Source organism: Bradyrhizobium sp. AZCC 2262 (assembly GCF_036924535.1).
In the GTDB taxonomy this organism is placed as follows: domain Bacteria; phylum Pseudomonadota; class Alphaproteobacteria; order Rhizobiales; family Xanthobacteraceae; genus Bradyrhizobium.
Genome location: NZ_JAZHRT010000001.1, coordinates 1426852 through 1484000, shown reverse-complemented (window position 1 = coordinate 1484000; position 57149 = coordinate 1426852). Strand labels below are relative to the sequence as shown.

The 57149-nt window shown below is 62.9% G+C and carries 54 protein-coding genes, 1 tRNA gene and 2 pseudogenes (2 of these 57 only partly in view); 27 read left to right on the top strand and 30 right to left on the bottom strand.

Annotated features, from left to right (window positions below; all coding sequences use genetic code 11):
• Positions 1-867, top strand: partial view of an alpha/beta hydrolase gene (locus tag V1283_RS06890; RefSeq protein ID WP_334385674.1) — the 3' portion only. It extends 444 nt beyond the left edge of the window; 867 of the gene's 1311 nt are visible here — the last part of the coding sequence; its start codon lies beyond the left edge, outside the window; the stop codon is at positions 865-867.
• 5 nt (positions 868-872) lie between these two features.
• Here V1283_RS06890 and V1283_RS06885 read toward each other — a convergent pair whose 3' ends face one another.
• A complete protein-coding gene (locus V1283_RS06885) occupies positions 873-1856 on the bottom strand; it encodes an NADPH:quinone oxidoreductase family protein (protein WP_334385673.1) in 984 nt (327 codons plus the stop codon).
• Position 1857: 1 nt separating this feature from the next.
• Positions 1858-2622 carry a methanethiol S-methyltransferase gene (mddA, locus tag V1283_RS06880; protein WP_334385672.1) on the bottom strand — a complete coding sequence of 255 codons (765 nt, stop codon included), beginning with the start codon at positions 2620-2622 and terminating at the stop codon, positions 1858-1860.
• Between the two features lie 135 nt (positions 2623-2757).
• Between mddA and V1283_RS06875 the strand changes: the two genes are divergently transcribed.
• Positions 2758-4293, top strand: coding sequence for an alpha/beta fold hydrolase (locus tag V1283_RS06875; protein WP_334385671.1), 1536 nt, complete (start codon positions 2758-2760; stop codon positions 4291-4293).
• A 10-nt stretch (positions 4294-4303) separates the two neighbouring features.
• On the opposite strand, the gene V1283_RS06870 is transcribed toward V1283_RS06875, so the two are convergent.
• Positions 4304-5566 (bottom strand): hypothetical protein, encoded by a 1263-nt coding sequence (locus tag V1283_RS06870; protein ID WP_334385670.1) that lies wholly within the window; start codon positions 5564-5566, stop codon positions 4304-4306.
• Positions 5567-5955: 389 nt separating this feature from the next.
• Here V1283_RS06870 and V1283_RS06865 point away from each other — a divergent pair, with 389 nt between their 5' ends.
• The gene (locus V1283_RS06865) at positions 5956-8172 is read left to right on the top strand and encodes a pentapeptide repeat-containing protein (protein WP_334385669.1); all 2217 of its coding nucleotides are present in this window, start codon (positions 5956-5958) and stop codon (positions 8170-8172) included.
• A 92-nt stretch (positions 8173-8264) separates the two neighbouring features.
• Positions 8265-10307 carry a threonine--tRNA ligase gene (gene thrS / locus V1283_RS06860; protein ID WP_334385668.1) on the top strand — a complete coding sequence of 681 codons (2043 nt, stop codon included), beginning with the start codon at positions 8265-8267 and terminating at the stop codon, positions 10305-10307.
• Here the strand turns inward: thrS and V1283_RS06855 are convergent.
• Positions 10304-10675, bottom strand: a complete 372-nt coding sequence (locus V1283_RS06855) for a helix-turn-helix domain-containing protein (protein ID WP_334385667.1) — start codon at positions 10673-10675, stop codon at positions 10304-10306. The two genes, thrS and V1283_RS06855, sit on opposite strands and share 4 nt — an antisense overlap.
• Before the next feature lie 10 nt (positions 10676-10685).
• Positions 10686-10910 (bottom strand): type II toxin-antitoxin system HigB family toxin, encoded by a 225-nt coding sequence (locus V1283_RS06850; protein ID WP_334385665.1) that lies wholly within the window; start codon positions 10908-10910, stop codon positions 10686-10688.
• A gap of 275 nt (positions 10911-11185) precedes the next feature.
• On the opposite strand from V1283_RS06850, the gene V1283_RS06845 reads away from it, so the two are divergent.
• Positions 11186-11749: a nitroreductase family protein gene (locus V1283_RS06845; RefSeq protein ID WP_334385664.1), complete on the top strand. Its 564-nt coding sequence runs from the start codon at positions 11186-11188 to the stop codon at positions 11747-11749.
• 61 nt (positions 11750-11810) lie between these two features.
• Here the strand turns inward: V1283_RS06845 and V1283_RS06840 are convergent, their stop codons facing one another.
• On the bottom strand, positions 11811-12893 hold the full coding sequence (locus V1283_RS06840) for a hypothetical protein (protein WP_442895844.1): 1083 nt from the start codon (positions 12891-12893) through the stop codon (positions 11811-11813).
• A gap of 234 nt (positions 12894-13127) precedes the next feature.
• On the opposite strand from V1283_RS06840, the gene V1283_RS06835 reads away from it, so the two are divergent.
• A complete protein-coding gene (locus V1283_RS06835; RefSeq protein ID WP_442895708.1) occupies positions 13128-14186 on the top strand; it encodes a patatin-like phospholipase family protein in 1059 nt (352 codons plus the stop codon).
• Between the two features lie 3 nt (positions 14187-14189).
• Here V1283_RS06835 and V1283_RS06830 read toward each other — a convergent pair whose 3' ends face one another.
• Together V1283_RS06830 and V1283_RS06825 are read right to left on the bottom strand one after the other, a co-directional pair.
• Positions 14190-14618 (bottom strand): CBS domain-containing protein, encoded by a 429-nt coding sequence (locus V1283_RS06830; protein WP_334385663.1) that lies wholly within the window; start codon positions 14616-14618, stop codon positions 14190-14192.
• Between the two features lie 202 nt (positions 14619-14820).
• The gene (locus V1283_RS06825) at positions 14821-15618 is read right to left on the bottom strand and encodes a rhomboid family intramembrane serine protease (RefSeq protein WP_334385662.1); all 798 of its coding nucleotides are present in this window, start codon (positions 15616-15618) and stop codon (positions 14821-14823) included.
• 607 nt (positions 15619-16225) lie between these two features.
• Between V1283_RS06825 and V1283_RS06820 the strand changes: the two genes are divergently transcribed.
• Positions 16226-16780, top strand: a complete 555-nt coding sequence (locus V1283_RS06820) for a PAS domain-containing protein (protein ID WP_334385661.1) — start codon at positions 16226-16228, stop codon at positions 16778-16780.
• Between the two features lie 122 nt (positions 16781-16902).
• A pseudogene (locus V1283_RS06815) lies at positions 16903-17130 on the top strand (amino acid ABC transporter ATP-binding protein); the annotation flags it as partial.
• Positions 17131-17361: 231 nt separating this feature from the next.
• Here V1283_RS06815 and V1283_RS06810 read toward each other — a convergent pair.
• The 4 genes from V1283_RS06810 to V1283_RS06795 form a co-directional block, all read right to left on the bottom strand.
• Complete coding sequence (locus V1283_RS06810) at positions 17362-20508, bottom strand: efflux RND transporter permease subunit (protein ID WP_334385660.1); 3147 nt, start codon at positions 20506-20508, stop codon at positions 17362-17364.
• Positions 20505-21758, bottom strand: coding sequence for an efflux RND transporter periplasmic adaptor subunit (locus tag V1283_RS06805; protein WP_442895707.1), 1254 nt, complete (start codon positions 21756-21758; stop codon positions 20505-20507). Before V1283_RS06805 ends, V1283_RS06810 begins: the two co-directional genes overlap by 4 nt.
• Before the next feature lie 318 nt (positions 21759-22076).
• Positions 22077-23813 carry a ubiquinone-dependent pyruvate dehydrogenase gene (gene poxB / locus V1283_RS06800; protein ID WP_334385659.1) on the bottom strand — a complete coding sequence of 579 codons (1737 nt, stop codon included), beginning with the start codon at positions 23811-23813 and terminating at the stop codon, positions 22077-22079.
• Positions 23814-23830: 17 nt separating this feature from the next.
• Positions 23831-24604 (bottom strand): enoyl-CoA hydratase-related protein, encoded by a 774-nt coding sequence (locus V1283_RS06795; RefSeq protein WP_334385658.1) that lies wholly within the window; start codon positions 24602-24604, stop codon positions 23831-23833.
• A gap of 327 nt (positions 24605-24931) precedes the next feature.
• Here V1283_RS06795 and V1283_RS06790 point away from each other — a divergent pair, with 327 nt between their 5' ends.
• Positions 24932-25549 carry a PilZ domain-containing protein gene (locus V1283_RS06790; RefSeq protein WP_108516750.1) on the top strand — a complete coding sequence of 206 codons (618 nt, stop codon included), beginning with the start codon at positions 24932-24934 and terminating at the stop codon, positions 25547-25549.
• Positions 25550-25584: 35 nt separating this feature from the next.
• On the opposite strand, the gene V1283_RS06785 is transcribed toward V1283_RS06790, so the two are convergent.
• Positions 25585-25740 carry a hypothetical protein gene (locus V1283_RS06785; RefSeq protein WP_334385657.1) on the bottom strand — a complete coding sequence of 52 codons (156 nt, stop codon included), beginning with the start codon at positions 25738-25740 and terminating at the stop codon, positions 25585-25587.
• A 140-nt stretch (positions 25741-25880) separates the two neighbouring features.
• On the opposite strand from V1283_RS06785, the gene V1283_RS06780 reads away from it, so the two are divergent.
• The 5 genes from V1283_RS06780 to V1283_RS06760 all read left to right on the top strand — a co-directional run bounded on the left by V1283_RS06780 (position 25881) and on the right by V1283_RS06760 (position 30731).
• Positions 25881-26510, top strand: coding sequence for a transglutaminase-like cysteine peptidase (locus V1283_RS06780; protein WP_334385656.1), 630 nt, complete (start codon positions 25881-25883; stop codon positions 26508-26510).
• Between the two features lie 401 nt (positions 26511-26911).
• Entirely contained in the window at positions 26912-27628 is a 717-nt protein-coding gene (locus V1283_RS06775) for a hypothetical protein (RefSeq protein WP_334385655.1), read from the top strand.
• Positions 27629-27799: 171 nt separating this feature from the next.
• A complete protein-coding gene (locus tag V1283_RS06770) occupies positions 27800-28687 on the top strand; it encodes an alpha/beta hydrolase (protein ID WP_334385654.1) in 888 nt (295 codons plus the stop codon).
• Positions 28688-28824: 137 nt separating this feature from the next.
• Entirely contained in the window at positions 28825-29331 is a 507-nt protein-coding gene (locus V1283_RS06765; RefSeq protein ID WP_334385653.1) for a hypothetical protein, read from the top strand.
• Between the two features lie 512 nt (positions 29332-29843).
• Complete coding sequence (locus V1283_RS06760; RefSeq protein WP_442895706.1) at positions 29844-30731, top strand: dienelactone hydrolase family protein; 888 nt, start codon at positions 29844-29846, stop codon at positions 30729-30731.
• A gap of 89 nt (positions 30732-30820) precedes the next feature.
• Here the strand turns inward: V1283_RS06760 and V1283_RS06755 are convergent, their stop codons facing one another.
• The 3 genes from V1283_RS06755 to V1283_RS06745 all read right to left on the bottom strand — a co-directional run bounded on the left by V1283_RS06755 (position 30821) and on the right by V1283_RS06745 (position 32192).
• Positions 30821-30955, bottom strand: coding sequence for a hypothetical protein (locus V1283_RS06755; protein ID WP_334385652.1), 135 nt, complete (start codon positions 30953-30955; stop codon positions 30821-30823).
• Positions 30956-31061: 106 nt separating this feature from the next.
• Positions 31062-31604 (bottom strand): hypothetical protein, encoded by a 543-nt coding sequence (locus V1283_RS06750; RefSeq protein WP_334385651.1) that lies wholly within the window; start codon positions 31602-31604, stop codon positions 31062-31064.
• Positions 31605-31745: 141 nt separating this feature from the next.
• Positions 31746-32192: a hypothetical protein gene (locus tag V1283_RS06745; protein ID WP_334385650.1), complete on the bottom strand. Its 447-nt coding sequence runs from the start codon at positions 32190-32192 to the stop codon at positions 31746-31748.
• A gap of 111 nt (positions 32193-32303) precedes the next feature.
• Here V1283_RS06745 and V1283_RS06740 point away from each other — a divergent pair, with 111 nt between their 5' ends.
• Positions 32304-32525 carry a hypothetical protein gene (locus V1283_RS06740; RefSeq protein WP_334385649.1) on the top strand — a complete coding sequence of 74 codons (222 nt, stop codon included), beginning with the start codon at positions 32304-32306 and terminating at the stop codon, positions 32523-32525.
• Entirely contained in the window at positions 32522-32689 is a 168-nt protein-coding gene (locus V1283_RS06735) for a hypothetical protein (protein ID WP_334385648.1), read from the top strand. The genes V1283_RS06740 and V1283_RS06735 overlap by 4 nt, the downstream gene beginning before the upstream one ends.
• 23 nt (positions 32690-32712) lie before the next feature.
• Here the strand turns inward: V1283_RS06735 and V1283_RS06730 are convergent, their stop codons facing one another.
• Both V1283_RS06730 and V1283_RS06725 read right to left on the bottom strand, forming a co-directional pair.
• Positions 32713-33243 (bottom strand): gamma carbonic anhydrase family protein, encoded by a 531-nt coding sequence (locus tag V1283_RS06730; protein ID WP_334385647.1) that lies wholly within the window; start codon positions 33241-33243, stop codon positions 32713-32715.
• Between the two features lie 72 nt (positions 33244-33315).
• On the bottom strand, positions 33316-33645 hold the full coding sequence (locus tag V1283_RS06725; RefSeq protein WP_334385646.1) for a DUF6949 family protein: 330 nt from the start codon (positions 33643-33645) through the stop codon (positions 33316-33318).
• A gap of 222 nt (positions 33646-33867) precedes the next feature.
• Here V1283_RS06725 and V1283_RS06720 point away from each other — a divergent pair, with 222 nt between their 5' ends.
• Positions 33868-34581 (top strand): hypothetical protein, encoded by a 714-nt coding sequence (locus V1283_RS06720; protein WP_442895705.1) that lies wholly within the window; start codon positions 33868-33870, stop codon positions 34579-34581.
• A gap of 137 nt (positions 34582-34718) precedes the next feature.
• On the opposite strand, the gene V1283_RS06715 is transcribed toward V1283_RS06720, so the two are convergent.
• On the bottom strand, positions 34719-34937 hold the full coding sequence (locus tag V1283_RS06715) for a DUF3126 family protein (RefSeq protein ID WP_025590201.1): 219 nt from the start codon (positions 34935-34937) through the stop codon (positions 34719-34721).
• A 107-nt stretch (positions 34938-35044) separates the two neighbouring features.
• Positions 35045-35872 (bottom strand): serine O-acetyltransferase, encoded by an 828-nt coding sequence (cysE, locus tag V1283_RS06710; RefSeq protein WP_334385645.1) that lies wholly within the window; start codon positions 35870-35872, stop codon positions 35045-35047.
• Positions 35873-36169: 297 nt separating this feature from the next.
• On the opposite strand from cysE, the pseudogene V1283_RS06705 reads away from it, so the two are divergent.
• Positions 36170-37441: pseudogene (locus V1283_RS06705) on the top strand (hypothetical protein); the annotation flags it as partial.
• 3 nt (positions 37442-37444) lie between these two features.
• Here V1283_RS06705 and V1283_RS06700 read toward each other — a convergent pair.
• A complete protein-coding gene (locus V1283_RS06700) occupies positions 37445-38197 on the bottom strand; it encodes an alpha/beta fold hydrolase (protein ID WP_334385644.1) in 753 nt (250 codons plus the stop codon).
• A gap of 54 nt (positions 38198-38251) precedes the next feature.
• Positions 38252-39409, bottom strand: coding sequence for a hypothetical protein (locus tag V1283_RS06695; protein WP_334385643.1), 1158 nt, complete (start codon positions 39407-39409; stop codon positions 38252-38254).
• Positions 39410-39660: 251 nt separating this feature from the next.
• Between V1283_RS06695 and V1283_RS06690 the strand changes: the two genes are divergently transcribed.
• Both V1283_RS06690 and V1283_RS06685 read left to right on the top strand, forming a co-directional pair.
• A complete protein-coding gene (locus V1283_RS06690; protein ID WP_025590194.1) occupies positions 39661-39906 on the top strand; it encodes a zinc-finger domain-containing protein in 246 nt (81 codons plus the stop codon).
• Between the two features lie 7 nt (positions 39907-39913).
• Positions 39914-41116, top strand: coding sequence for an FAD-dependent monooxygenase (locus tag V1283_RS06685; RefSeq protein WP_334385642.1), 1203 nt, complete (start codon positions 39914-39916; stop codon positions 41114-41116).
• 110 nt (positions 41117-41226) lie between these two features.
• Here the strand turns inward: V1283_RS06685 and V1283_RS06680 are convergent, their stop codons facing one another.
• On the bottom strand, positions 41227-41667 hold the full coding sequence (locus V1283_RS06680; RefSeq protein ID WP_334385641.1) for a twin-arginine translocation pathway signal: 441 nt from the start codon (positions 41665-41667) through the stop codon (positions 41227-41229).
• A 291-nt stretch (positions 41668-41958) separates the two neighbouring features.
• On the opposite strand from V1283_RS06680, the gene V1283_RS06675 reads away from it, so the two are divergent.
• Together V1283_RS06675 and V1283_RS06670 are read left to right on the top strand one after the other, a co-directional pair.
• Positions 41959-42045: transfer RNA gene (locus tag V1283_RS06675), tRNA-Leu, on the top strand.
• A gap of 414 nt (positions 42046-42459) precedes the next feature.
• Complete coding sequence (locus V1283_RS06670; RefSeq protein ID WP_334392972.1) at positions 42460-43017, top strand: TMEM175 family protein; 558 nt, start codon at positions 42460-42462, stop codon at positions 43015-43017.
• Between the two features lie 9 nt (positions 43018-43026).
• On the opposite strand, the gene V1283_RS06665 is transcribed toward V1283_RS06670, so the two are convergent.
• The 3 genes from V1283_RS06665 to V1283_RS06655 form a co-directional block, all read right to left on the bottom strand.
• Complete coding sequence (locus V1283_RS06665) at positions 43027-43614, bottom strand: hypothetical protein (RefSeq protein WP_334385640.1); 588 nt, start codon at positions 43612-43614, stop codon at positions 43027-43029.
• Between the two features lie 200 nt (positions 43615-43814).
• Positions 43815-44042, bottom strand: a complete 228-nt coding sequence (locus tag V1283_RS06660; RefSeq protein ID WP_334385639.1) for a cysteine rich repeat-containing protein — start codon at positions 44040-44042, stop codon at positions 43815-43817.
• Positions 44043-44149: 107 nt separating this feature from the next.
• Entirely contained in the window at positions 44150-44887 is a 738-nt protein-coding gene (locus V1283_RS06655; RefSeq protein WP_334385638.1) for a lysophospholipid acyltransferase family protein, read from the bottom strand.
• 127 nt (positions 44888-45014) lie between these two features.
• Here V1283_RS06655 and V1283_RS06650 point away from each other — a divergent pair, with 127 nt between their 5' ends.
• Positions 45015-45872, top strand: a complete 858-nt coding sequence (locus tag V1283_RS06650) for an alpha/beta fold hydrolase (RefSeq protein ID WP_334385637.1) — start codon at positions 45015-45017, stop codon at positions 45870-45872.
• Between the two features lie 267 nt (positions 45873-46139).
• Here V1283_RS06650 and V1283_RS06645 read toward each other — a convergent pair whose 3' ends face one another.
• From V1283_RS06645 to V1283_RS06630, 4 genes are all read right to left on the bottom strand, one after another.
• Positions 46140-47756, bottom strand: coding sequence for an ABC transporter ATP-binding protein (locus V1283_RS06645; RefSeq protein ID WP_334385636.1), 1617 nt, complete (start codon positions 47754-47756; stop codon positions 46140-46142).
• Position 47757: 1 nt separating this feature from the next.
• Positions 47758-48681, bottom strand: a complete 924-nt coding sequence (locus V1283_RS06640) for an ABC transporter permease (RefSeq protein WP_334385635.1) — start codon at positions 48679-48681, stop codon at positions 47758-47760.
• Entirely contained in the window at positions 48681-49622 is a 942-nt protein-coding gene (locus V1283_RS06635; RefSeq protein WP_334392971.1) for an ABC transporter permease, read from the bottom strand. The genes V1283_RS06640 and V1283_RS06635 overlap by 1 nt, the downstream gene beginning before the upstream one ends.
• A gap of 67 nt (positions 49623-49689) precedes the next feature.
• On the bottom strand, positions 49690-51270 hold the full coding sequence (locus V1283_RS06630) for an ABC transporter substrate-binding protein (protein ID WP_334385634.1): 1581 nt from the start codon (positions 51268-51270) through the stop codon (positions 49690-49692).
• A 404-nt stretch (positions 51271-51674) separates the two neighbouring features.
• On the opposite strand from V1283_RS06630, the gene V1283_RS06625 reads away from it, so the two are divergent.
• The 4 genes from V1283_RS06625 to V1283_RS06610 all read left to right on the top strand — a co-directional run.
• Positions 51675-52805 (top strand): M20/M25/M40 family metallo-hydrolase, encoded by a 1131-nt coding sequence (locus V1283_RS06625; protein WP_334385633.1) that lies wholly within the window; start codon positions 51675-51677, stop codon positions 52803-52805.
• A 257-nt stretch (positions 52806-53062) separates the two neighbouring features.
• A complete protein-coding gene (locus tag V1283_RS06620; RefSeq protein WP_334385632.1) occupies positions 53063-54595 on the top strand; it encodes a M81 family metallopeptidase in 1533 nt (510 codons plus the stop codon).
• Between the two features lie 5 nt (positions 54596-54600).
• Entirely contained in the window at positions 54601-55773 is a 1173-nt protein-coding gene (locus V1283_RS06615) for a M20 aminoacylase family protein (RefSeq protein ID WP_334385631.1), read from the top strand.
• Positions 55766-57149, top strand: the 5' portion of a protein-coding gene (locus tag V1283_RS06610) for an amidase (protein ID WP_334385630.1). The gene runs 44 nt beyond the window's last position; only the first 1384 of its 1428 coding nucleotides appear in the window; its start codon is at positions 55766-55768; its stop codon lies beyond the right edge, outside the window. Before V1283_RS06615 ends, V1283_RS06610 begins: the two co-directional genes overlap by 8 nt.

Sequence of the window (57149 nt, the reverse complement as noted above, 5' to 3'; positions counted from 1 at the left end):
TCGGCCTTCCCCTATTTCGGCGCCAATCCGCGCTCCGAAGAACCGTTCCTCAACATCTCCAAGGGCGACCGCAAGGGCCACCGCAGCTATGGCGGCCGGGTCTATTGGCAGGACGAGACCTACAACGACAGCCGCGTGCTGGTGCATGTCCCCGAGACGTTCGACGTCAGGAAGCCGGGCGTGATCGTGGTGTTCTTCCACGGCAACGGCGCGACGCTGGAGCGCGACGTCCGCGACCGGCAACTGGTACCGCAGCAGATCTCGGATTCCGGCGTCAACGCCGTGCTGCTCGCGCCCCAGCTCGCGGTCAACGCCGCCGATTCCTCGGCCGGCAAATTCTGGCAGCCGGGCGGCTTCAAGCGCTTCATCGATGAGTCGGCGAGCCACCTCGCCCGCCTCTACGGCGATCCGAAGTCGGCGCAGGCATTCGCGAACCTGCCGATCGTGATCGTCGGCTATAGCGGCGGCTTCCTGCCGACCGCCTGGAGTCTCGAGGTCGGTGGCGTCCCCAACCGGGTCCGCGGCGTGTTCCTGCTCGACGCCGTCTACGGCGAACTCGACAAGTTCGCGTCCTGGATCGAGAAAAACCGCACCGGCTTCTTCGTCTCTTCGTATACCCGCTACACCAAGCGGCACGACCAGGAACTGATGCAGATGCTCCGCGACAGGGGCATCACGGTCACCGAGAGCATGAACGCGCCGCTGCGGCCCGGAAGCGTTGTGTTCGTGCAGACGCCCGACGGCGTCACCCATCGCGATTATGTCACGCAGGCCTGGACCGAGCATCCGGTCAAGGACGTGCTGGTCAAGATGGCGGCAACGCCCACTTTGACCCGGGTCGCCAGCGCGCCGGCAGCGAGCCGGTAAAACGGTCAGGCGTCTTGCCTGACCTGCAGCACAATCCGCCCCATCGCGCTCCTGTTCGCCACCAGACCCATCGCTTCACCGGCACGCTGGAGCGCAAGCACCCGATCGACCTGCGGGCGGAGCTTGCCCTCGCCGACCCATGCCATGACCCGCTCCGCCGCGCGGGCAGCTTCATCCGGGTAACGCTCCATCCAGGTGCCGACGAACACGCCGACGACCGAATAGTTCTTGAGCAAAGGCAGATTCATGGCGAGCGATGGAATCTCGCCGCTGGTGAAGCCGATCGGAAGCAGCCGACCGTTCCAGCCCATAAACCTCGCGAGCGTCGCGAAGAGTGCGCCGCCGACATTGTCAACGCAGATGTCGAGACCCTTTCCTGCAAGGGCCTTCACACGTTCACGCACGTCTTCACACGAATGGTCGACGACCTCGGCGGCGCCATGCGTGCGGACCAGGGCTGCCTTCGCAGCGCCGCCGACAACGGCAATGACCCGCGCGCCCATCAAATGCGCGATCTCGACACAGGCGAGGCCCACGCCGCCGGCGGCCCCCGTCACGAGCACCGTCTCACCGGCCTGCAGCCGCGCCCGCTCAATCAGTGCATACCAGGCCGTGAGATAGGTGTGCATCACCGTCGACCCCACGGTGAAATCAACGTTGGCCGGCAGCATGGCGGCGCTGCTCTCTTTGGCGACCATGCGCTCCGCAAATGCACCGAACCAGTTGCCGCAACTGACCCGGTCTCCGGGTCGGAAGCGCGTAACCCGGTCGCCGCAGGCCAGCACGATTCCGGCAGCATCCGTTCCCGGCACATAGGGAAGCGCCGGCCGCATCTGATAGCCGCCGCAGCTCATCAGGTAGTCCATGTAGCTGACGGACGCGGCATGGACATCAACGAGAACCTCGTTGGCTGCCGGGCGCGGTTCGTCGACCTCGGTGAACCCAAGGGCTTCGATGCCTTTAAAGGCGTTGCAAAGAATGGCGCGCATCTCAGCCTCCGTGACGCGTTTCTGACGCGACGGAGTCGCCGCCGAAGAGACGCGGCAAGAGCATCGGAACGCGCCGGCGATACTGCTCGTAGCTCGCGCCGAACGCGGCAACGAGGTCTCGCTCCTCCAACCTGACGCCGACAAGGATGTAGGCGGTGCTCATAACGGCGAACAACAGATGTCCCGCCGTCATGTGCGGGGCCGCCCAGAACGCGAGCAGCATGCCCAGCATCAGCGGGTGACGCACCAGCCGGTACAGCAGCGGCGTCTTGAACGCCTGCATGCGACCGGCGGCTCCGCGCAGCGCGTCGACGACCTGGCGCACGCCGAACAGCTCAAAATGATCGATCTGAAATGTCGAAAGCAGCGCGATCAGCCAGCCCATCCAGAAGACCGCCGTGAGCATCGCTGCCGGCCAGCCCTCGACGCGCCAGACGGTCGCGGCGATCGGGCGCCACTGCCAGAATGTCAGGATCAACAGAGCGCTCGAGATCAGCACATAGGTGCTGCGCTCGCACGAAGCCGGGATGATGCGCGTCCACCAGCGCTTGAAGGCCGGGCGCGCCGTGACGCTGTGCTGGATCGCGAACAGGCCGAGCAAAATCGCGTCGATCACGACCGCGTGCGCGGGAGCGCTGTCCGCTCCGACGTCGATCGTCTTCGGGACGAGGAAATTGCCGAGGAAGGCCGGCGTGTAGGCAAATGAAAGCGAGAAGATGAGATAGCTCGCGAGGCCATAAACGAGGGCGGCGGCGTGTCCAATCATGACGTTTCTCCAAAGGGTGACGGTGTATTCCGCCCGGTGCTATCATCGCAGCGTCCCCTCAGCGTCCCCGGGGCGCCACCGCGTCCCCGGAACGCCACCGCGTTCCCGGACGCCAGCACTGAAGATCGCATCGCCATGGCTTCGTTCAGCGTCCGGACGCTCGGGTTCCCGGAGATCCGTTGTGATGACCGCCTGTACCCGTTGGCGTTGCGCAAGGGCCTCGCGCTGTTGGTCTATTTGGCCGAAGCCAAGGGCCCGGTCGGGCGCGATGTGATCGCAACCATGCTGTGGCCGGAAAGCCCGGCGGACGTGGTAAGGGCACGGCTGCGCCGGCTGCTGCATCGCCTTCAGCTCGCGCTCGGCGATGTACTCGCCTCCGACAGATCCACGGTCCGGCTGTCGGCGGCACTCGATCTGAAAATCGATTCACGCCTGTTCGAAGAGGCTTGCGACCGCGGCGCGTTCGAGCGTGCCAGCGCTCTCTATCAAGCCGACTTTCTCGACGGCTTCTCGCCCGGCGACTGTCCGCAATTCGACGAGTGGGCGTTCTTCCGCAGGGAGGCCCTGCGCGGCCGCGCGATCCAGGCGCTCGAGCGGGTGGTGCAGGAGAAGCAAGCGGCGGGCGACTACGCATCCGCTGCCGCGCATGCCGGCCGCCTGGTGGCGCTCGATCAGCTCAGCGAAATCTATGCACGCCATCTGATTCGCAACCTGATGCTGGGCGGCGATCGGGCCGCAGCCGAGCGCCAGCTCAAGGCGCTGACACAGCGTTTGCGCGACGAACTCGACGTGGCGCCCGAACCCGAGACGAACGCGCTGCTCGAAGCCGATGCCGAGGCGCCGCCGCCGACTCAATATGTCAGCGGCGGCAGCGTGCATCTCGCATTCCAGACCTACGGCAAAGGGTACACCGATATCCTGATGCTGCCCGGCTTCGTGTCCCATGTCGAACGCGTCTGGGAGGACGCAGGGTGCCGGGCGTTCCTGTCTTCGCTGGCGGAGATGGGCCGTCTCATTCTGCTCGATCGCCGTGGCGTCGGCCTTTCCGACCGGGTCGGGTTCAGCCCCAGTGCAGAGGCGACCGCACAGGACATCCGCACCGTGCTCGATGCGGCGGGCTCGCGCCGGATCGTGCTGTTCGGCGCATCCGAAGGCGGACCGGCCTGCATCAGGTTCGCAGCCGAACATTCCGACCGCGTCGCGGGGCTGATCCTGTTCGACTCGCTCGCGAAAGGAAGCTTTGCACATGACTATCCGCATGCGTTACACGCCGTTCAATATGATGCGTGGCTACAGCAGCTCGTGTCGGCTTGGGGCGGGCCTGCGGGAATCGAGACGTTTGCACCGAGTCTCGCCGGCGACGCCAAAACGAGAGCCTGGTGGGCCGGCCTGCTCCGTGCGGCCTCAAGCCCGGGCGCCATCAAGGGGGTGCTCGAGGCCCTGCGCGATACGGATGTGCGGCATCTTCTCAAGCGGATTGCCGTTCCGACGCTGGTGCTGCACCGCCGCGGCGACCGCGCCGTCCGCATCGGCGCCGGAAGACATCTTGCCGACCACATCCCGCAGGCGCGTTTCGTCGAGCTCGACGGCGCCGATCACTGGGCCTTCGCCGGTGACCGGCAAGCGGTGCTGGACCACATCAGGCAGTTCGTCGGCGATCTAGCGAAGTGACCGGCCGACATCACTTCGCCGAAGTCGCGGGAACAGCGGAAACCGGCGGAATTGCGGGAGCTGCGTTGAGACTGGAAGACGTCGCCGCTGGCCGGGTGGTGTTTGCCGGGCATGACGACAGGAGCTGCGTCCATGACTTCCCGAGCCCAAGCGTATCGATGTCGAACGTCGCGAGCTTGGTCTTGCCTTCCGCGTCGCGCGTACCCTCGCCCATCTGCAGGCTGGAAGCAGTGAGCATTGCCTGCATGGCATCGGGCGCGACGATATCGCTCCACACCTCGAATTTGCCGACACGCGCTGGATATCTTCCAAAGGCGACGGACTTGTCCGATCCCGCCGTCAACATCATCGTCTTGAGGCCGCCATCGCCCTGGTCGGATTCCCGCACGAACATCAACCGGGCGCGATCCTTGTTCTCGCAGAACAGCCGCCACTCCATCGTTCGGAACGAGGCGCCGTCGCTCTGTTTTGCCGCGGCGATCTTGCGGACATACGGGCGCGATGCGGCTTCGAGCGTCCACGCCGTTTCGGGCAAGGGGCGTGTATCGATGCCGAAGCGATAGAGTTCGGCCCGCGTGAGGACATGCAAGTTCTCGAATTTCACCGTCTTGATGAGATCGTCCAGCTCACGGCTGATGCCCATGGAAACGACAAAGGCGGCGCGCTCGCGGTCGGCCCTCGCCATGCCGCGCTGCTTGAAATCGGCAATCTGCTGCGCCGAGAATGACCCGCGCACGAGCAGCGTGAGCCGGGAGTTATGTACGGCGATCGCGGCATCGGGCGCGACTTCGCGGGTCGTGGCGCCGAGAAACAGATAGCTGCAGGCCGAATTGCACATGGCGTTACGGGTCGTGAGCTCGGCCTCGACCTCCCCGCCCGCCGTCTTGATCTTGAGACAGGCCGCGTCGACCTGGGTTCCTCCGGCGCAGGCGGTTGCAATGGTGCGTCCAATCCGGGCAACGGCCTTCCTGCTGCGCAGCAGGCGGGCGATGACATAGGATGGCCTGACCGCGCCGCCCGGCGAATGAAAATAGATCGGCCGCTTGCTGTCCTTGACGTCGCGCAGAAAGCGGTCAACGCGCGCGGCCGCGCCCTCGTCGACCTGGCCTTCGACCGCGATCCAGTGATCGCAACCCGGACCGCATGAATTGGCTGGGCCCCTGGCATTGTAAATGATCAGCTTGGGCGGAAATCCGGCCTTTTCGGCCGGCGTTTCGGCACGCACCTCGCCGTGAGCCAGCAGCAGGGCTGCGAGAAGGAGAAGGCGAAGCATCATTGGGCCGGAACGATTTTGGCGAATGGAGCAATGGCGCCAAGGTTAGTCAATGCCCAGTGATGCCGCAACCCTTGGTCGCGATGCTGGCGGGTCGTGCGCACCCAAAATCGGGAGACGTCCCGCATTTGCATCATGGTTGGCGAGCACGCCAACCATCGCCGTCGACAGGATGCCGCGAGGCCAGCCACGGCGTCACCGGTGAGCCGACGCCGAACATGATCGCCCCGAAGGTGGTTAGAAGGCAGCGGAGCGAATTGAGACATCGAGACCGGAAGATAATTCGGGCAGCATTCCTGCCGTGTCCATGGCGTTCCATGCCCGCCACAACCCTTGCGCTCAATCAATCTGTTTGCAATTCTTCAACCTGCGCGGGCAGGAAAATGATAATGACTTCACAAAAAAAGGCAGTTCCGTTCGACGTTGAGGCGCTGGAGAAATCGCTCAACGATTCAGCGACGCGCGTATCGACAATTTGGATCAGTTTCCTGGTTTTTTCACTGTACTTGCTGATAGCGGCAACAACGATTGAACACCGTCAGCTGCTTCTGTCCGAACCGATCAAGCTACCAGTGCTAAATGTTGACCTTCCGTTGTGGGGCTTCTTTTTCCTCGCGCCAATATTATTCGTCCTCTTTCATTTCTATGTGTTGTTGCAGGTCCTGCTACTTGCTCGCACAGCGCTGAGCTACAACACGGCCATCGATCAAGCGATACCCTCGCCGACTGCCAATGCGATGATGCGGCAAAGGCTAGCGAACACACTATTCGCCCAAATGTTTGCCGGTTCACCTCGCGAACGTACTGGTTGGCTCGGACGTTCGCTGAAAGCCATGGCCTGGATCACGCTTGTCATATCTCCAATCATTATCCTTATCGCATTCTTGATCGCCTTTTTGCCATATCATAGCCACTCTGCCACGTGGGTTCACCGGCTGCTTATCCTGATCGAGTTGGCTGTTGCTTTCCTGTTTTGGCCACTTGTACTGAACGCTCAACGCGATTTTGACTGGGCCCTGCTGAAACACAAACTTCGGCAACTTACGGGCCTGCCAAGAAGGATTACTGGCTTTCTGCTGTGGCCGCTTCTGCAAAAAAGGCCATGGCCACTCGTCCCGAAGGGCGCAAGAATTTTCGACTGGCCGATACCGCAACAAAGAAGAGAGTTACGTCGCCTCGGCCACGTCATGTTTCAACTGCTGGCCTTATTCTGTGTTGTGTTGACTCTTTTGTTCGCGACCTTCCCCGGCGAACAATACGCTAACCTCCCAAATGGAAGAGAAATCACTGGCGTAAGCTGCGAACGGGGGTTCACCAAGCGATTCGACAGATTAGATGTAACGCGCGCGAACTTCGTCGACGGCAAGGAACTACCGAGGATCGAAAAGGACATCGTTGATCGAGGACTGTACACTTACCAGAGCGAACGCACCAGAATTCTGCGTGAGCGAAATTTGGACTGCGCGATATTTGCGTTTGCGGACCTTCGTTATGTCGATTTTTCTGACACGAGCTTGGTCGGAGCGACATTCGACAATGCAAGCATTCAAGGCGCTTCCTTCGAAGGCAGCCGCCTAGGCAATGCTACGTTCAACAGCGCCAAACTTCAGGGCAGCTACTTCAAGGGATCGCAGCTACAGGAGGCCTCTCTCAGATCCGCCGCCCTTCAAGGATCGATTTTTGAGAACGCGAAGCTTCAAGGGGCAGTTCTGAACGCAGCGAAGCTACAAGGCGCCAATTTGCGAAATGCGCAGCTTCAGGGAGCATCGATGAGGGGTGTACAGTTGCAAGGCGCAGACCTTTTCGGTTCGCAACTACGGGGAGCCGTGTTGACTGACGCCCAACTGCAAGGGGCTTCGCTATGGGCAGCTCTATTGGAAGGCGCCTCGTTGAACCAAGCGTCACTCCAAGGAGCAAACCTGCAAGACAGTTTGCTAACCTCCGCTGAGATGTCCGGCATATACATTTGGAGATCACGGAACGTGAAGTGCATGGAGGGCCATGTCAGCAATCAAGTACCCGACAAAGGTATTGTCATAAGATCGCCTCCTTTCTTTAGGGCCAGATCAAATCTGACGACAACCGAGGCAATAGAGGACTATATAGACAATAGTGTGAGTGAAATCAGAGATGCGACGGTTCGAAAGGCAACGCACGAACGAATGCATTCAGGGCTATTGGGGAAACTTAATGAGGACGCGGCGACGAAGGCTGAACAGCAATGGCGCGATTGCGAAGCAGCGACAAAGGCTGTCGCTACAAGCTTTAATGACCGACGCGCGAAATTGCTCATCAAGTTGATTTGTGAAAGCAAAGAGAACAGTTCCAGCGTTGCCCGAGGTACAATTAACAACTTCCTGCAGCGAAACCCTTCGTGGTCCGACTTCTTTTTTTTAACAGACTTCAAACCATCCAGTGCCGGCGATCAAGAATTCGGCAAAATCTTTGCGAAGGCTCTACTGTCAGAAACCGTCGACGGCTGCGAGACTCTAAGGAGCTTGGATCAATCCACTGGACAAAAAATACGGAGGGTCGCCGACGGAGATGTTGGTCGTGGGGGTCACGATCCGTTTCCTATACTCTTTGACACCTTGCGAACGCCTTGAGACGGGTCATTTGCCTCAGCCGAATCCCCTGCTATACCGCTGCTTCCCGCTTACCTGCGCTCGTTCGCAGGAGTGAGCTTCAGGAGAATGACATGTCTGACCAGAACACGCCCGCATCCGGATTCCAGTTCGGCCTTGCTAATTTGAAACCGGCCGAGCCCTTGGAAAAGATCACCCTCACCTTCCCGGACGGCGCGAAGCGCGAATATCCCAAGGACATCACCGGGCTCGATCTCGCCAAGGGCATCTCGCCGTCGCTGGCCAAGCGCACGGTGGCAATGGCGCTGGATGGCGTGGTCGCCGACCTCAACGATCCGATCTCGGGCGATGCGAAGATCGAACTCATCAACCGCGACGACGCCAGAGCGCTGGAACTGATCCGGCATGACTGCGCGCATGTGCTGGCGGAGGCCGTGCAGTCGCTGTGGCCGGGCACGCAGGTCACGATCGGCCCGGTGATCGAGAACGGCTTCTACTACGACTTCTTCCGCAACGAGCCGTTCACGCCGGAAGATTTTGCGGCGATCGAAAAGCGGATGCGCGAGATCATCGCGCGCGACAAGCCCTTCACCAAGCAAGTGTGGGACCGCGAGAAGACCAAGCAGGTGTTCCGCGACAAGGGCGAGGCCTTCAAGGTCGAGCTGGTTGATGCCATTCCCGGCGACGAGCCCATAAAAATCTATTTCCAGGGCGACTGGTTCGACCTCTGCCGCGGCCCGCATATGTCTTCGACCGGCAAGGTCGGCAATGCCTTCAAGCTGATGAAGGTGGCGGGCGCCTATTGGCGCGGCGACTCGAACAACCCGATGCTGACGCGCATCTACGGCACGGCGTTTGCCAAGCAGGAAGAGCTCGACGCTTACCTCAAGCAGATCGAGGAAGCCGAGAAGCGCGACCACCGTAAGCTCGGCCGCGAACTCGACCTGTTCCATTTCCAGGAGGAAGGCCCCGGCGTGGTGTTCTGGCACCCGAAGGGCTGGACCATCTTCCAGGCGCTGATCGCCTATATGCGCCGCCGCCTGACCGGCGACTACAGCGAGGTCAACGCGCCGCAAATCCTCGACAAGGTGCTGTGGGAAACGTCCGGCCACTGGGACTGGTACCGCGAGAACATGTTCGCGGCGCAGTCGGCCGGCGACGAGGCCGAGGACAAGCGCTGGTTTGCGCTCAAGCCGATGAACTGTCCGGGCCACGTGCAGATCTTCAAGCATGGCCTCAAGAGCTACCGCGACCTGCCCTTGCGCCTTGCCGAATTCGGCGTGGTGCATCGCTACGAGCCGTCGGGCGCCATGCACGGCCTGATGCGCGTGCGCGGTTTTACCCAGGACGATGCGCACGTCTTCTGCACCGAGGCCCAGCTTGCCGACGAGTGCCTCAAGATCAACGAGCTGATCCTGTCGACCTACGCCGATTTCGGCTTCGACGGCGAACTCACGGTCAAGCTCTCGACCCGGCCGGAGAAGCGCGTCGGCACCGACGAGATGTGGGACCATGCCGAGCGTGTAATGGCGACGGTGCTCGCAGAAATTCAGGCCAGCGGCAGCAACCGCATCAAGACCGAGATCAACCCCGGCGAAGGCGCGTTCTACGGGCCGAAGTTCGAATATGTGCTGCGCGACGCCATCGGCCGCGACTGGCAATGCGGCACCACGCAGGTCGACTTCAACCTGCCGGAACGTTTTGGCGCGTTCTATATCGACGCCGACGGCTCCAAGAAGGCGCCGGTGATGGTGCACCGTGCGATCTGCGGCTCGATGGAGCGTTTCATCGGCATTTTGATCGAGCATTTCGCCGGCAATTTTCCGCTCTGGCTGGCGCCGACCCAGGTGGTGGTCACCACCATTACCTCCGAAGGCGACGAGTACGCCAAGGTGGTCGCGGCAGCCGCGCGGCGCGCAGGCTTGCGCGTCGAGATCGATTTGCGCAACGAAAAGATCAACTACAAGGTCCGCGAGCACTCGCTGGCAAAGATCCCTGCCCTGCTCGTCGTCGGCAAGAAGGAAGCCGAGACCCATTCGGTCTCCATCCGCCGGCTCGGCAGCGACGTCCAGAAGGTGATGCCGACCGACGAGGCGCTGGCTGCGCTGGTCGAGGAAGCGACGCCGCCGGACGTGAAGCGGGCGCGGATGGCTTAGGCGGCCTTATTCTGCCCGATCTTGATCAAGGACTCGGCCGGGATGCCGAGCCCTTCGTGCAATCGCCTGATCATATTGAGTGTCAGCTCGCGCCGGCGATTGAGCACTTCGTGCACGCGATTGCGGCTACCGATAAATGGAATGAGGTCGCGCGGCTGCAATCCGCTCTGTTCCATGTGGTATCTGATCGCCTCCACCGGGTCCGGCAGGTCCAGCCTGTAATTCTTCCGTTCCCAAGCCTCGACCAGCGTAACTAATACATCGAGCCGATCGCCCGCAGGTGAATTGCGCCGTGCACTCATCAGCCCCTCGATCTCCTTAAGAACGCGGCGATAGTCGCGGTGGGACTTGATCGGTGCGATATCCATGACAAAATCCTTAAATGCTCTGCGCGTCGATTGCATCATATTGCCGATGGGTGCCGACAAACCTGATGTAAACGACACGATACGGATAGTTGATCCAGACGACGATCCGATATTTGTTGCCGGCTATGTTAAACACCGCCCTTCCATCCCTGAGGATGCTGGCACTGCGGATATCTCGCTTGACGTCGGCTGGTTTGCCCCAGTCTGCCTGTTTGACCTGCCGAAACCAGGCCATCATCGGCTCGCGAGCATCGGCTACGCTCTCGCCACGGTTAAGAAACGTCTTGAGTGTGCTGAGCGCTATAACCCTCACAGGGCGACTCTAACATGGTCCCACCTTGGGACCAAGAGGTTGTTTTCGACTGTCTGGCGATTTCTCCCGATTCATGGCTGCCTCGTCCAAAGACCCCGAACTGTCTCACAATCGATCTAAAAGGGGTTTCCCCGGCTTCGTCGCCACCCTATGTCCGTGGTAGGCAACCCCTGCCTTGTCCGACGAAAGAGACCATAGTGCCCGATGCCATTGAACTCCTGAAAATCCGCCGTTCGGTCAAACCTCGCGAGATGAGCGGCCCCGGCCCCACTGCGAGCGAACTCGACACCATCCTGACTATCGGCGCGCGGGTGCCGGACCACGGCAAGCTGACGCCGTGGCGCTTCATCGTGTTCGAGGGCGGCGCCCGGGCGCGAGCCGGAGAGATCATCGCGCAGGTGTTCGCGAAGAAGAATCCGGCAGCTCCCATCGCCGACATCGAGGCCGAAAAAGGCCGGCTGATGGATGCGCCGTTGGTGATCGCCGTGGTCAGTTTCACCCGGCCGCACCCCAAGGTGCCGGCCTGGGAGCAGGAATTGTCCGCCGGCGCCAGCGCGATGAACATCGTCACCGCCGCCACTGCGCTCGGCTATGGCGCCAACTGGCTCACCGGCTGGTTCGCGTTCGACCGCGACGTGCTCGACGGGCTAGGCGTGAAGGCGGACGAAAAACTCGCCGGCTTCATCCATATCGGCACGCCGGCAAAGCCTGCCGAGGACCGCCCGCGGCCGGTGCTGTCCGATATCGTGACGCGGTTCTAGATTCCGGGGCCAACTCTACTTTGCATGGGGTTGTTTTCGCGATTTTGTCTCTGGGGCGCGGCTACCGCGCGATGACCTCGACTTCGGCGTCGACGCCGTTGACGACGTTGAAGGGCCGCTCGAACACCTTGCCTTCGTTCTTGGCAATCGCCCGGTATTCGCCTTCGGACAGCACGACGCGCGGAAATGCGCCGATCGATTCCTTGATGACGTCGCCGCCCGGCGTGATCACCGACCACGCGGTGTTGGCGAGCGCCTCGCCGCCCCGGTCGCTGACGAGTTTCAGCGTGATCACCGCCGCACGGTGGCTAACCGTCACGTCCGTCAGCTTGCCGGCCTGGACGCGGATGTCGGAGCGCACGACGGAGTTGGCGTCGCCATAGTTGGAGATGATGTAGTAGGTGCCCTCTGGCAGCAGCGCGACGTCGCCAGCGGCGACGTTGGGCACCAGCGAGGAACGCTCTGCGCCGGCGCCACCTTCGAACTGGCTGCCTTTGTAGAGCGCGAATGAAATCTGGTTCGGTGGAATCTTGCTGGAGCCGACGCGGCCCTCGATGCGCAGTCCGCCGGCTGGAAGCACGAAGGCCACCCGATCCGTCTCCGCCTTCAGGCTCACCGCACGTACCGCGCTGACCAGGCCGAGGGCGACGTGGACGACGTAACTGCCGGGCGGCAGCACGATGTTCGGGGTGGCACCGCGCTCCTCGCGGATCAGCTTGAAGGTGCCGGTGTCGTCGGGCTTGTCGGCGAACACCCGCCACACCAGCCCGCCATTGATGACCGGCAGATCCTTGCCGTAGCGCGCCGTCAGCGACAGTACCCCCTGAGTTGGAACTGGGGCCGCTGCTGGAGGCGTTGCCGGCGGGATCGTTGCGATCGATGGCGGTACAATGGTCGGCTGCGTCAATGGCGGCGGGACCGTTCCCGTCCCCGACGGCGGCGCCAGATTCATGGCGGGTGCGGTCTGGACATCCGGAACCGCGGCCGGCGGCACCGGTGGCGGGCGATCCGAGAACATCTGGGCCGAGACCGGGACCGGAAGCAGTGCGGTCAGCGCCAGGACAAGTGCCAAGGCAAGCGCCAGCGCCGGAAAAGGCCATCCGCCCCGCCCGTTTCCAACGATACTGTGACCGCCCGAAATCATGGCCATGCTTTTCACTGAAAACGCGGCAAATTCAAGCCTCCGTAGCGTAAGTTCGGTCGGCGGCGGTGGCGGAACCGGCGCCGGACACCCAAATGTTAATGCTGCGGACGTGGTCCAGTCACATTCCCCGCCCAAGCCGCATTCGCCGGCATAAACCATGCAGGCAGATCGGAATGGACGCTTCTGGCGTGGCCGCGCCGCGGCGAATACTGTTGAGGCCGCAGGAGAGTTTGCGTGTTGGATAGCTGGATGGGCCGCGGCCAAAAGGGCTCCTATGCCCAAGACAAGGTGGGGCTCGGCAGTATCCGCCGGCCGGTAATCGGGCTCGCGCTCGGCGGCGGCGCCGCACGCGGCTTTGCCCATATCGGCATCATCCGGACGCTGGTGGCCCACGGAATCAGTCCCAATGTGGTGGTCGGAACGTCGATCGGCTCCGTGGTCGGCGGCGCCTATGCCGCCGGACATCTCGACAAACTGGAAGAATGGGCGCGCAGCCTGCAGCCGCGAAGCGTCCTCTCCTATCTCGACATCCGCCTGAACGGCTCGGGGCTGATCGGCGGCGCCAGGCTTGCGGCCGAAATCGAGGGCACGCTGGGCAAGAGCCTGATCGAGGAACTACCGGTGAAATTTGCCGCTGTGGCGACCGAAGTGCGCACCGGTCACGAGATCTGGCTGACCCATGGCCCGATGGTGGATGCGATGCGCGCCTCCTATGCGCTGCCGGGAATATTCTCGCCGGTCCTGGTCGGCGACCGATGGCTCGTCGACGGCGCGCTGGTCAATCCGGTGCCGGTGTCGGCGGCACGCGCGCTCGGTGCGGAGATCGTCATCGCCGCCAATCTTTCCAGCGACGTCTTCACGCACTCCACGACAATCTATTCCCACGGCCCGACGGCGGGCGTTTCGGTATCGGTGATGCCGGAAGCGCTGCCCGAACCCGAGCCGCGCAAACGCGGCATCGGAAAATTCTTCTCCGCCGAGCGCACCATGAAGCGTGAGTTCTTCGGCGGCGGCGGACGGCCGGGCATCTCCTCGGTCATGGTCGATGCCTTCAACATCATGCAGGACCGCATCACCCGCGCACGGCTGGCGGGCGATCCGCCGGATCTGTTGATCTCGCCCCGCGTCGCCAAGATCGGTTGGTTCGATTTTCATCGGGCCGACGACCTGATCGCCCACGGCGTGCGCGCCGCCGAACGCGCCATCGAGTCGATCCAGGAGGCGATCCATATTCTGGTGCCACCGCCGGCGGGCGAAACCGAGCAGGCGGTCGAAAAGGCCGAGAAGGAATAGCGATCAGGCCGTCTTGATGTAGTCGCGCAGCGCTTCCTGCTCGGTCTCGTATTCCTGCACGCGGCGCTTGACGATGTCACCGATCGAAATCAGGCCCACCACCTTGCCGTCCTCGACCACGGGCAAATGACGGAACTTGCCGATCGTCATCATTTCCATGATCCCGGCAACGGTGTCGGACTCGCGGCAACTCACGACCTTGCGCGTCATCACCGCGCCGACCGGCTCCTCGAGCACCCTGGCGCCGCGCTCGCCCAGCACCCGGACGATGTCGCGTTCCGAAAGGATGCCCTCAAGCCGTCCCTGGTTCATCACCAGCACGGCGCCGATCTTGCGCTCGCCAAGGATCTTGATCGCCGCCGAAAGCTTGGCTTCCGGCTCGATGCTCTGGATCTGGTGGCCCTTGGTGTCGAGAATTGAACGTACCGTCATTGTCGCCTCCCTGAATCCGTTCGTGCCCCCGAGAGCCCGACTTGTTCGCGAGTCTTCAATCAACAGTTCCGCGCCGGTGTCGTTTCGAGGCGCGGTTTACAAGCGCGGCTGTCGTGCACGGCAGCGGGCATTGGCTTGCGCCACAACTTGTGTGGATGATGGATGAAATCGCCCCTCGCCGCAAGCGGCGAGCGAGCGGCGATCAGACGCGGCCGGTTTCGTCCGGCGCTGAGGCATCGGCGGTATGCGGCGTCGCACGCGGTACCGGATCGAACAGCGAAAACAGCATCAGGCCGGCGAGAAATCCGCCGATATGCGCCTGCCAGGCGACGCTGGCGCCGTCAGTACCGATCGAAATCGACCCGAGGCCGAAGATGATGTTGACGCCGAACCACACCGCCAGAAATCCGAGCACGCGCGGGTTGCGCAACGCCCGGGCAAGCGACAGCGCTGGAACCTTCGCCGCGGCATCCGCATCGCCCCGGTGGAACGAAAGAAAACTTCCCCGCACGAAGGCGAAGCGGATGGCGGCGGCCATCGCGCCGGATACCGAGGCCGAGGCGCCGATCATCGGCGCGATCGCGTGCTCATGGGTGACGAGATGCGCCAGCGCGCCCGCCACGGCCGTCACCGCCATGAATACGAAGAACCTGACAGGACCGAACCGGCGGGCCAGCGCGCTGCCGAACGGCAACAGCCACAGCACGTTGAAGCCGATATGGCTGAGATTGGCATGCAGCAGGGAATAAGTGACGAAGGTCCAGACCTTGGCGCCGGCCCCGCCGGGAAAGGTGATGTTGAGCAGCGTGGAATCGTAGCGCTTCGGAATGAAACCGAACACGTCGATCGTCCAGTTCTCCAGCTCCGCCGGCAGCAGCACCCGCAGATGAATCGCAGCGATCAGCACGACATACGCCGTCAGCGCACCCGGCAGCGTCAGGATCGGCTCGCGCGGGGCGTCCGGCGGCTCGAACTGGGATGAGTAGGACGGGGATTCCAAAGGCCAGGACCCTGCAAGGCGGCTTCGAGGTGTATGGTTCCAGATAGGCGGCTTTGCCCGCCCTGTGCAAGTGCACAATCACAGCTATTCATGCCCCGGACGCGGCGCGGCACGAAGTGACGCGACGCAGAGCCGGAACCCAAAGGGGCTGTATGCTAGGCCCCGGCTCTGCGTCGCACCGCTAATGCACTGCGCCGCGTCCGGGACACGATGTCGGCACAATCGGCAAAAGAAAAAGGGAGGATGCTGAGAACATCCTCCCTTGTCTTGTCGATCTTCTCGCGCCCCGGGAGCCGGGATTACATCCCCACCCCTCCCCGCGCGATGACCAAACTGTTTGACGCCACCTGTGTACCAACTGCGCCGAGAACCCTGAGATAAGCCGGCGCCGTCCGATGCGTTCCACACTACGCACGCCGCCCCGCCTTCGCCAACCTCATAGTTAATTTAACGTTAACAACGCAAAGTCGTGGCTCGCGCGGCCAAATCGCGTTCCCGGCATGGACGCTGCAAATCCCGTCCTGCACAACACGCAAGGGAAGGCGTGTTGCGCAAAAGCGGGACAGAAGTGTCTCGCCTAAGGCAACCCGGGGGGCGAGGATTAGTTATGAAACACTCATCGAGTCGCGAGTTCTTCGCCTATTGGGATGCGAAGCGCGGCGATGCGCGGGCACCGGACCGCAGCGAGATCGAACCCGGCGCAGTGCGCGAGCTGCTCGGCGACATCTTCGTGCTGTCCTACGACAACGATGCCGGCTACCCGTTCCGCGTCGCCGGAACGCGGGTCTCTGCCCTGCTCGGCCGCGACCTGAAGGATACGAGCTTCTCCGCGCTGTTCACTGCGGACAGCCGCCACGAGATCGAGGACATCGTCAGCTACGTGGCCGAGGAAATGCTGCCGGCGGTTGCCGGCATCACCGCGACGTCGGAAGACGGCACGACGGCGCATCTGGAGTTGCTGCTGCTGCCATTCAACAATCGCGCGCATGCGCCGATCAGCCTGACCGGTGTGCTGGCGCCGTTCGAAAACGACCTCGGCACGATCAGGGATTTCAAGGTGACGTCGTGGCGCTATCTGCACCGGCCGCAAAAGTTCGTTCCGCGCGCCCTGCGCAAGCTCGCCATCGCGCGCGGCTTCATGGTGTATGAGGGCCTGCGGTAATCACGAACCGACGGGTTCAACGAATACCGCAGCACGACGCGCACGGTCGCGTGACCATGCTCGAAAACGACCCACAAAAAGTCTCTAAAAAAAAGCACCACCGAGCATTGCCTAAATGCGAGGCGCCGGACCCCGAACTGGTGAGTGAAGTGCTGCGCGTGGTCGAGCAATTGGCGCGCGAAGGCATGACGCTCATTCTGATGACGCACGAAACGCGCTTTGCGCGCGACGTCGGCACCAAGCTCGTCTTCACGCACCACGGCAAGGTGCATGAGGAAGGCGTTCCGAAGGAAGTATTCGCTGCGCCACGAACGCCGGAACTGCAGCAGTTCGTGGGCCAGATCGGCTGAGCGAGGGCGTGAACCCATAAATCTACCGAGCGGACGGCTCGCCAGGTCCGCTATGCGAAGATAGCGGACGAAATTCCGCATCGCACCGAAACGACGCTATGTGCCAGCAACGGAAGCCACCAAGACTCAACTCCGGTCCAAGACTCAACTCCGATCAGAGACCGCCCACATTAAGCTGGGCCGCGGAGCTTTGGTGCGCGACGGGGCGAAAGAGACGAGTTTCAGTGTTTATCAAACCGCCGGGGGATGCGGTGTCTGGCCGGATTTGCCAAAGCGATGCTTCGCCGTCTCCCGCCATCGCTGAAAGGTCACGTACAGCAACGGCACCAGGAAAATGCCGATCGAGCTTGCCGCAAGCATCCCGCCGAATACCGCGGTGCCGACCGCGCGGCGGCTAGTTTCGGCTGCTCCAGTTGCGACAACCAGCGGGACCAGGCCGAGAATAAAGGCTATCGAGGTCATCATCACGGCTCGGAACCGCATTTGCGATCCCAGCACCGCCGCATCTTCCACCGATCGACCGGCTTCACGCTGTTCCTTTGCGAATTCCACGATCAGGATTCCGTTCTTCGCAGCGAGCGCGATCAACACGACGAGCCCGATCTGGCCGTAGAGGTCGAGATTCAGCCCGGAGATCTTGATCGCCGCATAGGAGCCGAGAACACCCACCACGACGGCCAGCAAGACGGGGACAGGGATGGTCCAGCTCTCGTAGAGCGCCACCAGGAAGAGATATGCGAACAGCACGGCTAGTCCGAGGATGATGCCAGTTTGGCCCGATGCCGCCTGCTCCTGATAGGCGGTCCCGGTCCATTCGAAGGAATAGCCCGCCGGTAATGTGGACTTGGAGATTTCCTCCATCGCCGCGATCGCTGTGCCCGAGGAAACACCGGCCGCAGGTCCGCCATTGATGGTGACCGAGCGGTAGTTATTGTAACGCGTGATCACCTGCGGCCCGGTCACAATCCTGATGTTCGCGATGGAGCGAACTGGCACCATTTCGCCGGTGCTGTTGCGAACGTAGATTTGCCAGATGTCTGAAATGTCACCGCGATTGGCCGCTTCGCCCTGCACATTAACCTGCCAGGTACGGCCGAACAGGTTGAAGTTGTTGACATAGAACCCGCCGAGGGTTGCCTGCAACGCGGTGAACACGTCACTCATGTTGAGGCCAAGGGCCTGGGCCTTTGCACGGTCGATATCAAGATAGATCGAAGGATTGGTCGCGGTGAAGGTCGAGAAAACGCGCGTCAGCCGCGGATCCCGGTTTGCCACGCTGATCAAGCCACTCACCACGCTGCCGACGGCCGCAGGATCCTGTCCCTCGAGCGCCTCGAGTTGATATTCGAACCCGCCTGAGGTCGATAGACCGATAATCGGCGGCAGATTGAATGGCAGAATGTTGGCCTGGCGGATTTGCGCGCCCGCGTTGGACGTCCGCTGGATAGTCGCCTGCACCGAATCCGCGGCTGCCTTGCGATCCGCGAATGGCTTCATTCGCGCGACGATGAACGCCGAATTCGGCTGGTTGCCGCCATCGAGCAGCGAAAAGCCGATGATCGAGAGCACGTGTTCGATTGCGGGAATCTGCTTGAGTAACGTCTCGACCTGCTTGGTCACTTCACTGGTACGCGCGACCGATGCAGCGTCGGGCAGCTGCACTGCAATGAAGAACGCGCCCTGGTCCTCCTCGGGCAAGAACCCGGTCGGCGTGATGCGCGACACGCCGAAAATTCCGCCCGCGAACGCCAGCACCGCGACAAGCGACAACAGCGCCATGCGCAGCAGGTGGCGCACGATGCCGGCATATCGATCGCGAACCCAATCGATTCCGCCGAGAACGCTTGCCATGATGCCGCGCCGCGGCCCGCTGTGACGCAGGAACACCGCACAGAGCGCCGGCGACAACGTCAGCGCGTTCAGCGCCGAGATAACCATCGCCGCGCTGATCGTGACCGCGAATTGACGAAACAACGTTCCCGAGATTCCCGGGATGAACGCGATCGGCACGAACACCGACAACAGCACCAGCGTGATCGCTATGATCGGCGCGGTGATCTGTGACATCGCCTTTTTCGTCGCCTCGGCGGGCGAAAGATCCGGCTCCTCCTCCATCACGCGTTCGACATTCTCGACGACGACGATCGCATCATCAACCACAATGCCGATAGCGAGCACCATCGCGAGCAGGGAGACCGTGTTGGCCGAATAGCCGAGCGCCAGGAGGACAGCGAAGGCGCCGATCAAGCTGACAGGAACCGCGACCGCCGGAATTACGGTCGCGCGTAAATTGCCGAGGAACACGAAAACCACGACAACGACGAGCAGGAAGGCTTCGCCGAGCGTCTTCAGCACTTCCTTGATGGTATCCGTGACAAAGGTCGTCGAGTCATATTGCACGAGGTAGGACAATCCGGGCGGAAACCGCTCCGACAATCTGGCGAGCGTAGCCTGCACGGCTCTCGCCGTCGTCACCGCATTTGCGCCAGGGGCGAGATAGATGCCCATGGGTACGCCGGCCTGCCCGTCGATCCGAGACTCGCTGTCCATATTTTGCGCGCCGATCTCGACGCGGGCGACGTCCTTGATCCGCAATACCGAGCCGTCCGGATTGGCGCGCAGCAAGATATCGCCAAACTGCGTCGAGGTGGTCAATCGACCTTGCGTCTGCACGTTGAATTGGAACTGCTGCTCGTCGCTGATTGGGCGGGCCCCGATGCGGCCGACCGGTGCCTGCACGCTCTGTGCGCGGATCGCCGCGATCACGTCCGACGGCGCCAGATTAAGGCTGGTAAGGCGCTGCGTATCGAACCAGATGCGCATAGAGTAGTTCAGCTTGGCGAACAGCGTCGCCTGGCCGACGCCAGGCGTGCGAGAAATCGCATCGAGAACGTTGATAATGGCGTAGTTGGTGATGAACAGTGGATCCTGCTCGCCATTCTTGCTGTATAGCACGATAAACTGCAGCACCGCCGAGGATCGCTTCTGTACCGTCAGACCTTGCGCCTGCACTTCGGTCGGCAGTTGCGCGAGAGCGCTCTGCACGCGGTTATTGACATTCACAGTATTGATGTCGGGATCGGTACCGAGCGCGAACGAGACAGTCAGGGTATAGCTGCCGTCATTGCCACTGGTCGACTTCATGTAGAGCATCTTGTCGACGCCGACGATCTGGGCCTCGAGTGGTTGGGCGACGCTCGATTCCACCACCTCGGCGGACGCGCCCGGAAAGTTGGCGCTGACAGTGACCTGCGGCGGTACGATATCCGGGAACTGTGCCACCGGAATCTGCAAAAGCGCAAGCGCACCCGCGATTGTGATGACAAACGCGATCACAATGGCCAGGCGTGGGCGATCTACGAAGACCGACGAAATCATGGACCTGTGCCCGTCGGTTTCGGCCCGATCCCGCCGCCGCTTTTCTGGCTGCTGCCACTATCCACGCTCGCGTTCATGCTCGATTGCAGCAGCGCGCTCGCGGGTCCCGGCGCCACCGGCCGGCCGGGCTGCACCCGCTGCAAGCCCTCGACGATCACCTTTTCGCCAGGCGAAAGCCCACTTGTCACGGATGCAATCGTCGGTGTTGATTGCCCAAGCTGAATTCGCTGCTGCTCGGCTTTGTTGTCGGCGCCGAGGACAAAAACATACTCACCTTGCTGATCCGAGAGCACCGCTGAGCGCGGGATCGCCACTACATCGACCGGCTGTACGCCTTCGAGCAGCACAGTGACGAACTCACCGTCGGTAAGCTCGCGCACGGTCAGGCGGCCGCCCGACAGATGCGGCAAGGGCGGATTGGGAATCGTCCCCCGCAGCGTGATCGTGTCGGTGCTCTGCGCAATCGTGTTATTGACAAAATTGAGCTTGCCCACCTGATCATACAGACGGCCGTCCGTTAGCCGAAGGCGAATGACGACTGCGTTGAAGCCGCCCCGTGGGGCGTAGCGTTCGCGCAGATCAAGCGCTTCGCGGACCGACACCGGAAACGTGACATACATGGGGTCCTGACTGACGATGGTAGTGAGCACGCCAGAGCTCGGGCTGACCACGTTGCCTTCAGTGACTGCCGTGCGTCCAATCATGCCGTCGATCGGCGAGCGAATTTCGGTGTAATCGAGGTTGATCTGCGATAGGTCGACCTGCGCCTGCGCCGCCTGCACTTGCGCTTCCAGGCTCTGCTGGTTGGCGACTGCAGCGTCATAGGTGGATTGTTGGCCGGCTGGTCCGCCCAGCAGCGTCCTCGCCCGCTCGGTTGTCAGCTTGGCGTTGACCAAAGTTGCCTGGAGCTGCGCGACCTGCGCCTGCTTCGACTTGAGGTCGGCCTCAAAGGGACCGCGCTCGAGCTTGTAGAGCAGATCGCCGGTCTTGATCTCGGCGCCTTCCACAAAATGGCGTTGCTCCAGAAAGGCCGTGACGCGCGCGACAACGCTGACGCGATTGGTCGCTTCGATACGCCCCAGAAACTCGCTGGATTGGATCACGGGCCGCTTGACCGCTTCCATCACGCCGACGGCCGGAGGTCCTGCTGGCGCGACCTGGGCGTCGGCGCTTGCGATCATTCCGAAACCGATGGCCCCCAGCATGACGGCGCTTACCAGCGTGCCGCTCACTGCCTTATCAAGGTGCATGTTCGTGTGCGCCTTCCACTTTTCTGCTGTCGTGGCGGTAGAACGCAATCACAACCATAGCAGGACCGTGGCAAGACGTCGACGACGGGCCTTTCCCTCACGCGCTGCCGCGATAGAGCGGAACCGTTCCTAGGCTGACGACAAAGAACATACCCTAAACCAAGGCTCGCGGCCGACCATTTTTCGAGGATAGGCGCGATCAGCAGAAGACCCCAAATTCCAAACAGAAACTGTTTGAGCCATTTGGATATAGAGCCTTACTGTTTAGCCCACTGAACAACCATCCAGTCGATTAAAGGTTGCACCCCGGTACACGGCCTAGCGCGACAGCAAATTGGTCTTGGCCACATCGATCACCTCGTCGCCGCGGCCGCTCATCACGGCGCGAAGCACCCAGAGGCTAAAGCCCTTGATCTGCTCTGCCGTGATCGTCGGTGGCATCGACAATTCCTGCGTCGCGGTGACGACATCGAGGACGGCCGGGCCGTCATGGGCCAGCACGTCGCGGATCGCGTTCGGGAGTTCGCCCGGATCCTCCACCCGCACCGCATGAATGCCCATGGCCCGCGCCATCGCGGCGAAATCGGGATTCTTCAGATCGACGCCGGTTTCGATGAAGCCGGAGGCCTTCATCTCCATGGCAACGAAACCCAGCACGCCGTTGTTGAAGATCACGACCTTCACCGGCAGCTTCATCTGCGTCAGCGTGATCAGGTCGCCCATCAGCATGGCAAACCCGCCATCGCCCGACATCGACACCACCTGCCGCCCCTTCTGCGCGGCCTGGGCGCCGATGGCGTGCGCCATGGCGTTGGCCATCGAGCCGTGGACAAAGGAGCCGATCAGGCGCCGGCGGCCGTTCATGACGAGATAGCGCGCCGCCCAGATCGTCGGCGTGCCGACGTCGGCCGTAAATACCGCGTCGTCAGACACCTGCTCGCTCAGGAGGCGCGCCAGATATTGCGGGTGGATCGGCTTCTGTCCGGGCGTGCCTTGCGCGAGCTCGTCGAGCCCGGCGCGGGCTTTCTTGTAGTGAGCCAGGCTGTCGTCGAGATGCCTGCGCTCCGTCTTCGCCTTCAGCTTCGGCAGCAGCGCGCCGATCGTGGCGCCGACGTCGCCGACGATGCCGAGGTCGAGCTTGCAGCGGCGGCCGAGATTTTCCGGGCGGATGTCGACCTGCGCGATCTTCGCGTCCGTCGGCAGGAACTGCTTGTAGGGAAAATCAGTGCCGAGCATCAGTAATACGTCGCATGCGTGCATCGCGGCATAGCCGGACGAGAAGCCGATGAACCCGGTCATGCCGACGTCGTAAGGGTTGTCGAACTCGACATGCTCCTTGCCGCCGAGCGCATGCACGATCGGGCTCTGCAGCGCCTCGGCAAGTCGCATCAGATCGTCATGCGCGCCGGCACAGCCGCGGCCGCAGAACAGCGTGACGCGCTTGGCGCCGTCGAGGAGTTTGGCCAGCGCCTCCAGTTCGCCTTCGGCCGGCCGAACGATTGGCGCCGCCGGCAGCAGCCCGGCATTCGGAGAGATGCCGCGCTTCGGCGCGGACCGCAACGCGACGTCGCCGGGGATGGCGATGACGGCGACGCCGCGCCGCCCCACGGCCGCGCGAATGGCGTTCTCCAGGACGTAAGGCAATTGCGCCGGATCGGAAACCAGTTCGCAATAGTGGCTGCATTCCCGGAACAAGTCCTGCGGATGCGTCTCCTGAAAGTAGCCGCCGCCGATTTCAGCAGACGGAATCTGCGCGGCGATGGCGAGCACCGGCGTGCGGCTGCGATGCGCATCGAACAGGCCGTTGATGAGATGCAGATTGCCGGGACCGCACGATCCCGCACACACCGCAAGTTCGCCCGTGACCTGCGCTTCGCCCGCGGCGGCAAAGGCCGCGACCTCCTCATGCCGGACGTGAATCCAGTCGATCGCCTTTCGTTTGCGCAGCGCGTCGGTGAGACCGTTCAGGCTATCGCCCACCACGCCGAAGATGCGCTTGACGCCGGCCTGGGCCAGCGTCTCCGCGATGAGGTCCGCAACATTGTCGATCCGCATGATGGCCCGATCCTTTCTCAGCGTCCGGTGAACACCGCCGCGCGTTTCTCGAGGAAGGCGCTGCGTCCTTCCAACGCATCGGCGCTGAGGCGGATCTCCGCCTGCGTTTCGATCTCGCGGCGGAACTGATCGGCATAGCTGGCGTGTTCGCTCTCGTCGATCAGCCGGCGCGTCGCGACCAGGGCGCGCGTCGGCCCGCTTGCGAGTTTGCGCGCCAGCGAAAGCGCACCGTCACGAAGCGCGGCATCGTCAAAGACTTCGCGGACCAGCCCCCATTCCTTGGCCTGATCGGCCGAGAGCGGCTCATTTGTCATCATCAGTTCGAGCGCGCGCTGCCGGCCGACGAGACGCGGCAGCAGCCAGGTCGAACCGAGATCGGGGACCAGCGCGATGCGGCTGAACACCTGAATGAAGCGCGCCGAACGCGCGGCCACGATCATGTCGCCCGCCATCGCGAGGCTGAACCCGCCACCCGCCGCCACGCCGTTGACCGCCACCACGACAGGCACGCGGCACTCCCGCAACGCCTTGAACGTCGGCCAGTAGTACTTCATCACGCCGGCGGCGATGTCGTCGCCCAGGATTTGCGCGGCCTTGAGGTTCTGGCCCGAGCAGAAGCCACGGCCGGCGCCCGTCAGCACGAGTGCCCTCACCCGCGGATCATCGTTGATCTCGCCGATGGCTGTCGCGAGATCACCCAGCAGATCGGGCGTCATCGCATTCAGGGTCACAGGCTCATCCAGTGTCAGCACGCCGACACTGTCGTCGCGTTCCCGCTTCACGCCCGGCATTTCGTAACCTCCGTTCGCAGTTATTTTTTGGCCGGCCCGGCTGGGCTCGACAGTAATCCCAATGGTATCGAAAGAACGCAGCGAAGAACAATCGCCTCTCGCAGACTTGACCGAAATCGGCGTTCCCCGAGATACTTGGCTGATTGGACGTGAGTTACGTTCGAGGTCGGTATTTTCTGCGAACAACGACGTCCCGTGTGCGCCGGCCGCGCCAAATTGTCAGTGCCGAAATCTTGAGCGATTCACGCAGCCGCCGATAACACATCGTTAACCCTGTCCGCCTTAGGGTCTTCCTGACGCCGAAGGACCGGCTGTCTGGTGGCGAAGATGTCGTTTGCGCAAAAGAAAACAACCACTGTTCCGTCCGCCGAGGAGCGGCGGCGCTTTCAGCGTGTCAAAGTCCACCTGCTCGGCCGCTACATGCTGCCGGATCGCCGCGAATTTCCTTGCCAGATTATTAACATGTCCCCGGGCGGACTGGCCCTGCTGGCACCCGGCATCGGCAATGTCGGCGACCGCGTGATCGCCTATCTCGACCATATCGGCCGGGTCGAGGGCAAAATCACCCGCATCATCGACAACGGCTTTGCCATGACGGTCGGCGCCACCGCGCGCAAGCGCGACAAGCTGGCCGCCCAGCTCACCTGGCTGGCCAACCGCGATATCCTCAATTTGCCGGAAGACCGCCGCCACGACCGCATCATTCCGCGCAACCCGATTGCCCTGCTGACGCTCGAGGACGGCAGCAAGATGACCTGCCGCATCATCGACCTCTCGCTGTCGGGCGCCGCCATCGCCGCGGAAAACCGCCCCCCCCTGAAATCGCTGGTCATGCTGGGCAAGGTGCAGTCCCGCGTGGTGCGGAACCTCGAAGAAGGCTTCGCGCTTGAGTTCGTCCACGAGCAGGTCGGCGAGGCGCTCGAAGAAGCGGTTACCGCGCGGTAAAGCACCGGCCGACAAAAATCCCTGACTTTTCAGCCTCAAAAGGCGGTATCCGCACCCACGGATACCGCCTTTGCCGCGTCCGGAACCTGCAAAACACGGTTAACGCGGCGGGCTTTCGCGCGCTGATCCGCCGCTGGCGCAGCGCCGCGCGCGTTAATGCTTAAAATTTGAATCAATTGCAGTTGTTTCAACTTTTAGTCGAATTCGATTCAAGTATAGATCGAATTAGCCGCAGCTTTTACTTGTATTCACGTCAAATGTACTTGCCTGACTTAGCGGCGGCGCAAATCCTTTGTGCGAAACATGGTCCCAACAAGAAACGGGGGCCGCAATGTTGTTTCGGGGACAGGGGAAGGGACTGGCGATCATCGCCGTCCTGGTAGGGATAAACGCTTCAATGGGCGTCTCGGCGAAAGCCGGCGAGGCTCTCTATGCCAGCCTTGGCGAGACCGCGCGTTCGCCGATCGGCTGGGTCGAATTTTGCGACGAGAACGCGAGCGAATGCCGTGGCGGCACATCACAGCCGCGCGACATCGTGATGTCGCAGACGGCGTGGCGGGATTTGGTGCGAGTCAACAAGTGGGTCAACGAGACCATCAAGCCGATCACCGACATGGATCATTGGGGTGTGATCGAGAAATGGTCGTTGCCGACGGACGGATACGGTGACTGCGAGGACTATGTGCTTCTGAAGCGCAAGATGCTTATCGACGCCGGATGGCCGCGCGAAGCGCTGCTGATCACGGTGGTGCGCGACAAGAAGGGCGAAGGCCACGCGGTGCTGACGGTGAAGACCGACAAGGGCGAGTTCGTTCTCGACAACCAGAACGAAAACGTCCTGGCCTGGACCGAGACCGGCTACCGCTTCGTCAAGCGTCAGTCGCAGAGCGACCCGAACGTGTGGGTCTCGCTCGGTGACAGCCGCCCTGCGGTCGCCACCGCCTCGTCACGCGATCGATAACGAACAAAGGATTTTACGAACCCGCGACCCGGTCACATCCCCACCCCTCCCCGTCCCAGACCGGTTCGCGCGCGGCCAGGCTTCCCCCAAAGCCTGGCCGCACCTTTTTTGGGATCTTGCTCGAGCATGCCAGCCTCCCGCCTGCGTGAGGGCTTTTCAGCGACGCATTTGCCAGGTGTAGCGCCGCAAGGACTCCTCGAGCGCTCTGTCAATTTTTCCGGAGCGACTTGACCGCGAGGCGGATTTTGATCGCTAATTGCCGGGTGATCAGATTTCCAATCCTTGCAGACCTGCCGACCACCCCCTTCTCCGGTACCGAAGTGGTTCAGGGTGTTGAACCTTCGTCATCCGATGGCGACGGTCCGGGAAGAGTGCGCGTCGAGGTCGACGGGAGGCCTGACGTGCTCGCCTTCTATGGCGCCGCACCCGAAGGTGCACCGGCCGACCCGCTGATCTTTCTGCGCGGTGATGCCGTGGAGAAACGCGATAATGAGGTCGTGGCCAACGAGTGGTACGTTAAAACGACGGCCTACGACGTGCAGGCGCTGGCCGAACAGCTGAGCGCCAGCTTCGTTCGTCCCTACGTCCACCTGGCGCGCCCCGGTATCCTGGGTTCCACAGGTCACCATCTCGACCGGCGACGGCCGCGCGAAATCGCGCTGGTCGATATGGCGCTCACTCGGCTCAAGGCGCATTTCGGCTGGCGTCGTCTCAATCTCGTCGGCCAATCGGGCGGTGGCCATCTCGTGGCCGCGCTGATCGCGCGCCGCGCCGATATCGGTTGCGCGGTGATCTCCTCGGGAAATACAGCCGTTGCGCAGCGAAACCGCGAGAACGGCTGGACGGCCGACATCACCGGCCACACCGATTTCCTCGACCCAATCGACCATGTCGCCGAGGTGGCGCGCCATCCCCTGGAAAAGATCATCGTGCTGACCGACCCGCATGACCAGCGTGTGTCGGCGTCGGTCCAAACCGCCTATGTCGAGGCACTGCGCCGGGTCGGCGTCGCGGTGGACCATCGCTTCCTGCCGGCATCGGGCAAGCTTCGGCATGACCTGCAACTGCCAGGGATTTTGGCAGCCTTCACCTGGCTGGCGAACGATCGCCAAACCTAGTCGAACGGAGCGGCGGCCGGATGCAAAAGCTATCCACCACCAGCTTTCCTCAGAGCACGTTCTGAGCTCCGCCGTTTGGAAGGCCATTTCGGCAGGCGACTTCTGGCGGCCTACTTTTGCATCGCACGAGCAGTGTGCGATGATGACCCGCCTCCACCAGGAGAACGCACCTTGGCGCACAGCGAGATCGACGCCATCCGCACATTGCTGGGCTCGAAGCCGCGGCCGGTTGGCTGGTCGGAGCGGCGGCAACGCATCAATGAGGTCGGATCGACCTGGTCGGTGGCGTCCGATGTGACATGCGAGGCCGTCGATTGCGACGGCGTTGCCGGCGAGTGGTCGATCGTTCCCGGCAGCGAGCCTTCGCGTGTGCTGCTGTATTTCCACGGCGGCGGATATTGCTCCGGCTCGATTGTGAGCCACCGCCGCCTGGTGACGGAAGCCGGGCGCGCGGCACGCACACGCACGCTTGCGATCGACTATCGGCTTGCTCCTGAACATCCCTACCCCGCCACCCATGAAGACGCGCTCACCGCGTGGCGCTTCCTGCGCGAGCAAGGCATTGCAGCGACTGATATCGCGGTCGGCGGCGACAGCGCCGGCGGCAACCTGACGCTCGGGCTGATCAACCGGCTGCGCGCGGCGGGAGAGCCGCTGCCGGCCTGCGCCTGGCTGATTTCGCCGTGGACCGACCTCACCATGTCAGGCAGCACGCTCGCGACCAAGGACGCCGTCGATCCGCTGATTCACAAAGCCTATCTCGACGAACTTGCGGATGCCTATGCGCCGCCATCCATCGATCGCCGCGATCCGCTGATCTCGCCGCTGTTTGCCGATCTCACAGGCTTTCCGCCGGTCCTGATTCAGGTCGGATCGGCCGAGACGTTGCTCGCGGACGCGGCGCGGCTTGCCGAGGCCGCAGGCGCAGCCGATGTCGATGTGACGCTGCAGATCTGGCCGCACATGATCCATGCATGGCCGGTCTGGAATGCTGGCCTCCAGGACGGCAGGCGCACGCTGGCATATGCCGGAGAGTTCATCCGGGCGCATTTCCGTTAGCCCCAGGGCCCATTCCTGCAGCCCAAAACCCTGATCTTGCGGGCCTTTTGCCCGGCCTCCCGGCAAATCCCAGGTTTTACCGTCGTCTGGCCTGTGCTATTTTGGAACTTTCGAATCACGTCCGGATTTGGAGTCGCATGATCGAACTCGCCCCCCGGAGTGGCAGCCCTTTCGCGCGTTTCGGCGGACAGCCGATTGCGATCGCCGCAGCGGCCCTCGTCATTGTTGTGCTTGGCGTAACCTCTATCACCGTTTGGCGTGCCTATACCGGCAGTGCGCCCGAGACCGAGCGCGCGGTCGCGACCCGTCAGTTGCAGGCGCGCGCCGCGCAGGCGTCCGAACAGCTGGTCGAGAAGACCAAGGGCCTGGAAGCGACGCAGCAGGAATCGATCGATCAGTTGCAGGTGGTGCAGGATCAGCTGCAGACCGTGCGCCGCCTGCTCGCCGCGCAGCAGGGCGACACCCGGAAGCTTTCCGAGCAGGTCGGGACGCTGACAGAAGCGATCGACGGCTTGCGGCAGTCCTTTGCCAGCGCGCAGGCCTCCGAACCCTCCGCGGCTCCCGCGCCGCGCAAGCGGACGGCCAAGGCAAAGCTCCGCTCGGACAGGGCGGCGAGCCGCGGCCGCGCCAAGGCGCGCGGCTGATCCCGTATGGATGGCGCTTGGCGATAGAGCCCCGCTCTGCGGGCTAACGCGCGGCCGGCCGAAATCTCGCGTTGATCAGCAGCTTGCCTGTGCAGCCGCCTCACAAGGACCGTCATTGCGGGTATCTTGGGAGACAGGCCCGATCGGGCACTGGCACCATGCGGGCGGGCGACGGGATATTTTCCACCGTTGCGGCTCGCCTTGCCGTAACTTTTTTCCGCCTTTGTGAACTGGTTCACACATCCCCGTGAGAATCCCGGGCATCCTGAAGTTCACCGGATGGCGTGAGCCGATTTCAATATCCGGGGCTGGCAAGGTCGTTGACGGTATACTGCGTCGACGGCCTTGTTTTTTGTGCCCGATTTCTGGGTCGCGCGTCCTCCGCCAAACATAGGCGAGCTTTCTGGCCCGTTGAGCTATGCGCCCCCAACCGGCCGACATCTCGCAAGCAGGTGATTTGCGTTCGCGCCGGTTTCCAAGCTGAATGCGCCTCCAAAAAAAGGAGGGCCGCCATGAGCGCCGAACCCCTGCCAACCTCTGATGTCATCGGGCTGACCAAGGTCGCGCCCTTCTCGCGACGCGGCTTCATGACCGCATCGGCCGCCGTGACGGCGGGCTACACGCTTGCGGCCGGGCCGGTGCGCGCCGACGTGATCAAGACCGACACCAACGGCTTGGTCACCGGTGACGTCAGGATCAAGGTTGCCGACGGCGAGATGCCCGGCTATTTCGCGCGGCCGGCCGGCGTCAGCAACCCGCCGGTGGTGCTGGTGGCGATGGAGATTTTCGGCCTGCACGAATACATCAAGGATGTGACGCGGCGCCTCGCCAAGCTCGGCGCGTTCGCGGTGGCACCGGATTACTATTTCCGCAAGGGCGTCGACCTGACCAAGGTCACGGATATCCCGCAGCTACTCCCGATCGTGAATTCGAAACCGGACGCCGAGCTATTATCCGATCTCGACAGCACCGTTGCCTGGGCCAAGTCGGAGGGCGGCGACGCTTCGAAGCTCGGCATCATCGGCTTCTGCCGCGGCGGACGCACGGTCTGGGAATATGCCGCCCACAGCAGCACCCTCAAGGCCGGCGCCGCGTTCTACGGCCCGCCGGTCGATCCGCCAAATCCGCTCTGGCCGAAGAGCCCGACGCAGCTCGCGGGCGAGATGAAGGCGCCTGTGATCGGTCTCTATGGCGAGGCCGACACCGGCATTCCCATAGCTACGGTAGAAGCCTTCAAGGCGGCTCTGGCGGCAGACAAGAAAACTGCCGAGTTCAAGATCTATCCCGGCGCCCCGCACGGCTTCCACGCCGACTATCGTCCTAGCTACCGCAAGGACGCGGCCGAGGACGCCTGGAGCCAGATGCAGACCTGGTTCAGGAAGTACGGGGTGTTGAGCTAGCCGGGAACTGTGAGGGCGAGACAGAAGCCCTCGTCGATGACGGCAGCCATCTCGCGCAACTTGTGACGGCGCGCGATGCCGTCGGGAGGCTATCCGCCGCGATCGCCGCTGCGACGCGGCTTTGACGTCGGCTGCTCCATCTCCCAGAACATCCAGACGAACGCCGTACCCAGACCAACCACGACAATCAAAAACATCAACGTCAATGCGGGCGCTGTGAGCATGTTCAACATCCCCCATGCGGTGCAACCGGCGTGCCAGCGAACAATAACAATAACGGCCCCGGTGTAACAACACCGGGGCCACGCTATTCATCCGGGCCGGATGGAATCAGCCGCAGACCTGCACGGGCCGAATGCGCCAGCCATACGGCGTCAGCACGCTCCGCCGCACGATGTAGCAGCCGCTGTCGCCGTAGTAGTAGGAATCGTCATAGCTTCCGTAATACGGATCGCCGTAGTCATAATAGTCGTTGTAGTAGCCGTATCCCAGGCCTAGTCCGACTGCCGTCACAGCAAACGGAAATCTCCGGTGCCGGAAACCGTGGTTGAAGCCACCGTGGAAACGGTTGACGGCAAGCGTGCCGCCGCGAAATCCCGCAGCCGGCAAAGCGGCCGCACGGAAACCACCGCCCCCGATCGCGGCCGAACGGAAACCGCCGCCGCTGATCGCGGCCGCCCGGAAGCCCGCGCCGCCCATGCCAATTCCGCCGCCGCGGAAGCCGCCGCCGTGGAAGCCACCACCAAAACCGCCGCCACCGCCGCGGAAACCGCCACCGCCACCACCAAAGCCACCGCGGGCCGAAGCCGCGTCCGGCGCCAGCATGGCGACCGATGCGGATGCGAACAAGGCGATCATCATCATGCGTAACATCACCCATCCTCCGTGATCTTGCGTTTGAACGCCCGACGCTTTTCGGCGTCGGATCCTGACAACTCCCGGAGCAACTCTAGGACGAGTTCCCGGAGTTGGCCGGGCAATTTTGCTCACTTCTGCGCGACTGTATTTGGAAGATCAGCAGCCGCGACAAATGCTCTTGATCTTGCGATCGACCGTCTTGTTCTCTTCGGTGATCTCGGTGTCGACGTCCTTTGCTGATCTTCCCGAGCCCGTCGTCACGCCGCTGCCGGTGTTGACGCCGCCGCCAGACGATTGCGCCGTGCCGGCGGCGTTGGTACCCGGCGCAGGCGGCGGCGCTAGCCTGGACGAGTTCGCCGCGCCGCTTGGATCTGCGCCGGCATTGTTCAATCCGCCCGGACTGGCGGGCGGACTGCCAGGACTTGGCGATACGCCGGTGACACCTTGCGCGCCCGCTCCGGCCGCGCCCGCGCTCGGTGAGCCGGCAGCGCTGCCGCTGCTGCTACCGGCAGATGAGCCGCCTACGCTTTGGCCAAATGACGCGACAGGCGATATCAGGATTGCGATCGCCGCGACTGCAGCGGTTGCTGAAGCTATCTTCATCGCAAATCTCCTTTTCGAAGCAACGACAGCGCCCCAGCCCTTGTTCCTGCCGGAACGATTCCCCCGCCAGATCATTGATTCACATCCGCTCGACGCACGGAGTGATCGCGCTTGCGCAAATTGATCGCCTTCGACGATGACACGCTCGACAAGCTGACCCAGCTTGCACGCGACCGGATGGGGACGTTTCAGGAATTGGCCGACGAAGCCTTTGCTGACCTGCTCAAGAAGCACGGCATTCCCATCGACCTCAAGGATGCGCTGCGAAAAAGTGCAGGACTATCGAAGGCCGCGGTGCCGAAGAAATCGAAAACCGGAAAGGCGCCAGCATGAACTCCGACCCCGACCCTTTCGAGCAAGGCGAGCGCGCCGCACGCCAAAATATTCCGGTGGAGGCCAATCCATATCAGGACGGCAGCGAGCAGCATTCACTGTGGGCCGCCGGCCATGAAAAAATAGCCGGCGCCCGCGAGGCGAACGAAAGCGAAGATACCTAGCCTCGATCGCACATCGGCGGTCGTCAACCGATCTTCTTCAATCCATTTTTGAATCGCGGCCCGTTCCGCACGTAGGACTTCGCGGCACGCCCCATCGCCGTCGACTGCTCTGGCGTCAACGTCCGGATCACGCGCGCGGGCGAGCCGATGATCAGGGAATATTCGGGATACTCCTTGCCTTCGGTAATGATCGAACCTGCGCCGACGACGCTGCCGCGGCGTATCCGCGCGCCATTCATGACGATTGAACCCATTCCGACGAGCGCGTCGTCTTCAAGCGTGCAACCGTGCAGGATCACATTGTGGCCGACCGTGCAGTTGCTGCCGATCGTGAGCGGAAAGCCAGGATCGGTATGGCAGGTGGAATTGTCCTGCACGTTGGAGCCTTCGCCGATCTCGATCCACTCATTGTCGCCGCGCAGCACCGCGCCGAACCACACGCTGGCGGAATTCAAGAGGCGCACCTTGCCGATCACGACGGCGGTATCCGCGATGAAATAGTTTCCGTCTGCAGGGAGTTCAGGCCCCTGTTCGTCGAGTTCGTAGATCGCCATAGCAAAAGGTCTCCGTTAACGGAGACCTTGGCACAGCCGCTGGCGCGGGATCAAGCGAACAGGCCTAAAGCTTCAGGCCAGCACTCCGGTGGCACGCAGCGTCATCAGGAAAAACGTGCCGGACATCAAGCTCCAAAAGCCTGAAAGCACGGTCGCCATCATCACGAATTCGAAGCGGCGGCGCTCGATCTTCGCGCCGCGCAGCGTGTTGCGCATGATGATGAAGGGTGCGGCGAAAACCAGAAACGGCACGGCCGCAAACGTCTTCGGCGCCACGCCTTCCCCAAGCAGCCCGAAACCCGCCGGCCGCGCCGCCATCGCCTGATAGCCGCTAGTGAGCGCGCCCGCGAGCGCGAAGCCAATGCACAGGGAGAACAGGGAATTCAACGCATCGGGCGACATGACAAACTTCCCCTACTCCGAAAAACCGCGCGCCCTGCTTTCGCAAAATTGTCCGGCCGCCGCCACAGCATCCTTAAGGAAAGGTTAACAACGGGCCGCCGGGACGGCGTTTGCGCATGGCTAAGGAGGCCGGAACTCCCGCGAAATCATGAGGAAATCACGCTCCCCATGGCATATTCCCGGGATGATTCGCCTGGCTCTTCCTCGACCGATGCTTCGTTCATGACCTTGCTTTCGACAGCCCAGCACATTGCCCGCGACACCCGCAGGGACCCGCGCTCGCACATGATGCTGATCATGGTCGCGGTAACCATCACCGTGTGCGCCGTTGCGCTGGTCGCCTATTTGCTGTGGCCGACTTGGGTGGCGCGCCCCGCCAGCGCCCCCGACCGGTTGCCGGTCAGCGTCGGCGCCACGCTCTTCAACGTACCGACAGCGGCGATCCGCCGGAAGATCCAGCGCCACTCCGGGCCGCAGGAGCGGGTCGATCTCAATTTCGTCTTCCCCTCGCTGGAACCGCCGGATGCGCCGAAGCATGTCAGCGCCGATACGATCGAAGAAAAGGTACAGCCGATCGACCGGATATTCCTGTCGATATCGGCCCACCACGACACGCTGGCGCCGGATGCGCGGGTCCGCACGATTTATCCGCGCTACCTCGAGCAGGCCTCAACGCCGGTGGAAGACGGATTGACGATGCATACTTTTCGCAACGGCTCGCCCTACGCCAACGAGGACCTGTTCTCCGCGACGACGCCGAGCCTGAACGCGCGCTGCTCGCGAGACGGTCAGACGCCCGGCATGTGCCTGAGCGAGCGCCGCGTCGACGGTGCCGACCTGACGTTCCGCTTTCCGCGGAGCTGGCTGTCGCAATGGCGCGACGTTGCGAATGCGATGGACCGCTTGACGGCGCAGATGCAGGGGCCGAAAGGCTAGCGAACTGCTCGTAGCATCGGATTCGTAAGGTGGGCAAAGGCGCGTTTGCGCCGTGCCCACCACAATGGTTCACAGTACAGAAGATAGATTGGTGGGCACGCTACGCTTTGCCCACCCTACGGCGTCGAGCACGCGCCTCACCCGACGTCGGCCAGATCTTCCTCGAGGATCGCCATCTGAAACTGGAACGAGCGATCGTCGTCCTCGTCATCGACGAACAGCACGCCGATGAACTCCTCGCCGATATACACTTCGGCGGAGTCGTCCTTTTTCGGCCGTGGCACGACACGGATCTTGGGATTGCCGAATACGCGCTTGAGATAGGCGTCGAGCTTCCTGACTTCCTGAACGTCCACGGCGGTCTCCAATCGGATTCTTTGAATTTCCGGGAGGTTTTTAGGACGAGACGGCGCAGACTACCAGCCGTAACTTCACAAATACGGCCGCCAGAAAGTGTGGAAAATCAAAGCCCGATCGCGCCGAGCATCTGATCCATGGTGCGCGACGGCTCCGCACAGCCGGCCTCACCGACAATCTTTGCGGGGACGCCGGCCACCGTGACGTTGTGAGGCACCGGCTTCACCACCACCGAGCCGGCCGCGATGCGCGCGCAATGGCCGATCTCGATATTGCCGAGAATTTTCGCGCCCGCCCCGATCAGCACGCCGCGCCTGATCTTCGGATGACGGTCCTCGTTCTCCTTGCCGGTGCCGCCCAGCGTGACGCCGTGCAGGATCGAAACATCGTCGTCGATCACGGCGGTCTCGCCGCAGACGAAGCCGGTCGCGTGGTCGAGGAAGATGCCGCGGCCGATTTTGGCGGCGGGATTGATGTCGGTCTGAAACACCGCCGACGAGCGGCTTTGCAGATAATAAGCGAAATCCTTGCGGCCCTTTTGATAGAGCCAGTGCGCCAGCCGATGGGTCTGCAGCGCGTGAAATCCCTTGAAGTAGAGCAAGGGATCGATGAAGCGCGATGTTGCGGGATCGCGGTCGTAGACGGCGACCAGGTCGGCGCGGAACGCGTTGCCGAGATCAGCCTCGTCGCGCAGCGCCTCGTCAAAGGTCTGGCGGATCAAATCGCCCGACAGCGCCGAATGATCGAGCCGCTCGGCGATACGATGGATCACCGAATCTTCAAGGCGCTCGTGATGCAGCACGGTCGAATAGATGAAGGAAGCCAGTTCGGGCTCGCGGCGGACGATGTCCTCCGCCTCGGTTCGCACCCGGTCCCAGATCGGATCGAGTGCGGCCAGTTTTGAACCCTGCGGATTGACCTGATGCACTGCCATGGGTTTCTCTCGCAAATTCGCTTGTTTGGTTGATATTATAGCACGGCGGGCGGACTTCTGTCCCGGGCAGGCGCTGGCCATAAACCGCCGCCGAGTGCCATCGGGTCAAATCAAGGTGGTCCGGATTTTACGGAAATCAAGCCGGAGAGCGTCCGACTATTGGTGAATTTCGGCCGGCCCGCCATTCCCGGCATGCTGGCCTGAAGTGGGGGAAGCCACATCACCACGCAGATTTTACGCGCGCGCAGCCCGGCCAACGCTCGGGCGGCATGGATCGCCGCCATCGCCATCCCATTGATGTTGCTGGCCCCCGCCCTATGGAATGGCTATCCCCTGCTCCAGTGGGACACCGGCGGCTATCTGGCGCGGTGGTACGAAGGCTATTTGGTGCCGAGCCGCTCGACGACGTTTGGCCTCTATCTCCATTTCGGCGAGGATTCGAGCTTCTGGATCAACCTCGGGATCAACGCGCTGGCGACGTTGTGGATCCTGCAGTTGACGCTGCGCGTGCTAGGCCAGCCCCAGCCGTTGCGGCTGCTGGCCATGAGCCTCGTGCTGGTCCTGACCACCTCGCAGCCGTGGCTCGCCAGCACGCTGCTGACCGACATTTTCGCCGGCCTGTCGATACTTTCGCTCTTCATCCTGGTTGTGCATGGCGAGCGGACTTCGATCCCGGAAAAATGCCTGTTGTTCGGCCTCACCGCTTTCGCCGCGGCGACGCACAGCGCGACGCTCGCAGTGCTGCTCGGATTGTGCTGCCTCGGCTGGATCGGGCGTCCCTTTCTGCGCGGCCGGATTTCCGCTTCCGGACTGGCACAGGGCAGCCTCACCATCGTCGCGGGAGCTGCGTTATTGCTGTCGACCAATTTCGCATTGTCCGGAAAACTGGCGTGGACGCCCGGCGGTTACGGCGTTGCCTTCGGACGGATGTTGCAGGATGGCATCGTCACGCAGTATCTGCGCGATCATTGCCCGAAGCAGAACTTCAAGCTCTGCCCCTACCGCGACCGGCTTCCCGCCACCGCCGACCAGTTCCTGTGGGGCAACAGCATGTTCAACACGCTCGGCCGCTTTCAGGGAATGAACGACGAAATGGGCTTTATCGTGCTGCACTCGCTGGCCGAATATCCGGGCTGGCAGGCCAAGGCGGCGCTGACGGGGACGGCGCAGCAACTGGTCCAGGTCGCCACCGGCGAAGGCGTCAATGTCTGGCTCGGCCACACCTACGGTATCATGGAGCGCTTTCTTCCCGCACAAATGAAGCCGATGCGCGCGGCGCAGCAGCAGCGCTGGCACTTCGACTTCACCGCGATCAACAGGATTCACATTCCCGTTGCATTGGCGTCGATGCTGCTCGCCGTCATCCTGTTCGGCCACGGCATACTGCGCCGGCCGTTCGACGATCTCACCTTGCTCGCCGGCACGGTCTCGTTCGCCGTACTCGGCAACGCCTTCATCTGCGCCGTGATATCCGGTCCGCACGATCGTTACGGTGCGCGCATGGCCTGGCTTGCGACCACGGTGGTGCTGATTGCGGCGATCCGACAGCTCGCCGGTGACGCGCGCGATCGCTCATTGCCGGCGCGACAGGAAGTCGGTGACGCCGACCTTGTAGACCTTGTCGCCGACGGCGCGCATGTGATCGCGGTTCAGAATGTCGAGCACCTCGGCGCCCGGAATGATTTTCCCGAGCGCCGCGGCTGAGCCCGCGATTTCGTCTTTGGTGCCTACCGCGATCAGGACCGGCACGCCGATGCCGGCGGCCTCCTCCGATGTCATCAGCCGTCGCGAACCGCGCAGGCAGGCGGCAAGCGCGCGGCGGTCGGAGCGGGTCTGATCGGCGAAGGCGCGAAATGTCCGCCCGACCGGATCGGTGACGTCCTCCAGCGAGGGCGCTTCCAGCGCGATCGCCACGTTCTCGCTGGGGCCGCCGCCCTCGATCAGCCCGATGCCGATGCCGCCGAGGATCGCCGAGCGCAACCGCTGCGGCTGCTCGCGCGCCAGGATCGCCGTCATGCGCGACCCCAGGGAATAGCCCATGATGTCAGCGCGCTCGATTCCCAAATGATCCAGCAGCGCGATGACATCACTCGCCATGATCGCAATTTCGTAATCTGCGGAATCGTAGAGCTTTTCGGAATCGCCGTGGCCGCGATTGTCGAGCGCGATGACGCGACGACCGTCTTTCCTCAGGTCGGAAACCCAGGTCGGGTAGACCCAGTTGACGTTCTTGCTGGAGGCAAAGCCGTGCACGAGAACGATCGGATCACCCTCGCCTTCGTCGAGATAGGCAATTTCGACAGCGCCGTTGTGAAAACTCGGCATCATCAGTTCCATGTTTTGGGGATCGGAATGGACGACCTTGCAATGACTGCAAGTCTAGCCCTGCGCGACAGCGCCCGCCAGAGCCGGACCTGACGGCAAGCCTGCCGCGGCCTGCCGTCTTAATCGCCGCGCCTTCTTGCGACGCAGCCACGCTTCGGTGGCCCGCTCGGTGGTCGCCTTGATCGACGACAGAAAACCGAACAGCGCCAATAGCGCACCGAACGCCCACATCGTCAGATTGAAGGCGCCGGCAGCCAGCAGCAGCGCGCCGCGGCCAAGCACCTTCAGAATCGCGCGGGTCTGGCCGCCCTTGGATTCGGCAAGCCGTGCGGCACGCGTGATGTCCTTCGGTCCTTGCGCGATGCGCAGCGTATCGAGCGCCCCACGTGTGCCGGCCTTTTCGCCGACGCGTCCGACGTCCTTCGCCAGCCGCACCAGTGCGCCGGCCTTCTCGGCGCGGAACGCCGCCTTGATCGCGCTAACGGTCTCACCCGGCCGCAGCACCAAACCCTTCGCGACCGCCTGCTGCAGCACCGGCGCATCGACCACCTCGCGCACCGAGCGGCCGGCCCATTGCGTCAGCCCCTCGCCGAGCCGCCCGACCTTGCGGGCATCCTTCACCATGGAAAGACCGGCACGCACCGGTCCGACACCGCCGACGGATGCATAGGTCGCAGCGGTCACCGCAAGCCCCACCGTCGCAAGACCCAGCACCAGCCGGTCCGCCTCCTCGCCCGTCGCCAGATGCTTGCCCTCGCGCACCACGTCCCTGATGTCGCCGAACACGAAAAGATCGCCGGCGACCGTGCCCGACAGGCTCGCGACGTCGTCGGCATTGCCCGTCACCAGACCGGTGGCAAAGCGTTTGGCAAAATGCGACGCCGTACCCGCTTCGGTAACGGCCTCGCTGACCCGTTTCGACAATTCGTCGCTGACGGCAATGCCCTTGTCGCGGGCGAGCTCGACGAAGCTGTTGGCGAGCTCGGAATCTTCCTCCGCTAGTGCCGCCTCGATATGGTCAGCGATCAGCGCCCGATTGCTCCGCAGGGCGGAATTGATGTGGATATCGGACAGCGCCGCGGGGTCGTCCTGCGCCGCCAGAATGGCTGTGGCCTCGCGCGCATGCGGCCACAGCGCCGCGCACACCGCCACGCTGAGCGCCATGCACCCCAATGCCCCTGCCAGAGCTGATCCGAGCCGTAACCGCCTCATCCAAAAAAAGCCCAATGTTTTCGTCTTTCTCAAGATGGTATGCCGTTTTTAAGACACAACTGCCCCGACGAAAGAAGGGCTTTTCTCCCACGACAAGATTGTGTCGAATTTGCATGAGCAAATGTGCGGCGGGGACCTTCAGGATTCGGGTCTAGGAATCATCGGCACCCCCCATTATGGTGCGCGGCATTTCGAAATTGCCGTGTCGTGTTGATTGCGTCCGCCCGTCGTTGCTATCCAAGGTGAAGCTGATGTCCGACCATGTCGTCCCGCATTTTCATAACGACGCCGGAGTCTCGGTGATCGAGATCGGCTCGCAGGAATTCATGTGCGTGGGCGCCAACCCGCCGTTCGACCATCCGCACGTGTTTCTCGACCTCGGCAACGACAACGAGATCATCTGCCCGTATTGCTCCACGCTGTACCGCTTTGCCGCCGACCTCGCCGCAGGTGAGGCCCGCCCGCCCGAATGCGTCCTGAAGGACAAGGTCGCCTGAGCTTTCGGTGGCTGCCGCGCGCACCATCATCGTTGCTGGTGCCGGGATCGGGGGACTGACGGCAGCGCTTTCGCTCGCCGCAAAAGGCTTTCGCGTCATCATTCTTGAGAAGGCCGAGCGGCTGGAGGAAGCCGGCGCCGGCCTGCAGCTCTCGCCCAACGCCAGCCGGATCCTGGTCGACCTCGGCCTGCGGTCGCGGCTTGCGCCGCGCGCCGTGACGCCCGAGGCCATCACCATCATGAGCGCGCGGGCGGGCGGCGAGATCGCGCGCCTGCCGCTCGGCGAAGCCGCCAGCCTTCGTGCCGGCGCGCCCTATTGGGTGATGCACCGCGCCGATCTGCAAGGCGCCCTGCAGGCGGAGGTCAACGACCATCCGGACATCGACCTCAGACTCGGCTGCCAGTTCGAGGACGTGACCTCGCACGCCAAGGGGCTGACCGTGGTCCAGCGCCGCGGCAACGCGCGGCAGCAGGAGCTGGCGGTGGCGCTGGTCGGTGCCGACGGCATCTGGTCGGCGGTGCGGAACCATTTATTTCCCGAGGTGCAACCGCAATTTTCCGGCCTGATCGCCTGGCGCGGAACCCTCGATGCGACGACGCTGCCGCGCGAATATACCGCGCCGCGGGTGCAGCTCTGGATGGGACCGGACGCGCATCTGGTCGCCTACCCGATCTCGGCGGCACGGCAGATCAACGTCGTGGCGATCGTGCCGGGAACCTGGAACAGGCCGGGCTGGAGCGCGCCGGGCGACGCCAATGAACTGAAGAACGCGTTCGCCTCGCGGCGCTGGCCCGCGACCGCGCGGATGCTGCTCGGCGCCGTCGACGGGTGGCGACGATGGGCGTTGTTCACGCTGCCCGACATCGGCGAATGGACGGATGGCGCGATCGCACTGCTCGGCGACGCCGCGCATGCAATGCTGCCGTTTGCCGCACAGGGCGCGGGAATGGCGATCGAGGACGCCGCCGTGCTCGCCAAAGCCTTAAGCGAAAGTCCGGGCGATAATATCGCGGGCATGCCGGCAACCCTGAAACGCTATGGCCGGCAGCGGCGCGGCCGCGTGCTGCGCGTGCAGCGCGCCGCCCGGCAGCAGGGGCGCATCTATCATCTCACCGGACCGCTGGCGCTGGCGCGCGACCTTGCCATCAAGGCGATGGGCCCCGAGCGCATGCTGGCGCGGCAGGACTGGATTTATGACTGGCGGGTGTGAGCGAGGAATGCCGTAGGCAGATGCAGCGAAGCGAAATCCGGGGCTGTTGAAAGCGGCGTGGGTGGTCCCGGATTTCGCTGCGCTGTATCCGGGCTACACTGCTACACACTTTAGTTCGCGCTGTTGCCGGCCTTTGAACGGCCGCGCTTGGCAGCGGGAGCCGCGATCGATGGCGGGACCGGCGCAGGCCTGGCTTCCGGTTTCGATTCATGGCACCTGTTCTTCTGCCAGGCTTCATCGGCCAGCTTCGACTGGCCGCGCAACGCAATGTATTCATTGCGGTAGGCGAGCTCCGCCACGACCGGACCGGCGACGCCGGTTTCGGCCTTCGTCATCAGCCCCTGCACTTCCGCGGTGCGCGCCGCGAGGCTCTTGCGCTCAGGCTCGAGCTGCTTGCAATCGTAGAGATCGTATTTGGCGGGATCGGCGAAGGCCGGCGAAATGGTGTCGCTCATCCCGGCGCAGCCGGACAGGCCGGCCCCGAGCGCAACCAGCGCCAGCGCCGCGAGGCTGTGCGAGAATATCCGGAGATGGGACAGCGAGTTGGGCATCGGACCTTCGTTAAGTGGATTATGTTGAGATTGCCTAAAGCCTTTCCGGTCCGATGGAATCGGACCGGAAAAGGCTTTAGATTTTAATTTGACGCGTTTTCTTGACGCGAACCGGTCTCCACTTCGCTGGAAAACGCTCTAAAGCCCGCCGCAGGTAAACACCCCAAGTGTCCGCATTGAGGCTTTGCTTTGGCGGCGCGCTCACTTAAAGGTGGGGAGCGTTTTGGCCGGAGATTATCCCAATTCCACTTCTCCGGTAAACACGCTAAGTATCTGATCTCCTGAGACTAAGCGGACGTGGCGGAACTGGTAGACGCAAGGGACTTAAAATCCCTCGATGGCAACGTCGTGTGGGTTCGAGTCCCACCGCCCGCACCAGCCTTCGCTCGCGAAGCGAGTGAAGGCTGCCACGCCGAAGCCCAAAGGGCGAAGGCGGGCTTCGCGTCCGCGAGCTACGGCTTGGCAAGCCGCCCTTCGCTCGCGAAGCGAGTGAAGGCTGCCACGCCGAAGCCCAAAGGGCGAAGGCGGGCTTCGCGTCCGCGAGCTACGGCTTGGCAAGCCGCCCTTCGCTCGCGAAGCGAGTGAAGGCTGCCACGCCGAAGCCCAAAGGGCGAAGGCGGGCTTCGCGTCCGCGAGCTACGGCTTGGCAAGCCACGCCCTGACGGGCTACGCGTGGCGCAGCCACGCGAGGGCCGCGAAGTCGGAGTGTGTCCGGCATAGCTTGAGCGCAGCGAAAGCGAAGATGGACTGGTGAGACTGGGGACCACATTGCCACAAACCCATCTTTTCGAAATGCGCCGGCTGGAGATGCTGAGCAACACCATCTTTGGCGTGGCGATGACCTTGCTCGCCTATGACTTGCCGAAGGCCAGCAGCTTCAAGAGCGCACCGGAGTGGATCGACCTGGTTCGCGTCTATGCGCAACCGATCATCGCGCTGGCGATCTCCTTCGTCGTCGCTGGCCTGTTCTGGTTTAGCCACCACCGACGGCTTGCGGTGGCGCCGGAAGGCGGCCGCGGCGTGGTATTCCTCAATCTGTTTTTTCTGCTGTCGATCATCATCCTGCCGGTGACGAACGGCCTCTACGGCAGCTACCGGCTCGATGGCGTGGTCGCCGTGATCTACGGCCTCCACCTCACGCTGATCGCCGCGGTGAACGCGCTGCTGTGGGTTCTCGCGCTGCGGGGCCGCCACGATCCGCAATTGCTGGCGACGGCTCTGTTTCCGCTTGTCGTGTTCGTGCTCGGCACGACCATCGCCGTCATCGCGCCGAAAGTTGCGCAATTCGCATGGTGCCTGGCGTTCGGCGCGCCGCTGGCAGGTTGGCTCGCTGCGCGTCGCGCGGGTTAGGGCGTGGACTCAAGACAACGTCACGTTATCGAGGAATGGTTGCCAGGAGATCGCCTCCCTGTTGGCCTTGTCAAATTGTCCATCCTCCAAAAGCTTACCGACGCATCTGAAATATTCACAAAGGAATGACGCATCCGGCAATTGGTACACATGCTCATCCGGGACCCACAGATGAAGTTTCCTGGCGGAGCCGAATGCAGACATGATTGCAGGCTTAAGATCACTCACATTGTCCGGCCATCCTGACGACGCGGTCCGATTTTTGAGGCTATCTGAAAGACTGCGAAATTTAGCGCCGAGGCTTCGGAGTTCGGAAGCTTTTTTCTCGTCCGACTTCCGGTTTAGCCATTCCAATGAGACACCAATTACGATTCCTGTCAAAAAGACCAACGCAAATTTAAACCAACGCTGCTGGCCCAGTGCGAGAAGGTTTTCAAAAACGGTCGTAGCCACAGCGTTACGAAAAACCGTCGTGGCCATATCGTTAGGATCGGAGAAGACGTTTTCCTCCAACCATCTTTTGAGGATAGGCGTGATCAGCGGGATCAGCAGAAGACCCCAAATTCCAAACAGAAGCTGTTTAAGCCATTTGGACATGGAGCCTTGTTGTTTAGCACATGAACAGCGATCCAGCCGAACTAAAGGTTAAGCCGGCCGGCCCCGTATTCATTCGGCCAACACCGCCTCACCCGGCCAGGAGCGGCGATCGGCTTCACAGTTCTCGGGAGACCGGCCTTAGCCATTTCAACGCGTAGCAAGTACTGAAAAGGCCGAGTTCGGCGCCAGAATAAAGAGCCTCACATGCCGCGGCTGGCAAATACTTTCTGGCAGCTCTGGCTCAGTCTGGTCCGGTTCTGCTGCAAGCATTGTTGAACCGCTCCATCATTGCCCAATAGCTGCCGACAAAAGCGCTGCGCATCCCGTGTGCAGGCCTGCTGCTCTTGTGGCGTGCCCATGTGACCCTGTGCAAACGATAGCGAAATCTCGGTCAGCAAAATGACGAGAGCGACGACAATAGCGCGCATAACGATCTCCCTATGTTGATAGGAAGAAAACGTAGCTTCCCATCTAGGGTTCCGTGACAGGCATCCCGAGGGAGGGCAATTCCGATGCGGCCTCATCGCATTGCGGCCTAGCGCGCCACCTTCGCCTCGGTCACCGTGAGCAACCGGCTGGCCTCCTCTGCAATCATCCGCTCCATCTTTTCCTGGAATTCCTTGCGCGGCAGGCCCGGCGCGATCGGCTGGAGGAAGGACAGCGTGATGGTGCCTGAATGCATCATCAGGGTCTTCTTGCCCCAGAACAGGCCGGAATTGCACGCCGCCGGCACCACCGGGACGTTGAGGTTGGTGTAGAGCGCGGAGATCCCGGCGGAGTGGAACACCATGGGCTCGCCGATCGCCTGTCGCGTGCCCTGCGGAAACAACAGCGCCTTGCGCCCTTCGCCGACCGCGCGCTTCGCCTCATCGACCATCTGGCGCAGCGCCTGGCGGCCCGCCGACCGGTCAACCAGGATCATCGGATATCGCTCCAGAAACCAACCAACGAGCGGCAGCTTCCTCAGCTCCTTCTTGGCGACGATGCTGGCGTCGGGGAAAATCACGCAGAGCGCCGCGGTCTCCCACAGCGATTGATGATTGCAGGCGATGATGCAGGGGCCGTCTGGAACGTGCTCGCGTCCCTCGACGCGATAATCCAGCCCCACCACGTACTTCATCAGAAACATGATGCCGTTGGCCCACACCTGCGAGACCGCGCGCACCGTCGCGCTGCTCGCATTGAACAGCGCCATGAACGGCACCGACAGCGAAACGACCAGCGTCAGGATCACCACGGCGGTATCGAATATGATAGACCTCAGATATTGCAAACGTCCGTCCCTTCGGGCCTCTGTGCGGCTTCCAATACAGCACTTTTCCCGGGTTGCACAATTCCGCCCGCCCGGCTGGAATACGTCTCACCATGGATTGGCCCGATTGCCCCTCCAGGATCGCCCCATGCCGGCATCAGAACAAATCGCCATCGCGCCGCATCTGGTCTTTGATGCCATCGCCGCCGGCACGTCGGGGGCGCCGCTGGTCCTGCTGCTGCACGGCTTTGCGGAATCGATGCATTGCTGGCGCGCGCAGGTCGCCTGCCTCGGCGACATGGGCTATCGCGCCATTGCGCCGAGCCAGCGCGGCTATTCGCCGGGCGCCCGGCCGGATCCGCGTGAATTTTCGCACTATCTGATCGACCGCCTGATGGACGACGCCATGGCGATCGCGGCGGCCGCGGGTTATGGGAGTGCGCGCTTTCATCTCGTTGGCCACGACTGGGGCGGCAGCATCGCCTGGGGCATCGCCGACCGCCACCACGAGCGGCTGGCCTCGCTCACCATTCTCTCGCGGCCGCATCCGAACGCATTCAATCGCGCGCTGATGGCCGACGGCGAGCAGGCACAGCGTTCAAAGCACCACAAGGCATTTCTGGAACCGGATGCCGCCGATGTCGTGCTGGCCGACGACGCCAGATGGCTGCGCGAGCGTCTGGCCGCCAATGGCGTTCCTGCGGACGCCATCGAGAGGCATCTCGCCGTGCTCGGCAACAAGGATGCGATGGAAGCAGCGCTCGCTTGGTATCGTGCCCGCGGCGCGATCCGCGGGCCGCTCGGCCCGATCCGCGTGCCGACGCTTTATATCTGGGGCGACGCCGACGACACCGTCGGCCGCGCCGCCGCCGAAGGCACGGTCGATTTCATCGCCGCGCCCTATCGTTTCGAGGTGTTGCCGGGCGTCGGGCATTTTGCGGCGGATCAGGCGCCGGAGCGTGTATGCGAATTAATGCTGGAACATCTCGCCGCGCATCCGGCCTGAGGAACGCAACGCACACAAAAATGTTGTCATGCACAAAAGGAGTATGACGACATGGCTAGCGAACAACCCTTGGACAAACCTGCCGGAACCGGGCGCAAATTACCCACGGATCGGCGGTCATCCCAGCCACAACAACCGCAAATCCCCTCGCCGCTGTCGAGCGATGGTCCGGAACTGATGCGGGATACCCACTGCTGACCTTCACTGTCATTGCGAGCCATCGGGCGCGCATTTCCGTGACCTGTTGGGTCGTGATGACGAAGCCAATTACGCGCTGGCGGCAAATTCCTGATGGCGGCCGGGCGCGGCGTCGAACAATGCCTTGGTGTATTCGTGCTGGGGCGCGGCAAAAACGTCTGCCGTGGCGCCCTGCTCGACTATCACCCCGCGCTGCATCACCGCGATCCGATCGCAGACCTGGGCGGCCACCCGCAGATCGTGGGTGATGAACAGCACCGCCAGATTGAACTTGCGGCGCACTTCGTCGAGCAGCTTCAGCACCTGATCCTGCACGGAGACGTCGAGCGCGGACACCGGCTCGTCGCCGATCAACAATTCAGGCTCCATCGCCAGCGCCCGCGCGATGCAGATCCGCTGGCGCTGGCCGCCGGAGAACTGGTGCGGGAAACGGTCGATCGCAGCCGGCGGCAGATGCACCACGGCCATCAGGTCGCGTGCGCGCTGCAGCGCCTCCTTGCGGCTGAGGCCAAAATTCATCGGTCCCTCGATGATCGCCTCGCCGACGGTGCGGCGCGGATTGAGCGATCGATACGGGTCCTGAAAGATGAACTGGATGCGCCGGCGCATCGGGCGGAATTTCGCTTCGCGCATCGCCGCGATATCGACACCGTCGATCTTGATGCCGCCGTCGGTGGCATCGACCAGCCGCGCGACGCAGCGCGCCACCGTGGACTTGCCGGACCCGGACTCGCCGACAATGCCCAGCGTTTCGCCGCGCCGGATTGTCAGCGAGACGTCCTTGACCGCGGCCACCACGCGCGCCTTCGGCTGGAACAGCGAGCGCTTACCATAGGTCTTGAAAAGATTTTCGGTCTGCAGCACCACCGGGCCGGTCACCGGCGACCGCTTCGGCGGCGTCATGCTCGGCACCGCGCCCAGCAGCATCCTGGTATAGTCTTCTCGTGGATTCCGCAGCACCTCCTCGCACGGGCCCTGCTCCACGATCCGGCCCATCTGCATCACCACGACGCGGTCGGCGATCTCGGAAACGACGCCGAAATCATGCGTGATGAACAGCACGCCGGTTTTCTTGCGCCCCTGCATTTCCCGCACGAGCTTGAGGATCTGCGCCTGCGTGGTGACGTCGAGCGCGGTGGTCGGCTCATCGGCAATCAGCAAAGCGGGATCTAGCACCAGCGCCGCCGCGATCATGATCCGCTGGCGCTGGCCGCCGGAGAGCTGGTGCGGATAGGCGTCGATCATCTGTTCGGGATCGGGCAGATGCACCGCGCGCATGATCTCGAGCACGCGCGCGCGCTGCTCCTTCTGGTCGAGGCTGGTGTGGATCTCCAGCACTTCGCGGATCTGGTCGCCGACCCGCTCGACCGGATTGAGCGCAGTCATCGGCTCCTGGAACACCATGGCCATGCGGGTGCCGCGGATCGCGCGCAACTCCGCGTCGGATTTGGTGAGCAGTTGATCGCCCTGCAGCCGGATCGAGCCGCTCTCGACCTGCATCGCGCCTTTCGGCAGCAGGCCCATCACGGCCTGCGCCGTTACCGACTTGCCGGAGCCGGATTCGCCCACCACGCAGACGATCTCGTCGGCGCCGACGGTCAGGTTGATGCCCTGCACCGCATGCGTCCGGTCGCCTCCCTTGATGGCGACGGAAAGATTCGAGACTTCGAGGACGGTGTTGCTCACATCACACCCGCTTCGCCATCTTGGGATCGAGCGTATCGCGCAAGCCGTCGCCGAGAACGTTGACGGCCAGGATCGTGAGCGCAAGGCAGACGCCGGGATAGATGATGTTGTGCGGGAACAGGCTGAACACCTCTCGTCCCGCGGCCATGATGTTACCCCAGGTCGGCACTTCCGGCGGTACGCCGATGCCGAGGAAGGACAGAATGGCTTCGATGAGGATGGCGGACGCGCAGATGAAGGTGCCCTGCACGATCATCGGCGCGATCGTGTTGGGCAATACATGCCGCCACAGCAGCTTCGGGGTTGAAGTGCCGAGCGTGACCGCGGCCTCGACGTAAGGCTCCTCGCGCACGCTGAGCACGATCGAGCGCACCAGCCGGACGACGCCGGGTATCTGGGGAACGGTGATGGCGATGATCACGGTCAGCACGCTGGAGCGGAACAACGACACCATGGCAATCGCGAGCAGGATCGCCGGAATGGCCATCAATCCATCCATGACCCGCATGATCACGGCATCCAGAATGCGGAAGAAGCCGGCCAATAGCCCAATGAACAGGCCGACGGCAACGCTGATCAGCGCGACCGAAACGCCGACCAGTAGCGAGACGCGCGCGCCATAGACCACCCGGCTGTAGACGTCGCGCCCGAGCCCGTCGGTGCCGAAGGCGGCAATCATGCGAATGCGCTCGCCGGTATCGGTGCGCATCGAAAATTCCGCGCCGGGAACCTTGTTGCGCGCGACCGGGTTGATCGCCGTCGGGTCGATGGTGCCAAGCCAGGGCGCCAGCAGCCCCATCAGCAGGACGATGCCGATGATGGCCGCGCCGAAAACCACGCTCGGGTTACGCAGCAGCTTGCGAAACGCAGCCGGCTTGCCCGCGCTGGCGGGCAGAACGGGTTCGAGGATCGTCGCATCAACCATCAGTAGCGAATCCTGGGATCGAGCACGGTATAGATCATATCAACCGCCAGGTTGATCATGACGTAGACGAATGAAAACAGCAGGATGACGGCCTGGATCGTCGGATAGTCGCGCGCCAGCACCGCGTCGACCGTCAGCCTGCCAAGGCCGGGAATCGTGAACACGCTTTCGGTCACGACGACGCCGCCGATCAGGAGCGCCACGCCGAGGCCGATCACCGTGACGATCGGCACCGCCGCATTGCGCAGCGCATGGCGGAACAGTACCTTGCGCTCGGATTGCCCCTTGGCGCGCGCGGTGCGGATGTAATCCTCGGAGAGCACCTCGAGCACGCTGGTGCGGGTCATGCGCGCAATCAGCGCCACATAGATCACCGACAGCGTCACCGAGGGCAGCAGCAAACGCAGTGCCCAGCCGCCGACGCCTTCGGAAAGGCGCTGATAGCCCTGCACCGGCAGCCAGTTCAGCCAGATCGAAAACACATAGATCAGGAGATAGCCGACCACGAACACCGGCACCGAAAATCCGAGCACCGAGAAACCCATCACGAGGCGATCAAGCCAGCTGCCGTGCCAGTGCGCCGCCATCACGCCGAGCGGCACCGCCAGGCACACCGCGATCAGCATCGTGAAGAAGGCCAGCGACAGCGTCGGTTCGATCCGCTCGCCGATCAGCGCGGCGACCGTCTTCTTGAAGAAGAAGCTTTCGCCGAAATCGCCCGTCAGCACCCTGCCCGACCAGATGAAGAACTGCTGCATCATCGGCTTGTCGAGACCGAGCTGGCTGCGGATCTGCGCCACCTGCTCGGCGTTGGCGTTGTCGCCGGCGATGATCGCGGCCGGATCCGACGGCGTCAGGCGGAGCATCAGGAAAATAAAGACCGCAACGACCAGCAGCACGGGAATGGTGCCGAGCAGCCGCCGCAGGAGATAGCCATACATGGACATAATCAACTCGACCCTGGAGCGGCGCGGGCGGAGAAAAAAGTCCCCGCCCGCGCCGCTCAACTCACTTGGTGATTTCGATGTTCCAGAACACCGGCACCGGCGCGATGATGAAGCCCGTGACGTTCTTGCGCATCGCGACCGGCTGAACATATTCGCCGACCGGGATCTCGGGCGTCACCTCGATGCTGCGTAGTTGCACGGCCTCGGCGATCGCCTTCTGCTTGGCCGGGTCCGCCTCGCGCGCAAAATCGTCGCGCAGCTTTTCGAGCTGGGCGTCGCACGGCCAGCCGAACAGCGCTTTCTCGCACGACGAGTTGAGATAGGCGGTCGAGACCGGGTTCATCACGTCGGCGGCGACCCAGGCGGTCAGGAACGCGTTCCAGCCACCGGCGTCAGGGGCATCCTTCTTGGCGCGGCGCGCGACGAGCGTCTGCCAATCCATCGACTGCATGTCGACCTTGAAGCCCGCCTTCTCCATCAGGGATTTCGCCACCGGCGCAAGGTTGGTCAGCACTTTCAAATCGGTGGAGTGCATCAGCACGACAGGGGTGCCGTCGTAGCCGGCTTCCTTCAACAGTTCCTGGGCCTTCTTGGCGTTGGAGCTGAGAAGCCCGTCCATTCCCTTGGTGGTCGCGAACGGCGTGCCGCAGATGAACAGCGCCTTGCACTCCTTGATGTATTCCTCACTACCGATGGTCGCCATCAGGAAGTCTTCCTGATTGAAGGCGTACCAGAGCGCCTGGCGAATCTTCGGATTGTCGAACGGCTTGTGGATATGGTTGGGGCGGAAGACGTATTGCGCCTTCAGCGGCGGCGAGATGATGACCGAGACATTGGGGTCCTTCTTCAGCGTCCCCAGCAAATCGTGGCTCGGCTGCTCGACGAAATCGATTTCGCCCTTGGACAGCGCGTTGACGGCCTGCTGCGCGTCGGAGATCGCGCGCCACTCGACGCGGTCGACCTTGACGACCTTGCCGCCGGCCAGGCCGGACACCGGCTCACTGCGCGGCTTGTACTTGTCGAACTTGACGTAGACGGTCTTGTCGCCCGGCCTCCATTCGTCCTTCTTGAAGACGAAGGGGCCGGATCCCGTGAAATCCTCGATCTGCTTGTTGGGGTCGGTTTCCGCCACGCGTTTGGGCATCATGAACGGCACGTTCGACGAGGGTTTCGACAGGCCCAGCAGCACGAGACCTGTCGGTTCCTTGAGCTTGATGGTGAAAGTCTTGGCATCCACCGCGCTCATCGAGTCGACGAACGTCATCATCTTCTGGCCGAGCGAGTCCTTCGCGGCCCAGCGCTTGATCGAGGCGATGCAGTCTTCCGACGTTACAGGTTGACCGTCATGCCACAGCAGGCCGTCGCGCAGGGTGAAGGTGTAGCTCTTGCCGTCAGCCGCGGCTTCGTACTTCTCCACCATCTGAGGCTTGATCTCGCCCTTTTCATCCTGCGCGAGCAGCGTGTCGTAGATCATGTAACCGTGGTTGCGGACGATGTAGGCCGTGGTCCAGATCGGATCGAGGATCTTCAGATCCGAATGCATGACGGCGCGCAACGTGGTCTCGGCAAGCGCAGGCGCCGCCACGGCCACGAGGCTGCCGACACATGTCGCAGCAAGAATTGCTTTTCTGAACGCGTTCATTCCTTCATCTCCGTTGTCGTCTCGACGCCCGAATGCCTATTGTTCGGGCCCCTGCCCGGTTTCTGACCGAACTATAGGGTCGATATTCAGCTTCACAACACCTTTTGACCCGACGACACTGGTGACGCCGGCGCTCAGGCGGAAATCAGGACAGCCCTCCGGACAGGTCTTTTCGCGGCCGGCTTGCGCCCGCCGCCGGGTGGATTGCAGTCCCGGTTCAGCTCCGCCGACACGCCTCCTCAAAAGTCCACAATCAAGAATGATGCCAGAATTACCGTTGCCCCGACCTCGCACAGGGAAGGTCCGAGCGCGCCATGTTTTCCCTTTACAAATTAGCCGCCGATCCTTCTCGTAATGGGTCCACATTGAACCCAAACATTCCGGCCCAACCGGGAGGACCCATCATGAATCCTGCCAACCTTCCCTTCGATTCCGAGACCATGCTGCAGGGTTTGCGGGCCTGGGTGGAATGCGAAAGCCCGACGTGGGATGCGTGTGCGGTCGAACGCATGCTCGATCTTGCGGCGCGCGAAATGGCCATCATGGGTGCGACCATCGAACGCATCGCCGGTCGGCAGGGTTTTGCCGGCTGCGTCCGCGCGCGTTTCCCTCACCCGAAGCAGGGCGAGCCCGGAATCCTGATCGCGGGCCATCTCGACACCGTCCATCCCGTCGGCACGCTGGAAAAGCTGGCGTGGCGGCGCGAAGGCAACAAATGCTACGGCCCGGGCATCTTCGACATGAAGGGCGGCAACTACCTCACCCTCGAAGCAATCCGGCAACTGGCCCGCGCCGCGTTCACGACGCCGCTGCCAATCACCGTGCTGTTCACGCCGGATGAAGAAGTCGGCACGCCATCGACCCGCGACATCATCGAGGCCGAAGCCGCCCGCAACAAATATGTGCTGGTGCCGGAGCCGGGCCGCCTCAACAACGGCGTGGTTACCGGGCGATATGCCATTGCCCGCTTCAATCTCGAAGCCATCGGCAAGCCGAGCCATGCCGGCGCCACGCTCTCCTCGGGGCGTTCCGCGATCCGCGAGATGGCACGCCAGATTATCGCTATCGACGGCATGACGACTGAAGATTGCACCTTCTCGGTCGGCATCGTGCATGGCGGCCAATGGGTCAATTGCGTTGCCACTACCTGCAGCGGCGAGGCGCTCAGCATGGCCAAGCGGCAGGCCGACCTCGATCGCGGCGTCGAACGGATGCTCGCGCTTTCCGGCAGCAGCAATGATGTCACGTTCAAGGTCACCCGTGGTGTGACCCGGCCGGTGTGGGAACCCGACGCTGGCACGATGGCGCTTTATGAACAGGCGCGCAGCGTGGCCCGGAGTTTGGGCGTCGAGCTCCCGCGTGGCAGCGCCGGTGGTGGCTCCGACGGCAATTTTACGGGCGCGATGGGTATCCCCACGCTTGACGGCCTGGGTGTTCGAGGCGCCGACGCTCATACGCTCAACGAACACATCGAGGTCGACAGTCTCGCCGAGCGCGGCCGTTTGATGGCGGGCTTGCTGGCGACGCTGACCTGAGCGGCGCAGCAACTGCTGTCATTCCGGGGCGCGAAGCGAACCCGGAATCTCGAGATTCCGGGTTCGATGCTGCGCATCGCCCCGGAATGACGGAGCAAGTTTCGTCGCTTTGTCCCTCGCAATGACGGCGTTGGTCACGGTGCAAGACAATTACTAACGCCCACGCGGCATGCAAAACGGGATTGCTCCCCGGCTTGCACTTGCCACGATGACGCGCTTAACGTCCCCCCAACGAAAAGCATTGGCCGAGACACTGAATGACCCGCATCGCCGTTGGCGCCTTTCTGCACGAGACCAACACTTTTGCGCCAACCAAGGCGACCTATGACGATTTCGTTCACGGCGGCGGCTGGCCGTCGATGGCGCATGGCACCGACATGCTCAAGGTCATGCGTAACATCAATGTCGGCCTGGCCGGTTTCGTCGAGGCGGCCGAAGCCAATGGCTGGGAGCTGGTCCCGACGATCTCGGCGGCCGCGGTCCCATCGGCGCATGTCACCAAGGATGCCTTCGAACGCATCATGAAAGAGATGGTCGACGGCATCGCTACGGCAGGACCTATCGATGCCGTCTATCTTGATCTGCACGGCGCCATGGTGACCGAACACTACGACGACGGTGAAGGCGAAACGCTTGCCCGCGTGCGCAAGGTGATCGGCAAGGACCTGCCGTTGGTCGTGAGCCTGGACCTCCATGCCAATGTCTCACCCGAGATGATGGAGCATGCCGATGCACTCATTGCCTACCGCACCTATCCCCACATCGACATGGCCGACACCGGCCGCGCCTGTGCAAGACACCTCGCGCTGATGCTGAAGACAAAGGCACGCTTTGCAAAAGCGTTCCGGCAATTGCCGTTCCTGATCCCGATCTCCTGGCAATGCACCAACGACCAGCCGACCAAGGGCATTTATGAAAAGCTTACGGCGCTCGAAAGCGACGCGGTGCCGACGCTGTCCTTTGCGCCGGGCTTCCCGGCGGCGGACTTCAGGGATTGCGGGCCGAGCGTGTTTGCCTACGGCCGGACGCAGGCCGATGCGGATGCCGCAGCCGACAAACTGGTGGCGCTGGTCGAGAGCCACGAGGACGATTTCGACGGCCGCATCTATTCGCCCGATGATGGCGTGCGCCTCGCGATGGAGCTGGCGAAATCGGCAAGTAAGCCGATCGTCATCGCCGACACCCAGGACAATCCCGGCGCCGGCGGCGATTCCGACACCACGGGCATGCTGCGCGCGCTGGTGCGCAACAAGGCTTCCGGTGCCACCGGCGTGATCTACGATCCGGAGTCGGCTAGCGCTGCGCATGCGGCCGGTGTCGGCGCCACGGTCACGCTGAATCTCGGCGGCAAGTCGGGCATATCAGGCGATGCGCCATACAGGGAAACTTTCGTTGTCGAAAAACTGTCCGACGGCAAATTCGTGGCGTCCGGCCCCTATTATCGCGGACGCGACATGGATATGGGGCAGTCGGCCTGCCTGCGCATCGGCGATATCAGAGTGGTCGTCGGCTCCTACAAGGCGCAGCTCGCGGATCAATCGATGTACCGCTATGTCGGCATCGAGCCGACCGAGCAGAAAATCCTGGTCAACAAGAGCTCGGTGCATTTCCGCGCCGATTTCGAGCCGATCGCCGAAAAGCTCCTGATCTGCGCCGCGCCCGGCGCGATGCCGGCCGATACCGCAGTATTACCCTGGACGCGGCTGCGTCCGGGCATCCGCATCAAGCCGAACGGCCGCGCTTTCGCCCCATCCGCCCAATCTCGCTCAACCTCTCCAGTCACGGGATAACAGACATGCCTACCATCGACCGCATCGACGGCTATGCCAAGGAACTCACCGCCATCAGACGCGATCTGCATGCCCATCCCGAGATCGGCTTCGAGGAAGTGCGCACTTCCGGCATCGTCGCGGAGAAGCTGAAAGGATGGGGCATCGAGGTGCATCGCGGCCTTGGCGGCACCGGCGTGATCGGCGTGCTCAAGGGCAAGGGCAATGGCGGCAAGCGCATCGGCCTGCGCGCCGACATGGACGCGCTGCCGATGGAAGAGAATACCAACCTGAAATGGCGCTCGACGATTCCCGGCCGCTTCCACGGCTGCGGCCATGACGGCCATACCACCATGCTGCTCGGCACCGCGCGCTATCTGGCCGAGACCAAAAATTTCGACGGTACCGTGCATTTCATCTTCCAGCCCGCCGAGGAAGGCCTCGGCGGCGCGCGCGCCATGATCAAGGACGGCCTGTTCCAGAAATTTCCCTGCGACGAGGTCTACGGGCTGCACAATGCGCCCGACCTGAACCACGGTGAGATCGCGATCCTGCCGGGGCCGGCAATGGCCGGCGCCGACTTCTTCGACATCACCATCCAGGGCTACGGCGCGCATGGCGCGATGCCGGAACGCTCCAAGGACGCTGTGGTCATCGCGACGACGCTGACGCAAGCCCTGCAGACCATCGTCAGCCGCAACGTCGATCCCTTGAAGTCTGCGGTGCTGTCGGTCACGCAAATCCATGCCGGCTCCGCAAACAACGTGATCCCAGGTGACGCCAGACTAGGCGGCACGGTGCGCGCGTTCGACGACGGCGTGCGCGCGTTGATCCGCGAGCGCATGCGCACGATCTGCGCCGGCATTGCCGCGACCTTCCAGTGCGAAATAACCGCCGACATCCGCGACACGTTCAGCGTGCTCGTCAACGAGGAGGAGCAGTCCCGGGTGGTCGAGGCGGTGGCGAAGACCGTGGTCGATCCGGCCAATGTGTTGACGCGCGCGACGCCCAAGATGGGAAGCGAGGATTTCGCCGACATGATGCAGGTGGTGCCCGGCGCCTATTTCTGGATCGGCCATGACGGCTCGGTGCCGGTGCACAACCCCGGCTATGTCCTCGACGACAAGATCCTGCCGATCGGCGCCAGCATGTTCGCCCGCATCATCGAAACCCGGCTCCCGGTAGGTTCGCATGCATAAAACCGTCAAAGAAGAACAAGAAGAAGTCACCTCGCTGCATGACCTTTCCGCGACTGACCTGATCGCGGGCTATCGTGCCAAGCAGTTCTCGCCCTCCGAAGTGCTGGAGGAAGTGATCGAGCATGTTGCGGCGTGGGAGCCGCACATCAAGGCGCTCTATTTGTTCGATCCCGAAGCTGCGCGCGCGGCCGCGAAGGCCTCGACCGACCGCTGGCAGAGGGGCGAGCCGACCGGCACGCTCGATGGCATTCCGGTCACCATCAAGGACAATATCGCCACCAAAGGTCAGCCGGTCCCGCTGGGTGCTGCCAGTGTCAAGCTGGTGCCGGCCGCGAAGGATGCCCCGCCCGCCGCGCGGTTGCGTGAATCCGGCGCGATCATCTTCGCCAAAACGACGATGCCGGATTACGGCATGCTGTCGTCGGGCCTCTCCAGTTTCCATCCCCTCACCCGCAATCCCTGGGACCTCAGCAAAAATGCCGGCGGCTCCTCCTCGGGCGCGGGCGCGGCAGCCGCGGCCGGTTACGGCCCGCTGCATCTCGGCACCGACATCGGTGGCTCGGTGCGGCTGCCGGCCTCGTGGTGCGGCCTGGTCGCGTTGAAGCCGAGTTTTGGGCGCGTTCCGGTCGATCCGCCCTATGTCGGCCGCGTTGCGGGCCCGATGACCCGCACCGTCGACGATGCGGCGCTGATGATGTGCGTCTTGTCGAAGCCGGACCGCCGCGACGGCACCAGCCTGCCGGCGGACAGCATCAACTGGAAGGCGCACGACAAGTCCCCGCGCAAGCTGCGCATCGGCCTGATGCTCGATCCCGGCGCCGGCCAGCCGCTGGAAAGCGACGTGCGAGGCGTTGCGATCAAGGCGGCCAAGGCGTTCGAATCCGCCGGCGCCGTCGTCACCGAGGTCGACGGTATCCTGACGCGCGAGATGCTCGACGGGCTCGACAATTTCTGGCGCGCGCGGATGTGGGACGATCTCTCAAAACTTTCGCCCGAGGAACGCAGCAGGACGCTGCCCTACATCCACAAATGGGCCGAAGCCGCGGCAAGTCTTTCCGGCATCGACGTCGTCAGGGGTTTTAACGCCACGATGGCGATCCGCGCGGCGGCTGCAAAACTGTTCTGCGATCTCGATTACGTGGTCTCGCCAGTGTCGCCGGTGGTGAACTTCCCGGCCGAATTCGCCGCCCCGATCAATGATCCGGACAAGCCGTTCGAGCACATTGCCTATACCGTGCCGTGGAATATGGCTGAAAATCCCGCGATCTCGATCAATGGCGGTTACGACGCCAAGGGCTTTCCGATCGGCGTGCAGATCGTCGGCCGCCGCTTCGACGATCTCGGCGTGCTCGGCATGGCGAAGGCGTTCGAAGGCC

Bases quoted from the DNA above. Each gene is read 5' to 3' on its own strand.
- V1283_RS06885 (WP_334385673.1), bottom strand. From the start codon at position 1,856: ATGCGCGCCATTCTTTGCAACGCCTTTAAAGGCATCGAAGCCCTTGGG.
- mddA (WP_334385672.1), bottom strand. From the start codon at position 2,622: ATGATTGGACACGCCGCCGCCCTCGTTTATGGCCTCGCGAGCTATCTC.
- V1283_RS06875 (WP_334385671.1), top strand. From the start codon at position 2,758: ATGGCTTCGTTCAGCGTCCGGACGCTCGGGTTCCCGGAGATCCGTTGT.
- V1283_RS06870 (WP_334385670.1), bottom strand. From the start codon at position 5,566: ATGCTTCGCCTTCTCCTTCTCGCAGCCCTGCTGCTGGCTCACGGCGAG.
- V1283_RS06865 (WP_334385669.1), top strand. From the start codon at position 5,956: ATGACTTCACAAAAAAAGGCAGTTCCGTTCGACGTTGAGGCGCTGGAG.
- thrS (WP_334385668.1), top strand. From the start codon at position 8,265: ATGTCTGACCAGAACACGCCCGCATCCGGATTCCAGTTCGGCCTTGCT.
- V1283_RS06855 (WP_334385667.1), bottom strand. From the start codon at position 10,675: ATGGATATCGCACCGATCAAGTCCCACCGCGACTATCGCCGCGTTCTT.
- V1283_RS06850 (WP_334385665.1), bottom strand. From the start codon at position 10,910: ATGGCCTGGTTTCGGCAGGTCAAACAGGCAGACTGGGGCAAACCAGCC.
- V1283_RS06840 (WP_442895844.1), bottom strand. From the start codon at position 12,893: ATGATTTCGGGCGGTCACAGTATCGTTGGAAACGGGCGGGGCGGATGG.
- V1283_RS06830 (WP_334385663.1), bottom strand. From the start codon at position 14,618: ATGACGGTACGTTCAATTCTCGACACCAAGGGCCACCAGATCCAGAGC.
- V1283_RS06820 (WP_334385661.1), top strand. From the start codon at position 16,226: ATGAAACACTCATCGAGTCGCGAGTTCTTCGCCTATTGGGATGCGAAG.
- V1283_RS06810 (WP_334385660.1), bottom strand. From the start codon at position 20,508: ATGATTTCGTCGGTCTTCGTAGATCGCCCACGCCTGGCCATTGTGATC.
- V1283_RS06805 (WP_442895707.1), bottom strand. From the start codon at position 21,758: ATGCACCTTGATAAGGCAGTGAGCGGCACGCTGGTAAGCGCCGTCATG.
- poxB (WP_334385659.1), bottom strand. From the start codon at position 23,813: ATGCGGATCGACAATGTTGCGGACCTCATCGCGGAGACGCTGGCCCAG.
- V1283_RS06795 (WP_334385658.1), bottom strand. From the start codon at position 24,604: ATGCCGGGCGTGAAGCGGGAACGCGACGACAGTGTCGGCGTGCTGACA.
- V1283_RS06790 (WP_108516750.1), top strand. From the start codon at position 24,932: ATGTCGTTTGCGCAAAAGAAAACAACCACTGTTCCGTCCGCCGAGGAG.
- V1283_RS06780 (WP_334385656.1), top strand. From the start codon at position 25,881: ATGTTGTTTCGGGGACAGGGGAAGGGACTGGCGATCATCGCCGTCCTG.
- V1283_RS06765 (WP_334385653.1), top strand. From the start codon at position 28,825: ATGATCGAACTCGCCCCCCGGAGTGGCAGCCCTTTCGCGCGTTTCGGC.
- V1283_RS06760 (WP_442895706.1), top strand. From the start codon at position 29,844: ATGAGCGCCGAACCCCTGCCAACCTCTGATGTCATCGGGCTGACCAAG.
- V1283_RS06755 (WP_334385652.1), bottom strand. From the start codon at position 30,955: ATGCTCACAGCGCCCGCATTGACGTTGATGTTTTTGATTGTCGTGGTT.
- V1283_RS06750 (WP_334385651.1), bottom strand. From the start codon at position 31,604: ATGTTACGCATGATGATGATCGCCTTGTTCGCATCCGCATCGGTCGCC.
- V1283_RS06745 (WP_334385650.1), bottom strand. From the start codon at position 32,192: ATGAAGATAGCTTCAGCAACCGCTGCAGTCGCGGCGATCGCAATCCTG.
- V1283_RS06735 (WP_334385648.1), top strand. From the start codon at position 32,522: ATGAACTCCGACCCCGACCCTTTCGAGCAAGGCGAGCGCGCCGCACGC.
- V1283_RS06730 (WP_334385647.1), bottom strand. From the start codon at position 33,243: ATGGCGATCTACGAACTCGACGAACAGGGGCCTGAACTCCCTGCAGAC.
- V1283_RS06725 (WP_334385646.1), bottom strand. From the start codon at position 33,645: ATGTCGCCCGATGCGTTGAATTCCCTGTTCTCCCTGTGCATTGGCTTC.
- V1283_RS06720 (WP_442895705.1), top strand. From the start codon at position 33,868: ATGACCTTGCTTTCGACAGCCCAGCACATTGCCCGCGACACCCGCAGG.
- cysE (WP_334385645.1), bottom strand. From the start codon at position 35,872: ATGGCAGTGCATCAGGTCAATCCGCAGGGTTCAAAACTGGCCGCACTC.
- V1283_RS06700 (WP_334385644.1), bottom strand. From the start codon at position 38,197: ATGCCGAGTTTTCACAACGGCGCTGTCGAAATTGCCTATCTCGACGAA.
- V1283_RS06695 (WP_334385643.1), bottom strand. From the start codon at position 39,409: ATGAGGCGGTTACGGCTCGGATCAGCTCTGGCAGGGGCATTGGGGTGC.
- V1283_RS06690 (WP_025590194.1), top strand. From the start codon at position 39,661: ATGTCCGACCATGTCGTCCCGCATTTTCATAACGACGCCGGAGTCTCG.
- V1283_RS06680 (WP_334385641.1), bottom strand. From the start codon at position 41,667: ATGCCCAACTCGCTGTCCCATCTCCGGATATTCTCGCACAGCCTCGCG.
- V1283_RS06670 (WP_334392972.1), top strand. From the start codon at position 42,460: ATGCGCCGGCTGGAGATGCTGAGCAACACCATCTTTGGCGTGGCGATG.
- V1283_RS06665 (WP_334385640.1), bottom strand. From the start codon at position 43,614: ATGTCCAAATGGCTTAAACAGCTTCTGTTTGGAATTTGGGGTCTTCTG.
- V1283_RS06660 (WP_334385639.1), bottom strand. From the start codon at position 44,042: ATGCGCGCTATTGTCGTCGCTCTCGTCATTTTGCTGACCGAGATTTCG.
- V1283_RS06650 (WP_334385637.1), top strand. From the start codon at position 45,015: ATGCCGGCATCAGAACAAATCGCCATCGCGCCGCATCTGGTCTTTGAT.
- V1283_RS06640 (WP_334385635.1), bottom strand. From the start codon at position 48,681: ATGGTTGATGCGACGATCCTCGAACCCGTTCTGCCCGCCAGCGCGGGC.
- V1283_RS06635 (WP_334392971.1), bottom strand. From the start codon at position 49,622: ATGTATGGCTATCTCCTGCGGCGGCTGCTCGGCACCATTCCCGTGCTG.
- V1283_RS06630 (WP_334385634.1), bottom strand. From the start codon at position 51,270: ATGAACGCGTTCAGAAAAGCAATTCTTGCTGCGACATGTGTCGGCAGC.
- V1283_RS06625 (WP_334385633.1), top strand. From the start codon at position 51,675: ATGAATCCTGCCAACCTTCCCTTCGATTCCGAGACCATGCTGCAGGGT.
- V1283_RS06620 (WP_334385632.1), top strand. From the start codon at position 53,063: ATGACCCGCATCGCCGTTGGCGCCTTTCTGCACGAGACCAACACTTTT.
- V1283_RS06615 (WP_334385631.1), top strand. From the start codon at position 54,601: ATGCCTACCATCGACCGCATCGACGGCTATGCCAAGGAACTCACCGCC.